This window comes from Dyadobacter luteus (genome assembly GCF_003383615.1).
GTDB classification, from domain to species: Bacteria; Bacteroidota; Bacteroidia; order Cytophagales; family Spirosomataceae; genus Dyadobacter; species Dyadobacter luteus.
In genome coordinates this window covers 57,672-109,183 of the sequence record NZ_QNUL01000021.1, presented here as the reverse complement: position 1 = coordinate 109,183, position 51,512 = coordinate 57,672, and the positions used below count along the sequence as shown (strand labels likewise).

Here is a 51,512-nt window from a genome sequence, read left to right as displayed (position 1 = left end):
GCTTTTTAAACACCAAATCCTCAAAGAAGTTTAAGTAAATGAAAGAGGGTGACTCAATTTGATTTGAGACACCCTCTTTAGCAAAAGTGTATCAACAACAGACTTAGATACCGTAGTCCGGGTTTTGGATCAATTTGCTATTTCTGTTCATTTCATCGCGATGAATAGGACGGAAATACATTTTATCTCTCCACACGCGGTTCTCATGTGCTGTTTCCTCAACCGGCGTATAAGTGTAATTGTAAACAGCAGGGTCATAGCGGTACGGTTCCTTCATGGATTGTCCGGTTTTGAATTTACCTACGACGCTGATATACGTCATCGGCTCACCCAAAGTAGTTGGTGCAATCATCCAGCGACGTGCATCGTGGTAACGTTGCTCTTCATATACCATCTCAATTCTTCTCTCCTGGCGATATGCTTCTTTCAAGGCAGCACCTGTCACCGTTAAAGCAGGCATTCCAGCACGGAAACGAATTCTGTTCAGCCAAAGAAGGGCATCCGCGTCATTACCGGTTTCGATGCTTGCTTCAATGTAATTGAAAACAACTTCTGTGACACGAAGAACAGGCCATGGAATATCCTGACGGTCTGTATTGTCGTACAAAGCCGGATTAGGATCTATAAATTTACGCATGTAATATCCTGAACGACTACCATTCCAGTCTTCTACAGTACTGTTACGGGTATCCAGTCCATGACGCGTAACTAACCCGTTTGCATCGTTCAACAGGTCATAAGCTCCGGTTTGAATCTGATTGGCCGGATCACGAACATCCGATGGACGTGGTTTCCAATCTGCACCGTCATACAAAACTGTTGCATAAAAACGCGGGTCACGGTTGGTGTACGGTGCAGCCTTATGAGCCGGATTATCCCAGGAGAATTTGGTTCCGTCTCTCATTTCATAGTCGTCTACCAGGTTACCAATAGGCGTGTTACCAGCCCAGTTATGATATCCATTCGGACCATTATGAAGTCCCGTCTGACGTGCAGGCTCGTTGAGTGCCGGTGTAAAGTAGCGGGCAAAAATAAGTTCTGTTGCAGCTGTTGCATCAATATTCTGGTCGGCACTTCCGCCCCCCATAGATATAGCAACGTAATTGGCCTTACCCTGATCAGCTGTTACAGGAGCGGTCAGATTTAGCTTGTAACCTCCATTGCTTGCATCCAATGCTGCTTTTGCTGCATTCAAAGCTGCAGTCCAGCGCGTAGCACGACTCCCCGAAAGGTATCCGAAAAACTCAGGGTTATCATAATCGGCAAGCACAGTCGACTTCGATTTTGCAGTTGGTACATCATGCAAATCACTCGCTGCATATACCAGCACCCGCGCTTTCAAAGCAAGTGCAGCAGTCCTGTTCGCTCTTCCTGTAACCGGCGCTTTTCCTTCCAAAAAGATCGCCGCACTGTCAAGGTCGTTCACGATAGAAGTCACACATTCCTCGTAAGTATTACGTGGGGCTGTATAATCTTCGTTCAGCTCGTAAACCTTTTTGATCAAAGGCACTGCTCCGTAATAGCGAAGCAATTGCTGGTAGTAGTAAGCTCTTAAAAAGTAAGCTTCCCCACGCAGACGATCCTTCAGCGTTGTATTGGTAAAAGTAGCAGTCGCCAGATTCTGTATCGCAATATTCGTAGCACGAATACGGGTGTACATAGGTCCCCAGCCATAGGTATCATCTACCCAACCGGTAACAGAAGGACTTAAACTTCCCTCATTAATCGTATTAATATTACGACCAGTATGAGTAAACACCGCTTCGTCGGATAGAGAAGCAAGCATTTGCTCACCCAAACCTCCCTGCTGCAGTCCTGCATATATACCAGTTACAAAACCTTCAGATAATCCCCCATCTTTCCATACATCTTCGGCAGGAATTTCTGATGGTGGAGTCACGTTAAGAAAATCAGTATCACAGGCTGTGAGCCCGGCGGAGGCCAGCAGTGCGACAAGAATTATATTTTTATATCTCAATTTCATAATCATCATTTATTAAAATGCTACACGTAGACCTGCACTTACTATGCGCGATTGCGGATAATACTGACCGCTCGTGTTAGTGGATTCCGGATCCCAAACTTTGATTTTATCAATCGTGAAAAGGTTCAATGCGTTGACATACAGACGGAATTTGGTAAGCCCTAGTTTAGAACCGAAGTCAGCCGGCAGGTTGTATCCTACTTCGATGTTTTTCAAACGCAGATAATTAGTACTTCTCAGGAAGTAACTGTTGATACCCGCCTGATCCACATTCGTATAATACCTGTTGTTACGGTTGGTTAATCTTGGATACTGATCAGTTGGATTATCAATCGTCCAACGGTGATCATAGTCGTATTTCAGATAATTACCGATGTCACCTGACTCTGTCAAACCTACGACCTGAAGTCCGCCCGTTGCTCCCTGAAACAGCATGGAAAGGTCAAATGACTTGTATCCCAGATTGATCGTTGCACCACCTGTAAACCATGGACGTTGCACTTTTTCGGTACGAACGCGGTCATCTGCATTGATCACACCGTCGCCATTTACATCCTTAAACCTCATGTCACCAGGTCTTAGATTGGTAGCAATTGCGCTGTAATCAAGCTGCTCTGAGTCAATTGCTGACTGATCTTTAAATACACCATCAAACTGATATACAAGGAATGACTGGTAAGGCATTCCAGTTGTTCTTTGGTATGATGGTACGTTTGGCACCTCATCCCAGTACTTGATTTCATTTTTGGCGTAACCTCCATTAACCCCGATAGAGTAGGTAAAGTCACCGGCATTTCCATCATAACTCACTTTAAACTCCCATCCTTTGTTCTGAAGACGCCCCAGGTTCTGGGGTGGAAGCCGGCCATCGATTCCGACTGAAGAAGGCGTAGATCCTGCTTTAGGAATCAACATACTTGAACGATTATTGATAAAGTAATCAAATTCAAATGCTACTTTGTCTCTAAACAAAGTTCCCTCAATCCCGATATTTGAATTGTTAGCAACCTCCCATGTGTAGTTTTCGTTTGCTATACGGGTTTCCAGCAAAGTTTTCGCCACCTGATCACCCAATACGAAATTACTGAAGCCCATTGTAGATAGATATTGGTATTCAGCCAATGTCTCGGTTCCCAAGAAATAAGGTTCTGCACCCATTTGCCCCCATGACCCGCGCAGTTTGACATTGTTTACAAAACGAACGTTGTTCTTCCAGAAATCTTCCTCAGATATACGCCATCCTGCTGAAACACCTGGAAAAAATCCCCAGCGACCATTTGTCGGGAACATAAATGAGCCATCATGACGCCACAGGAATTCAGCTATATACTTCTCTTTAAAGTTATAACCTGCACGACCAAAGTAACTCAAACGTGCACGACGGTACAAATCTTCAGGATTATTTCCAATATTCTGTTCAGCAGCAGCACCGGCCAGTAACTGATCTACAGCCGGAGAGATAAAGTAGCGGCGATAAGCGAAAAATCCGTCAGCATCTACTGTTTCTCTCTGAATACCAGCCATTACATTGAAATTATGCGAGCCGAATGATTTTTCATAAGACACTTGTCCCGTTAACTGAATCGAAAGTTCTTGGGATGCTCTTTCAGTCAAACGGGGATCTGCAAAGGTTGAACGCACAGAACCGTTAAGTACAGGAGTTACACGGTCTGCTTCATAAGACTGCTTATCCCAAAAATACAAAGTCCAAGGTGTCTCCCAGTTCTTCACCCGGCGATGCTGCTTATCAAGCGCCGCCATTACGTTGGCTTTCAAACCAGTAATACCTGGTATTTGAATCTCCAGACCTCCATTGGTTTGTATATAATCCCTTTTGTCGTTGTTGTAACCGGTAGTATTGGTTGTAATCACTGCAGGGTTCTGGCCATTTTCAATATCCGGGCCCGGTCTGCCATCCGGCCAGATCGCGATCTCGGTTGGTTTTCCGCGCATCAGCATACGGAAAATAGCGCCGGCTCCATTACCGCCACTCGGGAAATGACGGAATTCTTCTCTCAATGTTACACCGAGATTGGCCTTTACATACTTGTTAATCTGAGCATCCAGATTGATACGCAAATCATATTGCTTGTAACCTGTTGCAGAGTTGATATAATAACCCGACTGGTTGATATGTCCTAAAGAAGCAAGGTATTTGACGTTTTCACTACCACCCATAAGCTGTACATTATGGCGCTGCTGTGGTGCCCAATTACGAAGTACCGAACCGTACCAATCTGTATTTGGATGCAGCAGAGGATCACTTCCATCACGGAATTTCTGCATATCTTCTGGCTTAAAAACGGCACTTACGACACTTCCGTTGTCTGTTCTTGTATAATTGCCAGTGCTATTGAAACCTTCCAATGCGCCACTCCATTGCCCTACAGGCAGGTTGTCATAAATCTGCAACTCATTTCTGATGGTAGCATATTCTGCCGCGTCAGACATTTTAGGCGTACGCGTTGGCTGGCTCACGCCAAAATTCATGTCATAAGACAATTGTGGTTTTCCTGATTTGCCACGTTTGGTTGTGATCAGGATTACACCATTACCTGCACGTGATCCGTAAATCGCAGCAGCAGCATCTTTCAGTACAGAAATACTCTCGATATCTGCCGGATTGATACGATCCAAACCACCACTACGGTTGGGAACTCCATCCACAACGATAAGCGCATTGCTGTTTCCGAGAGAGTTTGTACCACGAATACGGATCGCCGAGCCATCATAGCCTGGTTCCCCACTTGACTGCACCGCTGAAATACCTGGCAAACGACCACCTAATGTATTCGAAAGGTTAGCAGCTGGCGCCTTTTCAAGTTCTGTTCCCTTTACTGCTGTTACAGAACCTGTCAAAGTAGCCTTTTTTGCTGTACCATATCCTACAACGACTACTTCTCCAAGTGACTTAACATCCGAAGCAAGAGTTACATCAACGGTTGTCTTGCTCCCAACAACAATTTCCTGTGTCAGATAGCCGATGTAAGAAAAAATCAAAGTACTGCTGTTACCAGGCACATTTACTGTGTATGCCCCTTCAATATCGGTAACAGTTCCGGCTGTTGTTCCTTTCACAACAACACTTACACCAGGCAGGCCTTGCCCCTGGTCGTCTTTAACTATCCCTTTGACAGCATTTTGGGCATACGCCCCGGCAACGGTCATAAGGATGATCAAGAGAGAGAAGACATATCGCGCTGAATCACGACACGTCCATCTGGTAGACATTCTCATAGATTAATTGATTGGTTAGAAAAAAGGTAAAATCACATATCCCTGAGACCTTCACAGGCGCAGGAAAAACTTAAATCATCAGGGTACTTTAACTGTAGAGAGGAAGAGAATAATGGAGTGCAAGCGCAAGCGTAGAGTTTCAAATCAAAAGTGTGTTTTAAGTTCATAGGTTAGATGTCAGGCAACTGCGGTATGTACTTTAGCATGTGTACAATTCAAATTAATTGGTCACATTTATTATTAGATACTTTTAGTTACTTATTCCCTAAGTGCAAAACTTATTTTTTTACTCATGTTTAAATACAAAAAATTGCCAATTTTTAAATAAATACGCCATTTAATTGATAAACTTATACTTATTATTAAAATATAACAATAAGTAACCGTATTGATATTAAATCTTGTAACTATCATATACAAATAATTACGAAGGCAGCGGCAAGAAGGCAGGATGGATAAAAGGAATTCAAAAAAATAAGGCTTTTCTTATAGCAGATTCCCGGATCTGACTAATAAGAAAAGCCTTTGAAGATATAATCATGAACAGGGGTCGACGAGCTCAGCCTGACAAGAGGAAATATTTTATATTAAAGTAGTTTCAGGATTTGACGTGATCCGCATTATAATGTAAACCGATATTCTCGCGACGCGCCATGGCCATTTTGATAATGAGATAGGAAACCGAAATCATATTCCGAAGCTCACAGATCGCTACCGATACTTTCGACTCGCGGTACAGTTCTTCATGTTCCTGATGCAGGAGTTCCAGACGGTCATAAGCACGTTTCATCCTCCGATTTGTCCTTACAATACCGACATAATTGGACATAATGCTGTTCAGCTCACGCGTCATTTCGGTAACAAGCACATTTTCTTCCGGATGTGTTGTACCGGTGTCATCCCATTCAGGAATATTGTCGGGTATTACGGCCTCATCAAAACTTGAAAGTGTACTGACAAATGCACGATGTCCGAAAACAACTGCTTCCAGAAGAGAATTGGATGCCAGTCTGTTAGACCCATGTAGACCCGTGCATGCGCACTCTCCTACCGCATACAGGAAATTGATATTGGTTTTTCCCCATTCGTTCACACGTACACCACCACACATATAATGCTGTGCTGGTACAACGGGGATCATATCTGTTCGCACGTCAATCCCGGCATCAAGGCAATATTGTGTGATATTGGGGAAGTGCTCTAAAAATTTCTCGTAATCGCAGTGGCGCACATCCAGATATACATGATCCACCCCATTCCTTTTCATCTCAGAATCTATCGCTCTGGCAACAATATCTCTTGGCGCTAATGAAAGCCGGCTATCGTATTGTTCCATAAAAGTACTTCCGTCTGCCCGTTTCAGAATTCCGCCAAACCCACGAACGGCCTCGGATATCAGAAAGGAAGGCTTTTTGCCGGGCTGATAAAAACTAGTTGGGTGGAACTGGATAAACTCCATGTTATCGCATATTCCTTTGGCGCGATAAGCCATAGCGATACCATCCCCTGTAGCAATTGTGGGATTGGTTGTACTCTGGTAAACATTGCCTATTCCGCCGGTAGCGAGCAAGGTTGTTTTTGCCAGAAACTTTTCAACTTCTCCGGTTTTACGGTTCAGTACATAAGCTCCAAAACACTTAATATCTTCCCGGTAGCGGTACACAGTTTCACCCAGATGATGCTGCGTAATAAGCTCAACAGCGTAATAATGCGTAAAAATCTGAATGCTCTTATGGCGGCTTACTTCTTCGAGCAGTGCTCTTTCAATTTCAGCTCCGGTAATGTCTTTAAAATGAAGAATCCGGTTATCGGAATGCCCACCTTCTTTGGCAAGGTCATATTCGCCACCAGTTTCTTTATCAAAACGGGTTCCGTAGTCAATCAGCTCCTGAATACGTTCCGGCGCTTCGGTAACCACTATTTCGACTATATTTCTTTTATTAACCTCATCACCCGCATCCATGGTATCCTGGATGTGTTTTTCGAATGAATCCGATTCAGCCCAAACCACCGCAATTCCGCCCTGTGCATACTTAGTATTGGTTTCATCCGCCTGCACCTTCGTGATCACAGCGATAGAAATATCTTTTTTTGCTGCTTCAAAATGTCGTGCAAGTTTGGCTGCATAGCTGAGTCCGGCTATCCCGGAACCAATAATCAGAAAGTCGAACTGAGGCATTTTTTACAATTGGTGGTTTTACTTTGTTTCTTTTATTCCCTGGAACTCTCCCTCGGGGCTATGCCCCGGGCTGAGCGATGGAAGCCTTTCAGGCTTTTGCTACGCTTTGCGCTCTAACTCTTATTAACTCTCCGCGGGGCGGTGCCCCGGGCTGAGCGATGGAAGCCTTTCAGGCTTTTGCTACGCTTTGCGCTCTAACTCCTATTAACTCTCCGCGGGGCGGTGCCTCGGGCTGAGCGATGGAAGCCTTTCAGGCTTTTGCTACGCTTTGCGCTCTAACTCTTATTAACTCTCCGCGGGACGATGCCCCGAGCTGAGCGATGGAAGCCTTTCAGGCTTTTGCTACGCTTTGCTATCTAACTTCTATAACTACTACTAACTTCTTAACTCCTCCCTCAAATTCCTTTACTCAATTCAAGCATGCGAGCCACTGACTCATATGCTTTTACCCTGATATCTTCGGGAACAAAAATCTCCGGTTGCTCATAAAGAAGTGCATTATACACTTTTTCTAACGTATTCATCTTCATGTACGGACACTCCGAACAGGCACAGGTGTTGTTATCTGAACCAGGGGCAGGAATCAGTTTTTTATCCGGCACCGACTGTTTCATTTTATGCAAAATCCCTGCTTCAGTAGCCACAATAAATTTATCATGCTCCGATTCTTTTACGAATTTCAACAGTCCTGTTGTAGAACTCACGAAATCGGCCTGTACCAGAATATCCTGCTTACATTCCGGGTGCGCAATGAGTAATGCATCCGGATGCTCCTCTCTCAACTGCTGCAGTTTTTCTTTTGAAATGTCGATATGCACAATACATGCACCATCCCAAAGTACCATATCGCGACCCGTCTTGTGTGCCACATACCGACCCAGATTGGCATCCGGAGCAAAAATAATCTTCTGATCTTTCGGCAGACTCTCTACAATTTGCAGGGCATTCGAAGAGGTACATACAATGTCCGTCAGAGCTTTGATCTCCGCCGAACAGTTGATATAGCTGATCACAATATGGTCAGGATACTGAGCTTTGAACGCAGCAAACTTATCCGCCGGAGCTGAGTCTGCCAGTGAACATCCTGCATTCAAGTCAGGAATTACTACTTTTTTATGCGGACTGAGCACTTTAGCGGTTTCACCCATAAAATGGACTCCGCAGAAAACAATCATATCTGCCTCTGTAGCTGCAGCCTGCTGAGACAACCCAAGGCTATCGCCTATATAATCAGCCAGATCCTGTATTTCCGCATCCACGTAGAAATGCGCAAGGATTACTGCATTCTTCTCTTTCTTCAACCGGTTGATTTCTGCAATCAGGTCAATATCATCTGCAATAGCTTCCGTTACATATCCGTAACGACCTACCTGCTCTTCAATTTTTGTCATTATGGTGAATAATTGGCTTTTCTTATGATTAAAAATCCACGCCTAAGTACGATAATAACTGTTGTAAAAGCAAAGGAAGTGAAGGAAGAGAAGGTAAGAAGTTATAGTAGTCATGGAGATAGAGAAGTTAAAACCAAACACGCTATCCCATTAAACGACAACTATATTCTGAAAATGAACATTAAAAATACCAACGAGTGCCGGCGTCAATATCTTACAACAAGAAAAAGGAGTTAAGGGACTGTAGCTAACGCCACTCATTCCTTAACTCCTTTACTTCTTTAATAATTTAGCTTTTCTTTCACCGTTCAGACCGCTAAAAAGCGTTCAGACCGGAATAAACTTTGGTTAGCAGAGCTAACTCCTCTGACTTCTTAACTCCTTTAACTTCTTCTTAAAATATCCAACGGAAGAATGCATATAACGTTCCGGAAAGCAACATCGTAACAGGAAGTGTAAGTACCCATGCAATTACAATATTACGAATCGTACCAGCCTGAAGGTTTTTAACTCCCTTACTTGCCACCATCGAACCGGCAATACCGGATGATAAAACGTGTGTTGTACTCACAGGCAAACCAAGGTAAGATGATACTCCGATTGTACTTGCAGCAACCAACTCCGCAGATGCTCCCTGCGCATAAGTAAGGTGTTGCTTACCAATTTTCTCTCCAATCGTCACGACAATACGTTTCCAGCCTACCATTGTTCCCAGACCCAATGAAAGTGAAATCATCAGAATAACCCAATCAGGAGCATAATCGGTGTAGCGTCTGATCCCTTTTTCACTACCTGACTGCATTTTAAGATAAGCTTTATCTTCTGTGTTTAATGTTGCATCACCATTATCCAGGATGGTTTTAGTGTTACGACTGATCAGCAACAAGGAACGACGAGCGCCCATGCGTGCTTCAAGTGGCAATTTCTTATCCAGAAGTGGTTGGCTTATCAATGTATTCAAAGCAGCGATTTCTTCATGAATAGAACGCAATTTACCACGATCCGTTTCCGACAATTTTGAAGAATCTATCCTACTTACTGTTTGTTCAATTTTAACAAGATCACCTCTCATTTCAGCTGGATTCACACTGTTATCCAAAGCAAAGTGCGCAGGTACAATCCCGATCAGAATCAGCATCACAAGTCCTACTCCCTTTTGTCCGTCGTTAGAACCATGGAAAAAACTTACCAATGTACAAGTCATTACCAATATCGCACGAATCCATAACGGAGGTGGCTGATTTTTCTTTGGCTCGCTGAAAACCACATCTCGAAGTGGCTTCGATAGTAGTCGGCGAAGCATAAACATAATGATGATCGCAAGTGCAAAACCGAAAATCGGCGAAGTAAGAAGCGACATGAAAAGTTCTTCAGCCTTGGTCCAGTTTACACCAGCACCTTTCGTATTTTCAGGCATAAATGTAAATGCAAGACCTACACCCAGGATCGAACCGATCAATGTGTGAGAACTTGAACTTGGTAATCCGAAGTACCAGGTTCCCAGGTTCCAGATAATCGCACTGAACAGAAGCGCAAAAACCATGGCAATACTATGGTAGACATTCTGATCAATCAGCATTTCTACCGGCAACAGGTTTACAATCCCCATTGCGACCGCAATACCACCGAAGAATACCCCAAGGAAGTTGCAGAAACCCGACCACATTACTGCGATATTGGGCTTAAGGGAATTGGTATAAATCACTGTAGCTACAGCATTGGCCGTATCGTGAAAACCGTTAACAAATTCGAAAGCACAAGCCGCTAAGATACTGAAAGCGAGGAGAATAAAAATGTCGGTTTCTAGACCAAACATAAAGAAAGTATAGTTATATGAAGTAAATAGCAGGTTTTGAAAGTGCTCGGCTGAATGTCCGCCCGTTTAAGTTCAATTGTCCTCGCCACTAATTTTGAGGCAAAACTACTGATTGTTTACCGATGCAATGTTACCAAATTGTTAATTAAAACACACGGCATTTTACGATAGATTTATCAAAAAACACATTGCCATACAACACTTTTCATGTTCCTTATACTGCTTTTTCCTTATTAGCTAATTGTCCGCATGCAGCATCTATATCCTTACCACGGCTACGGCGCACATGCACAGAAACGCCTCTGTCTTCAAGATAAGCAGCAAATTTATCCAGCTTATCGGCACCTGTATTTGTAAATTCAGCTTCAGCTATAGGATTGTACTCGATAATATTGACCCTGGCAGGTACACGTTTCGTAAATTCCCAGAGTTCTTTCGCATCCTGCAACGTATCGTTAAAATTATTAAAAACGATATACTCGAAAGTAATTCTGTTTCCTGTCTTATCGTAAAAGTAATTGAGCGCCTCTGCCAAATTATCCAGTGAGTTGGATTCATTGATCGGCATGATCTGATTTCTCTTCTCGTCGTTTGCAGCATGTAATGAAAGTGCAAGCCTGAACCGTACCTCATCGTCACCCAGCTTTTTAATCATTTTGGCAATCCCTGCAGTAGAGACGGTGATACGTCTCGGAGACATATTCAACCCTTCCGGAGATGTGATATGTTCGATAGATTTGAGCACATTTACATAATTAAGCAACGGCTCACCCATACCCATATATACAATATTGGTCAACGGAGCTTTAAAACTATACTCAGCCTGGCGTGCAATCGCTACCACCTGATCATAGATCTCCCCTGCTTCCAGATTGCGTTTTCTATCCATGTAACCTGTGGCGCAGAACTTACAGGTAAGCGAGCACCCCACCTGGCTACTGACGCAGGCAGTCATCCGGTCTGCAGCCGGAATCAGAACACCTTCAACCAGATTACCATCAAACAAACGGAAAGCAGATTTAATCGTACCGTCATTACTTTGCTGTTGCTTGGCCACATCCATGGCATGGATCACAAAGTGTTCATCAATAAGCTGACGGGTTGCCAATGAAAGGTTCGTCATTTCAGCAAAAGAATTCGCTGATTTTTTCCAGATCCATTCATAAATCTGCTTGGCACGGAATGCTTTTTCACCATGTTCAGTCATCCAGCCTTTCAGCTGATCCACCGACATCTTTCTTATATCCTGTTTTTCCTGTAATCCGGTCATTATTTCTTACTTATACCTGCAAAGGTACTGAAAATCAACTATTGATTCTTAACTCATCCCGAATATTGAAAGTTCATTTCCGGTTTAAACGCTGAGTTAAAATGAGTTTGGCACTGAGTCATTTATTACGTCTAACAAAATCACCTTCTTTACATCCCCAAAATTCATTCTGAGGTTTCCTCGGTATCTTGCTTTTCAGTGTCATCCATATATTCCTTTTTCCATTCGCGGATCAACTCTGTTCCTTTCGGCATCCATTGCAGCGCTTTGGTAATGACCGTTGGCGCCACAGGAACCACAAGGGGATACAGATAGGTTTCTTCGGTACGGTGGGAAGGAATATTTATGCCGATCAGATTGACCAGCCAAAAGAATACACTGATTCCGAATACCCATGTAAATATCCCCACCAAGGCTCCTGCAAATTGGTCGAATGTCCCTAGTATGGAATAACGCAATGATCTTCGAATGGTGTAACCAAACTGATTCAGCAAAAAAATGGTCGGGAAAAATACGGCCGAAAATCCTACATAAGGTAAAATTTTCTTAGCCATACTATCACTAAAATAGGGGGTCAGGATTTCCATTCCCAACCCCAGAAATTTAAAACCGAGGATCATGGCTACCACCATTCCTGCTATGCCGATAAATTCAATCAGCAATCCTTTACGGTAACCATGTAACGCTCCCCAAAGCAATGGCAAAAGGATGAGAACATCCAGTAACTTCATGCCAGCAAACTCTTAACCAGCGTAGATACAACACGACCATCTGCCTGGCCAGCCAATTCCTTCGTAGCCACGCCCATTACTTTACCCATGTCCGAAGGAGCAGACGCACCTACACGAGCGATAATTTCCTGCAATTTTGCTTTGATCTCGTCCTCAGTAAGTTGCTTCGGCAAAAATGCTTCTATGTAACTAAGCTCCGCCTCTTCCACTGCCAGCAAATCTTCCCTGCCCTGTGCACGGTATATATCAGCTGATTCGCGACGTTGCTTTGCTGCTTTGGTTAACAACTTCAGTTCATCGTCAGCTGAAAGCTCTCCACCCGTTCCGCCAGCCTTGGTTTCTTCAAGCAGAATCAGCGCTTTGATAGCACGGAGTGTACGCAATTTATCAGATTCCTTAGCCCTCATGGCGTCTTTAATACCTGATTCAACCTGACTTTTAAGTGACATATATTTTACAATTAAATGGTAGAATGAGTAATTTTCTATATGGTAATGTTAAATTTGCCCATAAGACCGCAAAGTTACAGGAATCACAGAAATTGTCATTCAATCATTCTCTCATTAATCAATCTCAGTTAACTTCATGACACGTCTCAGCGTCAACATCAACAAAATAGCTACACTCAGAAACTCACGTGGCGGGGATAATCCCAACGTTCTGAAAGTAGCGCTCGACTGCGAGCGATTTGGTGCACAGGGCATTACTGTACATCCGCGCCCCGACGAACGACACATCCGTTATCAGGACGTATACGATCTCCGCGAACTTGTAACTACAGAATTTAATATTGAAGGCAATCCGTCTGAAAGAAAATTTATCGATCTGGTACTGGCTACACAGCCGGATCAGGTAACGCTTGTGCCGGATGCACTCAACGCGATTACTTCCAATGCCGGATGGGATACAGTAAAACACCGCAGTGAACTTACCGAACTGGTTCAGGAATTCAAGAAGGCTGCGATTCGTGTATCTGTATTCGTGGATGCAGATGAAGAAATGGTTGAAGGTGCTGCCCTATGCGGAGCCGACCGCGTGGAGTTGTATACCGAGGCCTATGCAGAATACTATTTTGAAAACAGACAAAAAGCTGTTCTTCCCTTCGTCAAGGCTGCTGAGAAGGCAAGAGAGGTTGGCCTAGGATTAAATGCCGGACATGACCTGAGTCTGGATAACCTTCGCTTTCTGAAGCAGAGCATTCCATGGATGGACGAAGTTTCAATCGGGCACGCACTCATAGCAGATGCACTTTACCTCGGGCTTGAAAATACAATACAAATGTATTTGAGGGAACTCGCTTTATAACAGATCTTTCACGGATACATTTCGATTTCCCGCCATGTATCCGTGATGAAGTTTTTTTATTTCCCGCCAAAAGTTTGCGCGATGTTCATGGCCACTCCCATGTCTCCGTCTATTTTTAATTTACCGGTCATTAAAGCCATCATTGCGTTCAATTCACCGTCAATTAGTTTGAGAGCATTTTTTGTTGATACTTCAAGCACGCAGTCCGCATCCTTGTCATCGTTAGAGACAACATTCGGCACCACTGTACTGTCAATGAAAATACTTCCTTCTTCAGTTTTAAATTTCACGGTTGCATCCAAACCACTATCGGTCCCAAGAATTTCGGTAATGCGTTCGGTAAGAATTTGCAGGCTCATAAGATCTGACTTTTATCGTTTTATGTATTAATACTTATCAATAACGTTGTGCATTTGTATTCACTGCGACCAGGAAAATACAAATGCGCTTGGTGTTACGGCGTAAAACTACAAATTTTGCGCCCGATTTTTCAAAAACTCATATTTGCCATTATGCAACCAACTAGTGAACCGGTGATCCGCCCTTTATTCCTGACAGTACTATGCTTCATCACCTTCATGAACTCGGTTTCCGGTTTGTGGAGTCAGTCAGAAAGGTTCTGGAATCCTGGCGTGATGGCAGACAAAACACGTGAAACCTTCGAAATGGTACGGGAAAATGTGCTGCAGCAAGCCAACGGCGCAGACATCAAAACGATGGAAACTATGTTTGCGGCTGTTATTGACAACACCACCCCGCAAACAATAATGACCGGCGCAATATTCATGCTTATTTTCGAAGCTCTATCTCTTTACGGTGCTTACCTGATGTGGAATCTGCAGAAAAAAGGATATTATTTTTATCTCGGCGGCATGGGTATTGCCTTCCTCGGACCACTGTTCTTTATTGGTGGTTGGCTAGGTTTCATCACTGCGTTTGCGAGTATTTTCGCCAGCATTTTTATGGCGATATTTTATGCGCTCAATCTCAAATACATGCGGTAAAACAGACCCGCTAACGATCTTCTGTTAAAAATATTTTTTTTCACAGGGTTACATGCTAATCTAAATTTCCTGATTAGGTTTGTAAGCCCTTGCATTCCACGCGGAAAAGATTTTATTTTGCGCACAAATTTGAAAAGAGAAAATGGCTTTAATTAACAAAATCAGAGAGAAGTCCGGTATCGCGGTTACGGTAATTGCTATCAGCTTAATCCTCTTCATGGTAGGAGGTGATCTTTTAGGACCTAATTCCATGCTCGGTGGAAACAACAATCAGGTTGTAGGTGAAATAGCTGGTAAAGAGATCAACATCAAGGACTTTCAGAGTCGGGTTGATGGTTTTCGACAAAACTACGAGGCGCAATCAGGTCGTAGCCTTAGCGAAAATGAGTTAGTTGCCCTACGCGATCAGGCATGGAATCAGTTTATTGTTGATATCGCCTACAGAGATCAGTTCGACGAACTTGGACTTACAGTTACAGATGAAGAATTGGTAGACATGGTTCAGGGAAACCACATCAGTCCATCTATTCTTCAGGCATTTTCGGATCCTACAACAGGTCGTTTTGACAAAAATGCAGTCGTTAACTATCTGAAAAACCTTAAAACGCTTCCTATTGAGCAACAAAAATCATGGGAGAATTTTGAGAAAAGTCTACGTGAAGAACGTATCCGCAGCAAATATGAAAACCTGCTGAAACTTTCGGCTTACACTCCGAAAGCACAGGCTGAAAAAGAATATCTGGCTCAAAACACCAAGGCAACACTTCGTTACCTGTATGTTCCTTACTTCTCAATTGTTGATACTACGATTAAAGTAACGGATTCTGAGTTGGAACAATATCTGAGCGCACACCGCTCTGAGTACAAAGGAACAGATACACGTTCTATCGAATACGTAACTTTCCCTGTACAACCTGCAAAGGATGACAGTGCTGCTCTTTACACAGAGATTAAAGAATTGGCTCGTGGATTGGCTACGGCTCCTAACGATTCAGCTTTTGCAAGCATGAACTCGGACATCTCACTTCCTGTGAACATGTCTCTGGCTACTATGTCAGACCAATTGAAAGAAGCTATAAAAACTTTCGTTCCTGGTGGTGTATATGGTCCATACCGTGAAGGAAATACTTATTTCATTTACAAATACGGCGGTACTAAGATCGATACTGTTTCTTCAGCAAGAGCAAGCCACATTCTGATTCGTGCAGAAAACCAGTCTGACTCAGCAAAAGCAGCAGCTCGTGTAAAAGCAGAAGGACTTCTTGCCCAGATTCGTTCTGGTGCTAACTTCGAAGCATTGGCAGCTACATCAAGCGCTGATCCGGGATCTGCTCAACGTGGTGGAGATTTGGGTTACTTCCAAAACAACGGTGCGATGGTGAAACCATTTGAAGAAGCTGTATTCTCTGCGTCTGCTCCTGGTTTGATCGGAAAGGTAGTAGAAAGCCAGTTTGGTTTCCACATTATCAAAGTAACTGCACCGAAATCTAACGTGCTTTACCGCGTTGCGGCAATTGGTAAAACAATTGCTCCTAGCCAGTCAACTCGTGACGAAGCTTACCGCAAAGCAGATGAGTTTGCTAACTCTGTAAAAACAAAAGAGCAGTTTAACGAAGCTGTGAAAAAAGACAAAGGACTTGTAGTAGCTACTGCTAACCGCATTCCTGAAACTGCAACCAACGTAAATGCAATCCAAAATGGCCGTGAAATCGTTCGCTGGGCATTTAAGGATGACTCTAAAATCAACTCAGTATCTCAGGTATTCGAAACTGAAGAGCAATATATCGTAGCTGTTCTTACTGGCAAGTCTGATCAGGACAACGTGAAAGTAGATGACTTCCGTGACGAATTGACTACCAAAGTACGTAACCAGAAGAAATCTGAGCAGATTACAGCTAAGCTGAAAGGTGCAACGGGAGATCTTGAAGCCATTGCGAAGAAATATGGCGCAGGTGCTCTTGTTGAATCAGCGACTGACATCACACTTGCAACAGGCTTCCTGAGCAGTGCAGGTTTCGATCCTATCGCTCTTGGAAAAGCTTTCGGTCTTAAAGCCGGACAGAAATCAGATGTGTTTACTGGTGAAAATGGTGTGTTCATCATGGAGCAAATCAACAAAACTGATGCTCCAAAAGTGGCAGACTTCACTCAGTACAAAACACAGCTTACGCAGTCTCTTGAAAGCCGTATGTCTTACCTGGTGAACGAGGCAATCCGTGAAAATGCTAAAATCGAAGACAGAAGAGCTAAGTTTTTCTGATAGTCGACTCAATAAAAATTAAAGTAAAAAGAGGAGCAGAAATTATATCTGCTCCTCTTTTTACTTTTACTACAAAAATTCAAAAAAAAGTGATAGTATTGCAGTATAAAATGTCAATGGTACACTTATTAATAAATAGGAGTTAAAGTGGTTATAGGAAGTTAAGGAGTTAGAGAAGTTATAGTAGAGTATAGCACTAGCCTGAAAGGCTTCTATCTCCCTAGCCCGGGGCAACGCCCCGAGGAGAGAGGAATTAACAATGAGAATAATAGGGAATTAGTAGATGATTCCAACCGGTTTTCAATAAAACGCATTTTTCGGAACGATAAACAATAAACAATAACAATGAGCATAGTACTTGGAGATCAGGAATACTTTAAGGGCATAGGCAAGATTGCCTACGAAGGACCAGAGTCAGACAACCCGCTTGCATACCGTTGGTATGATGAAAACCGTGTGGTTGGTGGAAAAACAATGAAAGAGCACTTGCGTTTTGCAATCGCTTACTGGCATACATTCTGCGGAAACGGCGGAGATCCTTTTGGCGGTCAGACATTGTTTTACCCATGGGATAAAAAAGCAGATGCGGTTGACCGTGCAAAAGACAAAGCAGATGCTGCTTTTGAATTGTTCACCAAATTAGGAACTCCATACTACTGCTTCCACGATGTGGACGTAGTTGACTATGCTGACGATGTACGTACGAATGAAAAACGTCTGGTTACATTGACAGAATATCTTGCTGCAAAACAAAAAGAATCAGGTATAAAATTGCTTTGGGGAACTGCTAACCTGTTCAGCCACCACCGTTACATGAATGGTGCTTCTACCAACCCTGACTTCGACGTTGTTTCTCATGCAGGTGCTCAGATCAAAATGGCACTGGATGCAACAATCGCTTTGGGTGGAGAGAACTACGTATTCTGGGGAGGTCGTGAAGGATACATGACCCTGTTGAACACAGATATGAAGCGTGAGCAGGAGCACTTCGCACAGATCCTTAAAATGTCTGTTGCTTATGCACGTGCCAATGGTTTCAAAGGTAAATTCTTCATTGAGCCAAAACCATGCGAGCCAACCAAACACCAGTATGACTACGATTCAGCAACTGTAATTGGCTTCCTTCGTCAGCACGATCTTCTTGAAGATTTCGCATTGAACCTTGAAGTGAACCACGCTACACTTGCCGGTCACACTTTCGAGCACGAATTGCAGGTTGCTGCAGATGCAGGTATCCTTGGATCTATCGATGCAAACCGTGGTGATTACCAAAACGGATGGGATACTGACCAGTTCCCTAACGACATCGCAGAATGGACTAAGGCATTGCTTGTAATCCTTAAGGCTGATGGTCTGAAGGGTGGTGGTATCAACTTTGATGCGAAACGTCGCAGAAACTCAACTGATGATGCGGATGTATTCCACGCACACATCGGCGGTATTGACGTAGTTGCACGTGCATTGGTTATTGCTGACAAAATCATTCAGCACGGAGAATATGACAAAATCCGTACAGATCGTTACGCTAGCTTCGATTCAGGAAAAGGTTCTGACTTCGAAAAAGGTGGTTTGAAACTGGAAGATTTGTTTGACCTTGCTGCAACAAAAGGTGAGCCTGCAACAATTTCAGGAAGACAAGAATATCTTGAAAATCTGATCAACAGATTTATCTGATAGTATCTATATTTAATAAAAAACCGGATTTCAGAAATTTCTAAAATCCGGTTTTTTAGTTATCCACCCTTATCAAATTACCGGCAGATTAATTATCCAGCTCATTGTCAATTACGGCGATCAATACATCTATTTCTTTCTGCACAGTTTCCAGCTGCTGATCCGTCATCGGACTTTGTATTTCAAGAATATTAGCCTGAAGTTGATCTCTCTCCTTGATCAGCTTATCCTGCTTTTCAGCCAGTTTTTTCTTCGAATTACCATCCGCGGAACTCAGCTTTTCGGTGATGTTCTTTAGTCTTGCATCAATTTTGCTTTCACGCTGTTTCAAGGAAGTCAGGTATTTCTCCTGTTTTTCAGAAAGTTTCTCACTGGCCTTTACAAGCTCTTTTTTTGCACCTTCAATTTCTTCCTGGTCTGCCTCCTGAGGAACGATCTGCCCGGCCTCCGCAGCTTTATCCAAAGCTTCTTCTTCCGCCTTAGCAAGTTCTTTTCTATCCTTCTCAGTAGAATTACAACTTACCAGAAATACACCACCGGCGATCATGGTATTAACCAGAATTAATTTAAGAATCCTTTTCATAATGTGGTTTCAGGTTTGATTTCTGCCACATCCGCGAAAATATAGTACCATACTGAAAATCAGCTCATTTAACAGTAATCTTGTAGAAAAGCCTGCTCTACATGTAGATGTTCCGGAGCATAAAAAACAAGTCACGGGAGAAATTGCCGCGACTTGTTAAAATGACATAAGACGATACTTTCTTAATAACCAGGTGTCGGAACCAGATTGGTGTTGTTACGAAGTTCAGTGGTTGGAATCGGGAATAACAACTCCCTCTCCCCTACTACCGGTCCGTACGAGAATTTGTGACCTACGTAATTTTCGAACTTCTTTGTTGTTACGTTGAATGCCTTACGCAAACGCACCATATCAAACCAGGTAATGTTCTCGAAGCACAGCTCGTGCCAGCGTTCTGTCCACACGGCCTCTCTGAAAACATCCTTGGAGATGCCGGAAAGCGCTGTCAGTTGCGCCCGTGTTCTGATTGCGTTCACTGCTTCATACGCCTTGGCAGTTGGTCCGCTCACTTCATTGGAAGCCTCCGCGTAGATCAGGAGTACGTCAGCATAGCGCAGCACCGACCAGTTCAGGTCACTGTTTGCGGAGGTAGTCTGGGCAACGTTATCAAAATGCTTATAGATAAAATAACCTCCGAGCGCCACTTCCTGATTACGGTTGCTTTCATTGGTAAATTTGGTAAAGAAGAACTGCTTCTCTTTGGCACGCAGATCATTCGCATCATACGACTTTACAAATTCATCAGTAGAATATAATCCGCCTGTCTCATCTGCATAAGCCGAAATATTCTTGTTATAAGGAATAATAGATGTTTGCAACGGAGATGGTATAATGCCTGTCCTGAACTGCACCATGAAAATATTCTCTTCGATATTTTTCTTGGAAGGATTGTGCAGATCGTCGTAGGTCGTGAACAATTTGAACTGCTTTGAATCTATCACTTCCTCAGCCTTCTTCGCGGCCAAATCATAGTATTCACTTCCTTTTTGTAAAGGATAACCAGCCATTGTCAGATATACCTTTGCCAACAGTGATTTCACAGCGCCCTGACTCACCCTTCCGGTTGCATCCACCCAGCCCAATCCAGCCTGTTCAGCTGTCTTCAAATCGGCTACAATCTGGGTGTATATATCTGCAGGAGCTACTTGTTTTGGACGAAGTTGTTCTGATTCCAGATTCACCGGTTCGGTGATCAATGGAATGTTACCAAACATCTGCACCAGATTGAAGTAGTAAAATGCTCTTAAAAAGTGAGCTTCTCCCAACAGCTTTTTCTTCGCTGTTTCATCCATCGTGATGGCTGGAATTCTGGCGATGGAAAGATTGGCATTACCTATCCCTTTATAATAAAATTCCCAGTAAGTCTGTCCATATCCGTTATCAGAGGTATTTCTCAGATCTTTGATAAAATAGCTGTTCACAGCCTGGCCTAAATCTGTTTTCGCCAAACCTGTTGCAAATTCCGGCATCATCCACGCTCCGCCGTTGAACCCACTGGCCAGAGGTACTCGCATATTGGCATAAATGGCATTTACAGAACTTGTAGCATGCTCAGGTTTTGTAAAATAATTGTCTTCGGTGAAGTTACTCGGATCGGACTCAACCAGAAAGTCGGAGCAACCGGGTAGCCACAATGCACAGGTAACCAATGCGAGCAGCTTATATTTTTTTGATATGATATTCATCTGTTTCCTCTTTAAAAAGGTCTTCAATTAAGATTACAAACCAATGTTAAGTCCGACCATAAAAACACGCGGACGCGGATAGTCATACAGACCTAACCCCTGATCGAAAGGTGAGCTGGAGTTGGATACCTCAGGATCAAATCCTTTGTACTTGGTCAACACGAAGAAGTTCTGCACTGAGCCATACACACGCAGACGATCCAGTTTTAGCTTCGAAACAGTGGTCGCCGGGAAATTATAAGCCAGCAACAGGTTACGTCCACGAATAAATGATGCATCTGTTACTTTGTGTGAGTCATTGTTGGTTGTATAGTAGGCGTTGATCGGTCTGATCTGTGCAATAGGCGTATTCTGATTGGTTTCGGTCCATGCATTCAAAACCGTTTTGTAACTATTCGCGATACCTTGTCTGTCCTCTGCAGAGTGAATACTTCTGTCAAGTACGTCGTTGCCGTACATATATTGAAGATCGACTGTCAAAGAGAAAGCTTTGTATTGGAATGTGTTCAGGAAAGTACCAAATCCATCAGGTATACCACGACCAATGATCGTTCTGTCATTATCGTTGATTGTACCGTCGTTGTTCAGATCCAGGTATTTTACGTCGCCCGGAAGCATGTTATATCTCTTTGCTTCTTCTGCCTCATTCGTTCCCCAGGTTCCTAAATGCTTTCTTCCAAAGAATGAACCTACAGGTTCTCCTACCCTAATCACCCCGTTTCCGGATAGAATATCACTTCCCCCCGAAAGTGCCAGTACTTTGTTTTTATTTACAGAAATATTAAAAGTGGTACTCCAGGTAAAATCCTCAGTTCTGATATTGGTGGAATTAATTGCAAACTCAACCCCTTTGTTTTCCATACTACCGATGTTAGTAAAGATGCTTCTGTATCCGCTGGTGAATGGCAATGGCGCATCCAAGAGCATATCATTCACTCTTCTGTGGTACAGATCCAGTTCGAAATTCAGTCGGTTGTTAAACAAACCTACTTCCAAACCTAAATCCACCTGTTGTGTTTTCTCCCATTGCAAATCTGCGTTTGACATTCTCGCAATCCCTGTTCCGATCTGGCGGCTTCCGTTGAAAATCACGCTATAGTCAACCTGTCCTGAGATATTGTTGGACATACCGGCCAATGCGCGGTATGCAGGAATTTCCGAGTTACCGGTTGCTCCGTAGCTTGCACGAATTTTAAGATTGGATATAGCCGGAACACTCTTCATAAATTCCTCTTCGTTGACGCGCCATGCTACAGCTGCAGAAGGGAAGAATGCATATCTATTGGACTCCCCGAATTTGGAAGAACCATCCATACGGCCTGTGAAAGTGATAAGATATTTACTCATCAGACTGTAGTTCAAACGGGCAAAATAGGAGTTCAGACCGTAAGCCGTAGCAAAAGAAGAAGAGGCTTGCGGCGTTGCACCTGCACCCAGGTTATTGAACTCAAAATAGGTATCATCGAAACCTTCAGCATTGGCAATACTTTCAAACTGATCCACGTGCTGCCACGACAAACCCGCCATCGCATTGATAGAGTGGATATTGCCAAAGTCTTTGAAATAAGTCAGGTAATTTTCAAACTGCCACGAGTTGTAACGGTTGTTACGTACTGAAGCATTCCCATTGGTAGAAATATACTGCATTCCCTTTGCAGCGAAATAATCGTTTCTTTGGTTGATGACGTTCGTTCCTAGTGTAGACCTCAGCTCTAATCCTTTGGCAAGATTTATTGTCGCGTACATACTACCCAGCATTGTTTGTGTACGAAGGAAGTAAAGTCTGTCTGTAGCTACACGAAGTGGGTTATCTCCACCTTCCATTCCCGGATAGTCCCGGTTACTGGCCCAGGTTCCGTCAGGATATCTTACCGGAATGATCGGCAGCGCTTCTATTACCTGGCGCATCGCAGTAATTCCACCACCACCCAGCTGGTCAATCTGTTTTTCGTTCTGATCGGTATAACCAAGTGTTCCACCTACTTTCAACCAGCTTTTAATCTGCGTATCAAATACAAAACGGCCTGCGAACCTTTTCTGCCAAGACTCCTTCATGACCCCGTTTTCATTACGGTAGTTTAGGAAAGCCCCATAGGTACCCTTTTCGTTGCCACCTGTAAATCCTAACTGGTGGTTCTGCGTTAATGCTTTCTGAAAAGATTCTTTTTGCCAATCTGTATCGTACAGAGGATTTCCCTGCGCATCGAATAATTTAGGATTGGTTCTCTTTGTCCTCGGATCAGTATACTTGGTACTCACGCCTGCATCATTAAATGCATTTGGGTCGTATTTTTTAGCATTGGCATAGGCCAGCTCTTCCACCGCCAGAAACTCTCTGGAATTGAGTACCTCCAACTTTCTCGGAGCCACACCAATACTAAAATCTGTATCGTAAGTGACACGACCAGCGCCGGAAGTACCGCGTTTGGTAGTTACGAGAATAACCCCGTTTGCACCACGTGCTCCATATATTGCTGTAGACGATGCGTCTTTCAGTACTTCAATAGATGCAATATCATTCGGATTGAGGTAATCGATTGGCGTACTTCCGTTTTGTAAATCCACCGCGTTCAGAATTACCCCGTCAATTACATACAAAGGATTATTGGAAACACTGATAGAACTCGCTCCACGAATCCGAATGTTGGCTCTTCCTCCGGGACGCCCTGAGTTAGAAGAAACATTTACCCCCGTAATACGGCCTGATAGTCCCTGGTTCAAAGAAGAAGCCGGTCTTTCCTGTAATACCTCCGCTTTAACGGTTCCTACAGCACCCGTTAAATCTGATTTTTTTACCGTTCCATAACCTACTACCACGACCTCCGCCAGCGCATTATCATCCGGAGCGAGGCTCACTGTGAGGTTTGTCTGATTACCCACCGCCACCTCTTTGGATTGGTAACCAACAAAACTAAAAACCAGCGTAGCCTGGCTGGCCTGATCATCGGGGACTTCCAGTTTGAAATCCCCTTCAACTCCTGTAGATGTACCTCGTTGCGTTCCTTTGAGCAGTACACTTACTCCCGGCAAAGCAGCACCAGTTTCATCGGACACTTTTCCGCTGATCACCCTATCTGCAACTACCTGTGCAACTGTAGATTCCATTGCCGACGCAGGATTTTCTAACGCAGCAGCATCTTTGGGTTTTTCACCATCTGGCTTTTTATTCTCAGTGATGACGTAGGTATTCTTCCTCGTTTTACGGTATTTCAACCCACTCTGATTCAGTATAACATCCAGATTTTTTTCAATAGGATCAGAAAGATTGAGCCTGTTGGACGCTACATTCACAGAAACCACCAGACGATCTTCAAACACAATTTCTACATCATAATGTTTTTGAAGATCAAGCAGAACGTTCTTCAGCTTCATTTCTTGCCTGTCGGCCATAGGCTGCCTGGTGCGCATGGCAGCAAAAGCAATTGGCTGAGCCTGAATAGCTGGCGTGACCTGTGTCATTACCACCAGTCCCATCGACAGCCACTGTTTTGCGGATAAATTTAGTCGCATCGTATAAAGGTTTAAGAATAATTAATGGGTGTTCAAAAGGATAGAATCTCCCGAAGACTGAACCTTAAGATCCAATACTTCAGATATTGTTTTCAGAAGTTCATCTGCATTTTTAGTCTGAAAATTGCCGGTAATCGTCCGTTTCCCTGTTTCGGGGTTGCTTGCAGACACTTTTTTTCCGAAGTTCTCCTCAATCATAGAAGCTATTTCATCTACCGACGTACCATCAAATACGTAGCGCTGCTCTTTCCAGGACACAAGCGCTTTGGTGTCACGGTTCTTTTCAATCTGCACTTTTCCTTTCTGATCCAATACAGCCAGGTCTCCGGGTACCATCATCACTTCTGACCTGTGATGGTCTCTGTCGTAATCAATTCTGACGCTGCCACTCGTAAGGGCTACCTTAGTGCCTCTTGGACGTGCAAAGACAGAAAACTGAGTCCCCAGTACTTCAACCTGAAACTTTTCGGAAGTTTTCACTACGAACCGTTTGTGATCGACTGTATGGCTTACTATAAACTCTCCTTCTCCTTTCAGATATACTTCCCGCACCTCATCACTGAAACCAAAACGAGGCACCTTAAGGCTCGAATTGGCATTCAGAGCAACCTTACTCCCGTCTTCCAGGAAGATATCGGTAGTCTGCCCGTAGGCTGTTTGGTAAGTCTTATACATGATAGGATCCCGAAAAAACCAGCCCGCACTTACCACAAATAGTACCGAAGCAGCAATAAACAAGACCCGACGTAACAACGGTGTACGTTCGTCAGCGTAGTAAATCCCCGCGGATTCAACATAATCGTCCTGTTTAACGCCGGACTCTATACCTGAATCGTCCATACGTTTCAGGAGCCGTTGCATGGCACTGTCCTGGTCGGCAGTAAACTGTGCATTATTAGTTTCATACTCGAGTAGCCATTCATAGAAAATCTCCGTGTTGTTAGCATCGGACAGCCATTCCATGACCAACTGTTTTTCCAGCGGGTTAGATCTGCCGGATAAATACTCAAAGAGCGTATGTTTTGAAATAGACGTTTTCATAGTCTGTATGGTGTGGTGCCCTCAGGCAGTCGGCGATCAGGAAATAATATGGAGTGAGCTCAAAACGAGTAAAAAGGATGTCATCCACTCGCCTTGTAAAGCAGATCTGAGTTGTTTCAGTGCTTTGGAAATGTGGACTTCAACCGTTTTTGGAGATATCTGTAACTCCTGAGCAATTTCATTGTACTTTTTATTCTCAAATCTGCTCATCAGGAAAACACGCTGACATTGAGATGGTAGCTTCCCAATGATGTCGTTGACTTTAAGATAGAGATTATTGTAGTGGATTTCTGCGTCGGGCTGTGGTTGCGTAGCAGAGAATACCGTTTCGCCGGAGGTTTCCAGGGAATCGGTGCGACCAAACTCGCGGCGTACATAAGTATAGCATTCGTTTCTTACCGCCCTGAAAAGATAACTCGTATAGGAAGAGGTGATATTCTCATAAGCACGGGTCCGATAGAATTGAAAGAAGACTTCACTCACCAGATCCTCGGCGATTTGCCTGGAATATACAAATCTGACTGCATGGCTGCATAGCGGTTTGTAGAATCTCCGGAACAGCAATTCCAGCCCTTTTGACGGACTTTCGTCAAAAGCCGCTTTGATAAATATAGCTACATCCACCTCTCGTGTGGAAGATGACTGCTGACCGGTATTGATCTGAAACGGGCTTACCGGACTACGTTCTTCATTTGACAAAGTATCCTGCATTGAGTCTCTTTTTAATGTAACAATGAAAAGACTTTCTTGCACTAAAACACCCTTAGTCTAAGTAAGAAAAAATAAAAACTATTTTAAATACAAAAAAAACCATGAAGCCAGGCTCCATGGTTTTCATTTTGTTAATATCAGTTACCGACTTACAAATTCATAGCCTTCATTTCCTTCACCGCGTGATCTACCGCGCGCGCAGAAAGTGCCATATAAGTCAAAGAAGGATTTTGTGTCGCTGTCGAGGTCATACATGCTCCATCAGTAACAAAAACATTTTTGGCTGCATGAAGCTGGTTCCATTTATTCAGCAATGACGTTTTCGGGTCTTTTCCCATGCGCACTCCACCCATTTCGTGAATGTCGTTCCCGGGGTTACGACCGTTGTCATGTGTACGAATGTTTTTGAAGCCTGCTTTTTCAAACATTTCGCTCACCTGCGTCATATAGTCTTTGATCATCTTCTCGTCGTTATCATCATACGCCACAGAAATTTTCAACTGAGGTATACCGAAAGGATCTTTCAAATCTTTTTCCAGCGCTACGTAATTACTTTCTTTTGGTATGGTTTCACCCATCATGTGAGATCCTACACTCCAGTTTCCGTATTTAGATTGAGCAAGATTCTCCTTAAGTGATTCTCCGAAACCACTTCTGTCATTATAAGTTCTTCTGTCTGCTCCAAATCCTGCCGCATAGCCTCGCAAGAAATCTGTTTCCTGCTGATGTACATTCCGGAAACGAGGTATATAGCCACTATTCGGTCTTTTTCCATCGGTAGTAGAATCAAGGAAACCTTCATACTCTCCTGAAACTGTCGCACGATAGTTATGGAAAGCGATATATTTACCCAATATCCCATTATCATTCCCAAGTCCATTCGGGAAACGTGATGATATAGAGTTCATCAATATCAGGTTGGTGTTAAGCGCAGCAGCATTTACAAAAATGATGTTGGCATAAAACTCCATCATTTCCTTCGTATTGGCATCCACTACTCGTACACCTGTAACTTTCTGCTTTTTGTCATCATATATCACCGAATGAACAACGGAATGCGGACGAAGCGTCATGTTACCAGTCTTCATGGCCCATGGCATCGTAGAAGCATTGCTGCTGAAATACCCGCCAAACGGACAACCACGCTCGCACATCACTCTGTGCTGACACTTTGCACGCCCCTGGTCCAGATGTATTTGTTTCGGCTCCGTAATATGAGCAGCTCGGCCAATAATGATATGGCGATCTTTATACTGCTTTGCAACCTGCTCTTTGAAGTACTTTTCAACACAGTTCAGATCATGCGGAGGTAAAAACTCACCATCCGGCAAGGCATCAATGCCGTCCTTGTTACCGGTGATACCCGCAAATTTCTCCACGTAGCTATACCAGGGTGCTATATCGTCATAGCCAATAGGCCACTCTACTGCAAATTTATCACGAGCTGGGCCTTCAAAATCGTATTTACTCCAACGCTGGGTTTGTCGTGCCCAAAGCAACGATTTACCACCTACCTGATATCCACGGATCCAGTCAAACGGGCGACCGGCATCCTGTACATAAGGATGCTCATTATCCTTCACAAAGAAATGCTGGGACGACTCTTTGAAGTTATAGCAACGACTTACAATCGGGTTTGCTTCGGTAATTTCCCGTGGCAAACGCTCCCTGTGCTCAAACTCCCAGGGCATCATGTTGGTTGTAGGGTAATCCGTAATGTGCTGTACATCACGTCCTCTTTCCAGCACCAATGTCTTTAATCCTTTTTCAGTCAGCTCTTTAGCCGACCATCCTCCGCTGATACCCGAGCCAATTACGATGGCATCATAGGTACGCGCTTTTTTACTATCTATATTGAAATTCGCCATTTTTTAAGGGAAAGGGGTTCGGGGCATAGGGCATGGGGTTATATTTCTTATACCCTCTTCCCCTTACCCCAAACCCTATGCATTATTTTTTCACAGGCACACAGCCATGATATCTTGCAGGTATCATTTCGTAATGCGTAATGTTCGTCATCACGTATTCCGAAGATGTATAACCCTGAATAGTCAGGTTTTTCACCAATCCTAAGAAACCTTTCAGATCAGCATCGCTGCCTTTATCGATACCTTCCAGAAGACTTAGTTGCTGCTGTTTGGTAAGATCGGCATAACTTTTATTAAAATTCTTTTTGCTGATTGCCTCCACCGCGTCAAGACCGGCAGACAAACCGGCCTGTGCTTTGGCATCGTAGCAATCCTTTACCATTTTCTCCACAAAGCCACCCACACCCAGTTCACGGGCTCCGGGCGTATCTGTTTTCGGTATAATAGTTTCTACTACCAATGCCAATGTCTCCGCTTTTCCGGCATCAAGCAATCCTACTGCCGAAACAGCCTTTGTATTCCAACCTGATGCCCAGGCCGGCATTACAACCATCGCGCCCATGGCTGCAGCCATATTTTTCAACGCCACACGTCTTTCCATTTCCAGTTCTGATTACAACTCCGAGACATAAATCCCGGATATTAAGGGTTAAAAAATGCTTTTCTTTCTATTTCAAATCTTTTTATTCTTCCAAAAAGTCAAGGTCACGACCATGCGTTTCCGGTATGGTTTGGATACAATACAAACCAATCACAAAGCAGATTACACCTACCAAAGCACCTGCATTGATCACCGAGAATGAATCCTTGAACAAAGAAAACAGGGTTGTCATACCTATTACAGTACCCCTTACCATGTTTGGCACTGTGGTGGCTGCAGTAGCCCGTAGGTTTGTCCCGAACTGCTCCGCACCTATAGTAACAAACATTGCCCAGTAACCAATTCCAAATCCAAGTAAAACAAGCACAATATACAATGTATCAGCTTTATTGATGCCTGCATAAAAATACGCAATACTGCACACTAACGTAAACAGCATCAGATAAAAAACGGCGCGTTTACGGGATTCAAGCCAATGACTCAGGAAACCACTGCAAAAGTCACCCACCGATAAACCCACATAACACCACATAATGGCCAGACCCGGCTTTATAGCTTCATCTGTTCCCAACGCTTTTCCGAACTCATTACTGAACGTTGCCAGAATACCGATTACAAACCAGGTAGGCAAACCAATCCCGATACATTTCAGATAACGAATAAGTCGCTCACGTTTGGTAAAAAGTGAAAAGAAATTTCCTTTCTCAATATGTTTCTGGTCTTTCAAATCTTTAAAAATACCTGATTCAAAAACACCTATGCGTAGCAGAAGCAAAGAAATACCTAATCCGCCTCCTATGAAATAAGCATAACGCCAGTCGAAAAACTCGACAGTGAAATAGGCCACTACAGCTCCCAACAAACCTACGCCAGCTACCAGAGAAGTACCGATGGCGCGTAGATGTTTTGGCAATATTTCGGAAACGAGCGTAATACCCGCGCCTAATTCACCCGCCAGACCGATTCCGGCAATGAAACGTAAAAGTTTATAGGTAGTAGGATCCTGAACAAAACCGCAGGCAATATTGGCCAATGAGTAGGTGATAATAGAGCCGAACAGAACTGAAAGTCTTCCTTTTTTATCTCCTAAAACTCCCCATAAAATTCCGCCAAGGAGTAGCCCTGCCATTTGCCAGTTGAGGATGCTGGCACCTGTTTGGGAAATTTCGGTGTCGGAAAGACCAAGCGAAGCTAAACTTGGCAACCGCACTATACCAAATAAAAGCAAATCGTAGATATCCACAAAGTAGCCCAATGCGGCCACAATTACCGGAGCACTGAAAAGATGTGAAAAATTAGAACGAGGTTCAGGAGTAATGGTCATGTGTAAAAGTTAAAAATATTTTCAGGGAGTAATTGAAACCGGCTTTCCCGCTTTTTGGTAAAGCCTCGACTTAAAAAATTATAAAAATTCTATTTTTTATTTTCTTAATACAGACAACAAAAAGCTACACTACCCCTCAGTCGCAAAAGAGAAATTATTATCGAGATCAGAAATAACATCAATTTTGGAAGGCAAAAGTAAAGAATACCTATTTAATCGTATTCAATTGTGATCAGGAAACCAATTAAAATTTTGTTAATACTCTGGCTAAAAAAAATTGGATAGTCTCATTTGTTGCGACTATCCAATTTTTCACATTATATATCCCAATTTACAAACTTGATCAATTCCTTCATTTACAACGTATTACTCAACAACGAGTTTCTGCTTATCTTTAAGTAGCTGTGCTTCCAGGGCTTTGTAATCGACCTCTTGTACCGACTGCTTATTATCAATTGCCAGGATCGCAGCAGAAGCAGCACTTTGCCCGAGGATCATAAAAACAGGCTCCATACGAATGGATCCGAAAGCAATATGTGAGCTGGATACACACACAGGAACCAGCAAATTTTCACAATCCTCCTTTTTAGGAATAATCGCACCATAGGCAATACCATATGGTTTTTTAGGATGCACGCCAATGTCGCCTTCATTCTGGACAAAACCATCTTCTTTTACATAACGTTGGGCATTGTGTGAGTCCAAAGAATAAGACCCCATACCAACAGACTGATTCACAGCCTTTTTACCTAGCGTCTCATTCTCTGTTACCACTTCCTGCCCTATCATCCGGCGGGCTTCACGGATATACAGCTGGTGAGGCCAGCCACCGTTATCTTTAAATTCATCTTTGGGCAATCCCCATTTATTCATTTCAGCCCGTACGTCAGCGGGAACAGCCTCGTCATTGCTCCAGTAGTACATCAGTCCTTTCTGATACAACTCATGCTCTTTGATAATCTCCTTGCGCCGTTCGTAGCTTGCTTCAGGATAGTCGTAATTCTGACCTATGAAATCTGTACTAAATGGCCCATGGTTATTGGTATCCGTTTTCCTGTTGGGAATAGGATCATATTTCTGGAAAGTTTCTGTCCATCCCGCTTTGTATACACGTGCCAGCAATTCATATTTCGAACGGTCATAACCTTCGGGTTTGGCAAAAGGAATGCGGTTGTCAGGATTCGACGACAAGCACATACGGAAGCAATAAGCCTGTATTTTATCATCACCCTCACCATTTTTTCCTATCTTCTCATCCGTCACATATGGTAACAATCCACTTTTAGGATCACCTTCAATTTTATATGGACTTATGTTTTTCTCAAAATAGTGTTTATGCTGAAATACACCCGCCTGAATACCATTCCATTCCTCATTGTACACGCTATTAGCTTCCCGTCCCACATGATATTTCACGCCTGCAGACGCCATCAGGTCACCTTCGTAGGTCGCATCAATAAACATTTTCCCCTTGAAAGTCTTTCCGCTTAATGTCTTGATAGAAATGATACGTCCATTCTTCTTTTCAACGCCTTTTTCACGATCCAGCCATTCGTCACGGTATATTTTCAGCTTATTCTCCTTCACAAAATCCTCAAAAACCTTCTCCGCAACTTTAGGCTCAAAAATCCACATTGTACGTTCGGCTCCATCCATTGCTGGTGTCCCCTGTCCTTTGTTGCCATACTCATCCTTCTTTTGCCATTCCCACGACTCCGGCTTATCGTAATGCATATATACACGATGGTAGAACTCACGCGCAAGCCCGCCGATCACCGATTTATTTCCAGTATCGGTAAAACCAAGCCCACCCGAAGAAAGTCCACCGAGGTGTTTATCAGGAGAAACCACCAATACTGTTTTGCCCTGCTTCACCACCTGCACGGCAGCAGTAACGGCAGCCGATGTCCCGCCGTACACAATTACATCGGCTTCGAAGGCGTCTTTGGATTGTTCATTAGCACCACAAGAAACCAGGCTCAAAAAGGCTCCCAGTATCAGACAAATCAAATTATACTTCATTTCGATTAAAAGGTTTAGTAAAAACTATTTAAAATCAGGAACCATCATGATGGCATCGGCAATACCGAAAAGACAATTTAATCAGCAATATCCCTGTGTAGTGTTGTATTAATAGTCAGAATTTTCTCAGATCAACTTTTCCTTTCGCTGACATTAGCATACTGCATTACCGGCATAAATAATGGTCGGTAATGCAATTGTAATGTCCAAAATGTCCCTTCTATCAGTATCCTGGATTTTGGGTCAGGTTTGAATTAACGTCACGCTCTGTCTGCGGGATTGGCAAAAGCAGATGATTTTGTGTCACCTGAATTGTCGCGTTTTGTGCTTTTATTGCTTCCACCAGCTTACCAGTGCGCACAAGATCGTACCAGCGATGTCCTTCGAAAGCAAGTTCCAGCCTTCTTTCCAACAAGATGGCGTCACGGAACGCTGTTTGACTTAGTGAGGTCGGTAGCGACGCTAACCCGGCTCGTGTACGGATTCTGTTTACAGCAGCAAATGCGTCTGCATTTCCCGCTCCTTGTTCATTCAATGCCTCTGCATACATTAGAAGTACATCCGCATAGCGTATCACAGGGAAGTTATTGCTCCCCTCACCATTTGCTGTTGCACTCGGATCAAGGTATTTGTAAACGTATCCCGGAAAATCTACGCTGGCAGGAGCCGCCGGAGTGGTTGTAGAGGAATAAACCCGTATGGTCACATCCCTTCGTTTGTCAGCAGCGGTGTAAGTTTCATACAAGTTTTTGGTAACAGGATCGTCACCAAAGCCAGTGACATTGTTTACACGATCAAAATTAGGACGCATGTACCCCTGCATCCAGCTTCCTTCCCCAAAACCTCCTCCGAGTGCCTGTACTTCAAATATCGCTTCCTTTCCATTTTTATTGGCGATTGTAAATACTTCGGGGAAGGTAGCCCAAAGATCATACAGACCTGAATCAATCACCTGCTTGGCTTTTGCAGAAGCATTAGGCCAATCCTTACGGGTGAGATGTACCTTAGCAAGAAATGCTGTGGCGGCTCCTTTGGTAGCACGCCCACGATCACCACCTGAATACGTCACTGGAAGTATAGCTTCTGCTTCGGTGAAATCTTTGATTATCTGAGCATAAACTTCTCCGATGGGTGCTCTTGCTATTTGCAGGTCCGTAAGCGAGGTAGTTTCTTTTAATGTCAAAGGAACGTCACCGAAAAACCGGACTAATGTAAAATAATAGAATCCACGCATGAATTTAGCCTCGGCAATCAGTCGGGCTTGCAGAGCAGGATCCATCGTAATCCCGGGAATACGCTCTATGGCCGCATTGGCGCGGTTGATACCTCTATACAGCGTGCTCCATGTAGACTGAAATGTACTGGTAGCAGGAGTAAAAGTATATTTATCCAAATCATTTTTGGCTTGATTGGAAGTAGACCGACCTCCTCCCCACTCAGAATCATCGGTGGCCTGATCCTGAATAATCCAGATCACCTGATTATAGAGTTCAGCGGTGTTCATTTGGTCATATACCGAACTTACAGCGGCAATGGCGTCATCTGAATTTTTATAAAAATTGGACGGAGTAAAGTTCGATTCGGGTATCTGGTCAAGGACGTTACACGCTGACACAACGCACAAGGTTGTCAAAAGTAAGAATATTTTCTTCATCTGGACTCTGCTTTAAAATGCTTATAAATTCTTAAAAACCAACATTTAAACCAAAAATCAAGGTTTTGGCAGCCGGGTAACTCGCATAGTCAAATCCCTGGCTCCGGCTGTCCTGACCAAAACGATTCACTTCCGGATCGTAACCTGAATACTTCGTCCATGTCATATAGTTCTGTGCCGAAACGTAGAAACGTAAGCCCTGTAAATGCAATGCTTTCGTTACAGCCGACGGCAGCGTGTAGGCCAGCTGGATATTCTTCAGACGCAGGTAAGATCCATCTTCAATCTGTCGCGTTGAGATACGGTTTGCAGGGCGCGTTGTTGAAGCTCTTGGAATATCGGTATTCGTATTGGTGGGCGTCCAGCGGTTAAGCATATCTCTGCTCTGGTTGCTCGTCCCGTTCAGGTATTCCAACTCAAAACGGTTTGCATTCAGGATTTGATTTCCATAAACACCTTGAAAAAAGACTGTCAGTTCAAGACCTTTATACGAAAATGTGTTATTTATTCCACCAATAAATTTAGGTTGCGCACGACCAATAATAACACGATCGTTATCATCAATCCTACCGTCACCATTCAGATCCTTGTATTTACGGTCACCAGGTTTACGGGCATTCGCATCAACAAGCGCTTTTAACTCTTCGTCACTCTGATATAGACCATCGGTGATGTAACCATAAAAGGAACCAAGCGGCTCGCCAACACGGATTATCCCTGAGTTAACATTCTGCGCAATATTTGCGGCTCCACCTGCAAAGATCTGTGACGTGCCACCGATGTCAAGTACTTTGTTACGGTTCAACGCATAATTGAAATCTGTCTTCCATTTAAAAGCTCCGTCGAGGTTGATAGATGTTACACTCAACTCAATTCCCCTGTTCTCAACTTTACCAAGATTCTGAATTCCGCTGGAGAAACCGGAAGTACTTGGGATCGTTACACTTAAAAGCAGATCTTGGGTGCGTTTGATATATGCATCAGCCGTGAAAGTAAGACGGTTTCTAAAAAGGCTCAGGTCAATACCGATATCTGATTGTGTAGTAGTTTCCCAGGAAAGATCGGGGTTTGCAATCTGGTTTGGACTTATACCTGTGGACACATTATTTCCAAACACATAGTTTTGGGTTGATAGCAGCGAAAAAGCCGGATAGTTGCCTATTCCATCCTGATTCCCAGTCGAACCAATCGTAGCTCTCAACTTTAACTCACTGATAGCCTGAATGTTTTTTATAAACGATTCCTCAGAAGTTCGCCATGCCAATGCGAGCGACGGAAAAAAACCATAACGTTTATTGCCGCCAAAACGAGACGAGCCATCTGCCCGGAACGATGCCGTTAGCAAATATTTCTCATTGAATTCATAGTTGACACGTCCCAGATAGGACTCCAACCCCCAGGTTCCAATACCCGACGAAGGTACCAGAGCCACTGATCCTGAGCCAATATTACCTGTACCTAAATTATCATTTACAAAATTTCGTGAGGCCGCATAACTATTTTCTGTTCGGTTTGCCTGCTGAGTATAACCAAGCAGTACAGTCAGGTTATGTAGTTTGTTGAAATTTTTGGTATAAGTCAAAAGATTTTCATTTAGCCAGGTAACCGACTGACCATTACGAATGCTACCGAAACCTCCCTGAGACAATCCGCTCGCTACACTTCTCGGAACATAACTATCCTGCTTTTGCATTACACCATCGATACCCAGCACCACTCTCAGGTTCAATCCATTGATGATTTGATAATCACCGAAAATATTACCAAATACACGGTATGCCGTATTTTTGTTTTTACTATCCTTCGCCAGTGCAACAGGGTTATCAGCAGTAAAGTTGAACGCGGGGTGATTCATCAGGTAGGTTCCGTCCGGATTGTATACCGGCAGGATTGAAGGGAACTGTAACGCAGCCATCGTCACCAGCCCGGAACTGCCCACATTTCCATCAGTACGCGACTGGTTTGTGACAGTGCGATTCACCGTCAGACTGTTACCCACCTTTATCTTATCGGTAAGCTTTCTGTCAAGATTAACCCGAAATGAATAACGATCAAAATTCGAGTTGACAACGATACCATCCTGTTTGTAGTAACCTCCGGAAATTGCATATTGCGTTTTGTCGTCCCCCCCACTCATCGAAAGCTGATAGTTGTAAGTCGGCGCGCTACGGAAGATTTCATCCTGCCAGTCGGTTCCTTCACCAAAAGCTTCTATTTGTTCTGATGTATAAACGGGGTTTCGATTTTCATTGGTGTTGGCATCATTTACGAATTGTGCATATTCACGGGCATTGAACACGGGGTATTTACGGCGAACCGACTGTATCCCATAGAAAGCATCCAGACTGATAGTGGATCTGCCTGCTTTTCCTCTTTTGGTCGTAATAATTACAACTCCGTTAGCTCCTCTGGAGCCGTAAATCGCAGTGGAGGAAGCGTCTTTCAAAATAGTCATCGATTCAATATCACTTGGGTTCAGCGTACTTAACACATTGAAGTTGGAGCCGCTGTCAGTAGCGTCATTTTTGAATGGGATACCATCAATAACATACAGAGGCTCATTGTCTCCTTGTATAGAATTTCCTCCACGAATACGGATTGTAGTTGCTCCGCCCGGCGCTCCTGAGTTTTGAGTAATCTGCACCCCCGCTGCCCGTCCCTGAAGTGCCTGATCCATAGAAGTGACGGCTACTTTTTTGATTTCATCTATCGGAATCGTCGAAACTGATCCTGTCAGATCACTTTTCTTCACCTGACCATAGCCAACTACCACCACTTCCTGTAGTGACTGATCCTCCGGCTGCATTTTTACCTCAATTGTACTTTGAGTTCCTACAGGTACTTCTTTGGTTATATATCCTACGAAACTAAGCACAAGGGTTGCATTAGCCTGGTCTACCCCCAATTGAAAGACTCCCTCCGCGTTGGTAGTAGTACCAATTTGGGTTCCTTTTATTACGATGCTTACACCCGGAAGAGGCTGGCTATTTTCATCCAATACTTTTCCAGAAACATTTTTTTTAGGACTGAGTTTATGATCAGGACTAACTTCCGGTAAGTTTTCAAGCCTCCTCAAAATAATAATCTTCCCTGAAACTTCGTACTGAAGATCCAGCGGTGTGAGTATCTGATCCAGTACTTCGTACAGAGGTTTATCATGAGCCGATACATTTACTTTTCTTGCCGATTTAATCAGCTTCGAACTGAATACGAATCTTACATCAACCTGTTTTTCGAGCTGATGTAAAACTTTTTTCACTTCGCTTCCATTGGCAGAAATGGATATCTTTTGGCTAAGCAAAGACTGCGCATGGCCCTCCCGCGCATAACCTGTTCCCAGAAACAGAAAGGCCAACATGAGTTGTGTAGCTGTTATTCGCATCGTCCAGAGTAGCACCTGTCGGTACTTTAAAGGTTTTTTCATAGATTTGAATGTTTTGTGATTATCGAAAAATTGGCAAAACAATCCCCGCCTCCCTTTGGGGAGTATATGATAGCAGTCATGTAGGGATTTTCTTTTGAGTCGGTAATGCGGGAACATTGCCGACTCTCTTTTTTTGGGTTAGTTAAGGTTCCTGTTTCGTATAATTTTTAAGGGTTTAGGATTAATGGTCAATTATTAATTGTTAATGATTAATTCTGACTCTTCCATTGAGCAGGCTAATTTTAACTCCCAGCGAGCAAGGCAATGCCTACCCGCAGATATGAAGCCTTTCAGGCTAATTCATAATTCTTAACTCTTCATTCCTAATTCTTCATTCCTAATTCTTCATTCTTCATTCTTCATTCCTGCATCCCCGGCTATGAATAATGATCTGTCCATCCAGGATCTCGTACTCAGCTTCTACCGCTTTACAGATAATGGTGAGTTTTTCGTGTAAAGTCTGGTTGTCCAAAGCAGCGGTGAGAGGGCAGCCACTCAGCAATTCCTCATCATACAGAATATCAATACCATAAGCTTTCCCGATTGACGCAAAAGCTTCGCTGGCCGGCGTATCCTCAAACTCAAAATGAGGTGTTTTTGATTTTGGCAATACAATTTCAGGTTTCTCGACAAGCGTCTTCACCATTCGGACAGCTAGTCTCTCGAAAATAATTTTCTGGTTAGGGTTCAGTATCACTCCTTCCAGTTCACGATGCGCCATTTTCCTTTTCATCTCCGGATCAGACTTGGCGAATACAGATACACGTCCGGTTTTCACTTCTACTGTTACCTGTTTGGCAGATGGATATGCACTGATTCGAAAACTTGTCCCGAGTACTTTGGTTACCAGCTCATTCGCGTATACGATGAATGGGCGGTCAGGATCTTTAGATATATCAAAAAATGCCTCTCCCTCCAGAAAAACTTCTCTCTTATCATCATTGAACACTTCCGAATACCGGATCGTACTCGCTTTCATTAATGTAATCCGGCTGTTATCGGCAAGGGTTATCTCCATCGCTTTGTCCGACTGATTTCTCTTTTCAACCATTCGGGATTTTTCAGCAGGAATATTGATTTCCTTACCAGGCTTTAGAGCTAAATCACGGGATGGCGCTTTATATAGTTTCAGAGCGAAACCGAATCCAAATAAAAACACAGCAGCAGCGGCTGCCTGAAACCACCATTTTTGATAAAAATGCTTTTCATCATCCCATTCCACAAACTCTTCCATCGGTTCACTAACCCTTGAAACCGTTTTATCTACGATGGCTCTTATTTCGTCATCAGAAATTGCCTCTTCTTTCACAGCCAATCCTTTTACAATCTGGGTTGCTGTTGCAACAACAGACGCCTTATCAGGATTTTCGGTAATCCACTTTTTCCATTGACTATCATTTTCACGGTTCGGTGCATGTATCCATTGCCTGAAATAGTCATCCCAGACAAAATCTTCTACTCCGTAATTTTTGTATCGTTCCATACCTGATTGTGCGTCTATAGTACGATAGACCAAAACCGGATCGGGATACCAATAAATTTTAAATTATTTCTAAAAAAATTATAAAAATGAAGCTATCCTATTGAAATATAGGACTCTTTTATAGGAAGAAATGAATAAGAAAAAAGGTAAGAAACTCTGATCGCCAATGTTTCTGAAGCTGTTTGATCGCGATTTGCAGTAAGTTGGAAACCGTTTGCGGAGACACTTCCATGATCTCCGATATCTGGTTCCTTTCCAGTTCCTGATAGTATTTGAGATATACTACTTCCTTTTGACGCCGGGGAAGGTCATCCAGTATTTTTTTCAATTTCAGGGTAAGCTGCAATGTAGATTCCTGCTCTATATAATCATGCTCTACCGAAAATTCAATATCAAACATCCCTTCCTGCGTATCAAACTCATCCGTTGTCAAACGGGATCTCGTTTGTTGACTCCGGTGCATCAGCCTTCTCAGTGACGCCATCATATAGGGCTTTACCGCAATATCTAAGCTGAGATTTTCCCGTTTTTCCCACAATGCAAGAAAAAGATCCTGAATGCAATCCTTTACGAATTCTTTATCTCTGGAAAACTTGCTGCCGTACTGGAAAAGTGAACGAAAATGAGAGGACATCAGATAATCAAACGCTTCTACCTCACCCGCCAGAAAACGCTGCCACATAACTTTATCATCAGAAGCGTCGGAGCGATGTACAGATAAATTCATGAAGCGATCAGTTGGATGCTCAAAATAAATACAAACAACCTGTAAATCACAATACTTTTTATAAAATTGTTTCAATTAGTGTAAAATAAACTCCATTGAAGCCAGCTGCAATTGTTGTATTATAGTAGAGAATTTATCCTTAATCCAATGCTCACATAAAACCTGCTATGATATAAAATTTGTTTACTGTATACTTCTCACAATCAACTCACTGACATTCAATTCTTACTTCACGCAGGCACAGAATGTCTCACCCGGCTACGACTCTACCCTGGCCAAACGCCTGAATGCGGATGATTACGGCATGAAAAAATATGTGCTGGTATTATTGAAAACCGGGAGCGTAACAAACCTTGGTAAAACTGCTACAGACAGCCTTTTCGCCGGACACATGACCAACATCAACCGGCTTGCCGAAAATGGAAAACTTGTGGTCGCAGGGCCATTCTTCAAAAACGATAAATACCGTGGAATTTTTATCCTGAATGCGACAACGATTGAAGAAGGAAAACAATTGGTAGAAACGGACCCCGCCATTAAAGCGAATCTTCTGGAAGCTGAAATGCTCCTTTGGTATGGATCAGCTGCTTTATCCGAAACTTTGGAAATTCATAAGCGAATTGAGAAGAAGTCGCATTGACGTAATAGGTGCGTTAAAATAATCCAATTATGAGCCATTATGTCATTTTAATGAATGCAAATTAACCAAACCACGACAAAATTTCCGCTTTTAGGATGTGGTACACAGTTTTTGCTGAAGCATGAAAGAATCATTAATCAACAAAAAACGCCATGAACTTTAACCAATATACCATTAAAGCGCAGGAAATAATCCAGCACGCGGCGCAGATGGCTCAGGGTAACCAGCAGCAGGCCATTGAAACAGGTCATGTACTGAAATCCATTCTGGAAGAAGACCCGAACACATCACTATTCTTGCTGAATCAGCTCAATATCAGCGCCGATATATTAAATGCACGTTTATCAACAATCATAGAGGGATATCCCCGTGTAAGCGGCGGACAACCTTATTTGGGCAACGACATGGCAGCAGCCAGCGCCAAGGCTCAGAATTACCTGAAAGAGTTCGGCGACGAATTTGTAAGTATAGAACTGCTGCTCCTGGGAATACTCGCAGGAAAAGATACCACAGCTACCATGCTGAAAGAGCTTGGTATGAAAGAGAAAGATTTAATCAACGCCATTAAAGAATTAAGAGGAAAAAATAATCCCGTGAAAGATCAAAATGCTGAAGCGAAGTACCGTTCACTGGAACGATACAGCAAAAACCTCAACGAACTGGCCAAAGCCGGAAAAATAGATCCGGTAATTGGCCGTGATGAAGAAATACGAAGGGTTCTGCAAATATTAAGCAGAAGAACAAAAAATAATCCGATTCTGCTGGGAGAACCTGGGGTTGGTAAAACGGCCATTGTAGAAGGATTGGCGCAACGTATCGTGCAGGGCGATGTGCCTGAAAACCTGAAGTCAAAAACTGTAGTATCGCTGGATATGGGTTTACTCATTGCGGGTGCTAAATACAAAGGTGAATTTGAAGAAAGGCTTAAAGCCGTCATCAAAGAGGTAACAGATTCGGAAGGAGAAATCGTCCTTTTCATTGACGAGATCCATACGCTGATCGGTGCCGGCGGAGGTGGCGAAAGTGCAATGGATGCCGCGAACCTGCTGAAACCTGCACTTGCCCGCGGAGAGTTGCATGCGATTGGCGCTACTACTCTGAAAGAGTATCAGAAGTATGTAGAAAAAGACAAAGCATTGGAACGCAGGTTCCAGTCTGTGATGGTCGACGAGCCTAATATTCCCGATGCCATCAGTATTCTTCGTGGTATCAAAGAAAAATACGAATTGCACCATGGTGTCAGGATTCAGGACGATGCAGTAATTGCTGCTGTCGAGCTATCAAACCGGTATATCAGTGATCGTTTTCTTCCCGATAAGGCCATTGACCTGATGGACGAAGCGGCATCTAAACTGCGATTGGAAATGGACAGTGTTCCGGAAGAGCTTGATGAGTTGAATCGCCGGATTATGCAACTTGAAATTGAAAGAGAAGCCATTCGTCGTGAAAATAATAAGGATAAAGAAACTGTTCTGAATAAGGAAATTGCCGATCTGAGTGAAAGTCGCAATACCCTGAAAGCGCAGTGGGAAAATGAAAAAGGCAAGGTAAATGAGGTACGTTCGCTCAAAGAACAGTTGGAACAACTGCGTTTGGAAGCAGAGCAAGCCGAACGCTCGGGCGACTTTGGTAAAGTAGCGGAGATCAGATATGGACGCATCCCTGAAGTGAATGCCAAACTGACTGAACTTCAGAATGCGGAAAATACCGAAAGCCTGATGCAGGAAGAAATTACACCGGAAGATATTGCGGAAGTAGTTGCCAAATGGACAGGTGTACCTGTGAGCAAAATGTTGCAGAGCGACAGAGAGAAGCTGCTGCATCTTGAAGAACATTTGCATCAGCGTGTCGCTGGTCAACAGGAAGCTATAGGCGTTGTGTCTGACGCAGTTCGCAGAAGTCGTGCCGGTTTGCAAGATGCCAAACGCCCGATCGGAAGCTTCCTTTTCCTTGGACCAACCGGGGTGGGTAAAACAGAGCTTGCCAAAACGTTGGCTGAATACCTGTTCAACGACGAAAATGCCATGGTGAGGATTGATATGAGTGAATACCAGGAACGCCATGCGGTAAGCCGTCTGGTGGGAGCGCCTCCGGGATATGTTGGATACGAAGAGGGCGGACAGCTCACTGAAGCCGTGCGAAGAAAACCTTACAGTGTGATTCTGCTGGATGAGATTGAAAAAGCACATCCGGATGTATGGAATATCCTTCTGCAGGTATTGGACGAAGGACGTTTGACTGACAATAAAGGCCGTGTCGCTAACTTTAAGAACACGATCATTATCATGACTTCGAACATCGGCAGCCATATTATTCAGGAAAAATTTGCTGAGGATGAAGGATGGAACCGTAGTCTGATCGTGGAAGAAGCAAAACAAGCAGTCCTTGATCTGCTGAAAGCATCCGTAAGGCCTGAATTTTTGAATCGTATTGATGAGATCGTTCTGTTTGAACCACTTTCATTGAAAAACATCCGTAAAATTGTGGATATACAGTTTAAAGGAATTCAGAAAATGCTTACAGAACAAGGTATCACATTGGATGCTACTGACGAAGCTTTGACTAAACTCGGAGAGGACGGTTTCGATCCTGCTTTCGGTGCCCGACCGCTGAAAAGAGTTTTACAAAGAAAGATTCTGAACGAGCTCTCCAAAGGAATTCTGAGTGGACAGGTAGCTAAGGATGCTGTGATCATGATGGAACTAAATTCTCAGGGAGATGTAGTTTTTGAAAATGTAGGAAGTGTAGAAATATAATCTGCGCAACATAGTTTTCTGAAACGGAGCAGCTTAACGGTTGCTCCGTTTTTGTTATTATTGAGTTTTGATTTACTGGTGGTACAGTACCCGATTTACCGGAACATTCAGCTGGGTTGACGGAGTTATAACAAACGCTTATGAGCAATAAAAAATACTTCAACCTACAATAATTACAATGAACAGAATCCCCCGCAGAATTGTCACTGATATAAAAGACGGTAAATCCATAATCAAAGAAGATGCACTTGCAAGCAATGTAGTAGAACATGTGAAGGATCTTTACATTTCTGATATCTGGAGCACACAGACAACTCCGGCATCACTGGACGATGAAATTTCAATTCCCAATACAGCATTCCCAATTACCCCTAAAAACGGAACATTGTTCAGATATGTATCCATACCTCCCGATAAGGATCTCGGAGTGGAAATCATTCCTGGACAGCCCCACCCAATGATGCACCAAACCGATACGCTGGACTATATTATCATTCTGGCCGGAGAGTTATATCTGATTATGGAAGATGGTGAGACATTATTAAAACCAGGGGATATTGTAATCCAGAGGGGAACCAATCACGCCTGGAGTAATCGTTCTGATCAGCCGGTGATACAACTTGCCGTATTGATTGATGCTTCCGGGACTCATTAAGCCAACCTATCAGTGGTCTGAATTTTAAGACATAGCGGAATAATCATAGTTCTCGTTGATCTGGGCTACAGGAAAACCATCAACCGATCAAAATCCGGACGTATGCTGTGATAAGGAAAGTCAGGACAGATTGTAGAAAGGTCAGAATGACGCTTTTACCATAGTGGGGCACACTGTCAACAATGGTTACTTGAAAAATTCAGCAGAGCAGCATATTAACTCCTGGCATGATTTTGTATGATTATTTTTAGAAATGATTATATCCACAGTTTTCTCCCCCACTAACTTATGGAACATACATCGCATTCTTTTAAAGTTGCCATACTGGTCGCAGATGGGTTTGAACAGGTGGAAATGGCTTGCCCCAGAAAAGTACTAAAACAGAATGGTGCCTGCGTTCACATAATTTCACAAAATAAAGATTTGGTAAGAGGCTGGAATCAGGTGGATTGGGGAAGCGACTACCGAGTAGATGTCCCTCTAAATATGGCTCGTGCTGAGTATTACGATGCATTGTTACTTCCGGGAGGAGTGATGAGCGTAGATGCCTTGCGAAAAGAGCGGCTTGCCGTCAACTTCGTAAAGTCGTTTTTTAATGCTGGCAAACAGGTTGCAGCAATTTGTCACGGCCCCCAGTTATTGATTGATGCTGATGTGATAATAGGGCGTAAACTCACCTCTTATTCCACAATCCGTACTGATCTGGAAAATGCTGGTGCATTATGGCAGGACAAGCCGGTGGTAGTACATCACGGACTCATCACCAGCCGAAAGGCAGATGATCTCCCGCTGTTCAGCAGTCAACTTTTAAAAGAATTTAATCTTTTGGTTGCTCAGGGAGAGCTTGGCTAAAACCTGAAGCGATATTTTTCAAAATAGCTATCCGGGAAGAACTCCTGTGCTAAAAAGCCGGAATACTATACTCACTCCATTATAAAACCGGCTTTTGTAAGAGCATCTCAGAAATGAGGTGCTTTTTTCTTTTCTCAACCGATCAAACTTTCAATCTTTGCATTATTAATAAAGGGCATCAGATCCTGATATAATTTCTCTTACCATTTCTGCATGAATCACGCCATTTCGCTTCAACAAGTTGCCGTTCGTAAATATGAATCCGTAGTTTTGTCTGATATCACCTGGAATATCAAGCCAGGGGAAAACTGGGCGGTAATTGGCCCCAACGGATCAGGAAAAACGATACTACTGGATATTATTGCAGGTAAATGGCCGCTTTGGAAAGGAAAGATTTATTATGGTTGGGACGAACCATTGCGGGAGACAGTGGAGCTCGTCTCCAACGACTACTCTTTTAACAGAATTGTGAATGCAGGCGCCGAATACTATCAGCAGCGTTTCCATGCCTACGAGGCAGAACGTGCTCCTACCCTGCGGGCGGTGCTTACCAATCAGCTTAAACCGGTGGGAACGGTTGACGATAAATCTGTAACATTGGCACCTTCCAAAGTGACAGAAGAAAATCTTAACCGAATTGCCAGCCTTCTTTCACTCACGCATCTGCTCGATCATCCGTTCGTTACTTTGTCGAACGGAGAAACAAGAAGAATGCTGCTGGCCAAATCGCTCCTCAAAAATCCAAAGGTTCTGTTGCTCGATAACGCCTTCAGTGGATTGGATGTTCATTCGCGGGAAGTGTTACGTAACGCGCTCACAGAGCTTGCAGCATCAGGTGTGATTATCATCATTGCCACCACCGCCACAGAAATTCCTCCCTGCATAACACACGTTCTGGAATTGAAAGAAGGGAAAATAGATCATGCTGCGCCCATAGAACAATTCAGTGGTCAATCAGAAACTAAAAACTCTCATACTCAACCGGACCCTGTCAAATTAAAGAACTTAGAGCAACCTGCGTTCACAGATTTCGAATATGCGCTTGATATGCGTAATATTCGTGTTAAATATGGAGAAGAGGTAATTTTAAATGGAGTAAACTGGAAAATTGCAAAAGGTGAAAAGTGGGCGCTCTCGGGGCCGAACGGTTCCGGAAAATCTACGCTACTGAGTATTCTGACAGCTGACAATCCACAGCGCTTTGCCAATGATTACGATCTTTTTGATCAGAAAAGAGGCGGAATCGGTGCTTCTATCTGGGATATCAAGCAAAAAATAGGTCATGTTTCTCCTGAACTACATTTATACTTCCCCAGAAATACAAGTGTTTTCAAAACCATTGCATCCGGTTTCTTTGATGCAACAGGCGTATTTTTTAGAAAACTTACTGATAAGCAGATAGAGCGCGTACACGAGGTGGCTGAACTGCTTCACGTACATGATCTTCTTGAAAAAGACTTTTCCCAGTTGTCCAAGGGTCAGCAGCGTATGGTGTTACTCGCAAGGGCTTTGGTCAAAAATCCGCCTTTGCTTATTCTCGATGAACCTTGCCAGGGACTTGATACAGAGGCTATAGACTATTTCAAATCGGTTATAAATGCCGTTTGTGATTCCGATCAGCGCACGCTCATTTATGTATCACATTACCCGAACGAAATACCATCGTGTGTTACGAAATATCTGAAGTTGGAAAAGGGAAATGTAGTTGCCGGATAGTGAAAGGATATGAGAATATACAGCGCTATTAGTACCTGTTGTTACGTACCTACGGCACTTTCATAGACATACAAACACCAAAAGTTCTACCGAAATTACATCCCTAAAGGGATTGGCAGAACCAATTGTCAGCAGATTGATAAACAGTTTTTACGGTCAGTAAATGTACATTAATCCGGTAGAGATGAAATATTGGTAGCCAAACAAGGATAAACAATACAAGTAGTACTGTAACGTTAATGAAATTTGTCAATCTGCGCTTCGGCATTTCTACCGAAATTTTATTTATGACTGGATCGTATCCATAAACCAGATTGAAAAATACCGGCTCCGCAATCCCGTAGAGATGAAATATTGGTAGATAACAATTGAGATACGGAATACAAGAAGTGCCGTAGGTACGTAACCTTAAAGTATTTTTTGACCACTCTTAACTTTGGGATGCTAAAACGATTCGACGGGATTAAATACCCATCACACTAAAACGCCATTCTCGCTTCCGGACTCACCGTCTGCGCACAGAAATCACCCTCCAAATATTTATAATGTGCTGCCATTGCGATCATCGCCGCGTTGTCTGTGCAATATTCAAACCTGGGAACGTATACATTACATCCAAGGCTTTCGCCCAATTCAGCAAGCGAAGTACGTAACCCCAAATTCGCAGACACTCCCCCGGCAATGGCAATCTCTTTAATCCCTGTTTCTCTGGCAGCTCTTTTCAACTTTTTCAAAAGGATATTGATCAGCGTAAACTGGATACTGGCGCAGATATCATTCAGATTTTCAGAGACAAAGTTGGCATTCTCCCGTGCCTGTTTTTGCAGAAAATACATAAATGATGTCTTAATACCACTGAATGAGAAATCCAGTCCTGGCATTTCCGGCAAAGGAAATGCATAAGCCATCGGATTGCCCTGCGCGGCATACTTATCAATCAGAGGACCTCCGGGATACGGCAAATTCAGCAATTTGGCCGTTTTATCAAACGCTTCACCTACCGCATCATCTTTTGTCTCACCGATAATCTCCATTTCAAGTGGGCCGGATACCTTTACAATTTGTGTATGTCCTCCACTAACAGTCAGGCACAAAAACGGAAATTTTGGCTTAGGATCTTCTATAAAATGAGCCAAAACATGTGCCTGCATATGATTTATTTCAATCAACGGTATATCTAAACCCATCGCCATTGATTTCGCAAAAGAAGTTCCTACCAGCAAAGCGCCCAACAGGCCTGGCCCTTTTGTAAAGGCGATAGCATCAAGGTCTTTTTTTGTTACTTTTGCATCGTTCAAAGCCTTATCAACCACAGGTAATATGTGTTGCTGATGAGCGCGGGAAGCAAGCTCGGGAACCACACCTCCATATTGGGTGTGGATAAGCTGGGTTGCAACAACATTGGAAAGAATTTTTCCGTTACTAATTACGGCTGATGAGGTCTCGTCACAAGACGATTCGATTGCAAGAATATTCATACTGTTCTGAAAATATTTGCAAAAATAGTCAATTGCGGTCGATAAATTCCAGTGATCCAGCCGTTCGGACTGTAGTCTGAGGGTATCCGTTTGTGTTTTGAGCATCAGTTAACCTGAGAATTCAAACCGGCAATGTCCGGTAATGATATATGTTAAAATTCCTGAAAGTAGTTGTCAATGTCTTTGTTGTGATCCTGATTTTTGCGTTTCTCGCACTTGGGATTGCTACTATTGCTTTGCAGTTACCGTCGGTACAAACATTTGCTGTACAACGGGTTACCGACCGAATCTCCGGTGCTCTGGGTTACCCTATTTCCATTGAGCGTGTCAATATCAAATGGTTCGATGTTGTATCGCTGGAAGGTATTTCGGTGAAAGACACCAGTCAGTTGAACATGATTGATGTAGGCAGGATTGATGTCAATCTTAACGTAAGCAATATTATTGAAAATGCTTCCAGAGAAATTCATCTTGATGAGGTAAATGTGTACCAGCCTGATGTACACCTGCGTGTGATTCCCGAATCGGGCTACCTCAATATTGACGGATTTATTGAACGGATCAACGAGCTCACTGCCCCCAAAGTGAGGCGTCCGCCAGACGCACCGGAAGACAACACTCCTTTCACTATTGGCAGATCGCGGATCACCGACGGAACTTTCCGCTATGATGACCCGAGACAAGCCAGACGAAAGGGTGCGCGTATCTTTGACTATTCTCATTTTGAACTGAATCACCTTCACGGAGATTTAAAGGACTTTCTTGTTCAGGGAGACACCATTTCCTTTCTGGGGAGAAATTTAAAAATGGTCGATAAACAGACAGGTCTTACGGTGAAAGACCTGGATACCCGTTTTCTTTTTTGCCAAAAGAAAATGGAGCTGAATGAGTTAGACGCCCACATCGGCGACTCTCATTTAAAGGATCAGATTTCTTTCCATTACAACCGTTCAGGTGAACTGGGAGATTTCAATCATAAGGTGTACATGAAAGGACATCTGGTGGGTAGCACTGTCAGCTCGAAAGACCTGGGTCTGTTTTCTGAATATGTCGACAATCTGAATGAAACCTGGCGCATATCAGGAAATTTCAACGGTAAAGTCGACGACTTCATGCTGTCGGACACCGATCTTCATTTTGGAAAAAGCAGCAGACTACTGGGGGAAATTGGTTTTAAAGGACTGCCTACAATAGAAGGTATTATCATGGATATCCGCCTTTCTATTTCCAAAGTAATGCCGGAAGATATTGTGCAATATTATCCTGAGTGGGATAAACATGAGGATCTTGAAAAATTCGGATTGACTTTGCTGGATGGTACTTTCAAAGGAACGCTGGAAGATTTTGCCGTCAATGCAGACGTCTCGTCAGCATTAGGAAAACTATCCGGTGACCTGGTCTTTCACATTGCAGATTCCAAAACAACTACCTATTCAGGAGATGTAACAGCAAGTGACTTCAAGTTAGGGACGTTAATCAACGACGAAGACAATTGGCAGAAACTTGATTTTGACGGAAAAATTTTCGGTAAAGGTCTGAAGCTTCAATTTGCATCGGGTAGTATGGATGCGGTAGTGAGCCGGGTAGGTTTCAGAAACTATGATTATCGCAACATCAAACTGAAAGGGAATATTCAGAATCAGTATTTCAACGGACATGTCAGTACACGGGATTCCAACCTGGTGGTAAACCTCGACGGTGAATTTGATTTGTCAAGACCTAAAAACTTCTTTGACGTTCAGGGTATAATTGAAAAAGCCGACTTACAGGCACTTGGATTTATACGCGACTCCATTACGCTGCGTACCGAATTGGATGTGAAACTGGCCGGTAATACAATTGACGAATTACTGGGAGACGCCAAACTGCTCAACACCTATTTGGTAACCACCAGAAATGACCGTAACCTCGTTATGGATACCCTGGTTCTTTCCTCCTCTCAAAAAGGTGAAGAACGTACACTACTGCTGGAAAGTGAGTTTCTGATGGCACGTCTGCAAGGTGATTTTTTGCCTACCACTGCATGGAAAGACCTGAGTAAGGTGCTTGAAGAATACAAACTGTACTTCTTTGATAATGAAGCCAACAGACAACTTTATTATACCCGCAAACCTGTTCAGCAGATCAGAAACAGGTACCAGATTGATTATGACATAGAAACAAGAAACCTGTCACGCTTCCTGGCATTTCTCAATCCGGACATTTATGTATCACGGGGAGCAAGGGCTGAGGGTTTTTTCAAAATGGATAACACGTCATTTCTGACACTGACAGCCACTGCAGATACGCTCAAATATGGAAGTAACCAGTTTGTAACTTCCATGGTCGACGTAACCACTTCCAAATTCGTGAACAGCCCGGAGGTGCTTGCTTCGGCGCTTGTAACTTCGGCTAATCAGAAAATAAGTGCCCTGGTACCAACTGAAAAGCTGGAAATTGAAGGAAGCTGGGATGAAGACCATATTGATTTTAACGGAGACATCCGCCAAATCTCCAGTACTAACAGGGCTAATCTGGGTGGAGAAATCAGGTTTGTACCCGCAGGTTTGGATATCAGCTTCAAAAAATCCAGACTCAATCTGCTGGATGAAGAGTGGAATGTCCCTTCAGAAAGTCTCATTTCGATTATCGGATCAGAAGTCCAATTCTCCAACGTAGGGCTTGTCAGTGGTAAACAGCGTCTTTTTGCCAGTGGAACCGTGTCATCAGACCCTTCTAAAAGTCTGACGCTCGACATCAAGAACTTTCGTTTGGGAACACTCAATACTGTTTTAAATACAAAGATTGCAGGTATCATGGACGGCTCTGCCCGTATCAAAGATGCTTACAATAACATTGCGCTTGATGCCAGTTTCAACATTGAAAGTCTTGGCTATGCAAATTATGAATTCGGAAACTTTGCAGGAACCGGCGACTGGGACACAGAAAAAAGCCAACTGGAAGTAGATGCAGAACTGACTAAAAATACCAGAAAGGTGTTTTCATTAATCGGCTCCTACCGGCCAAAAAGGTCTGCCAACACGCTCGATCTTAAAGCCGTTTGCAACAATGTGGATTTCAAAGCAATTGAACCGTTTGCTGAAGGATTGATCTCTGATGTAAGTGGTAAAGCACAGGGTACATTGAATATCAGAGGGACTGTCGCAGCCCCGATCCTGGAAGGTTCATTGGCTGTTGACAAAGGCAGGATGAAGTTTGATTACCTGCAGTCCGTATTCACTTTTAACGATAAGATCAACTTTAGCGAAAATGAAATCAGTGGCAATAATATCGTACTGACCGATCAGGACGGCAATACAGCAACGCTGCGCGGCGGGGTATTCCACGAGGGTTTCAAATATTTTACACTCGGATTCAATGCTGACTTACGTAATTTCAAAATCCTGAATACGGCTGCAAAAGACAACGATACTTTTTATGGAACTGCGTATGTTACTGGACCTGTAGCCGTGTATGGAAGTATCGACAATATGAATATCGAAGCGAATGTAACCAGTAATAAGGGTACTAAAATCTTCATCCCTCTTGATGGTGCCACAGAAGTAGCTACTCAGGATTATATTCAGTTTGTAAGTCAGCAGCCGAAGAAGGACAGTACATCTGCATCTGTGGAACTGGCCCGAAAAGAAGTATCAGGGGGTATTAAAATGGACTTCAATTTTAACCTCACACCGGATGCTTCCTGCGAAATTATCTTCGACAGACAAACGGGAGATATCATTAGAGCAAATGGGAATGGAAGGCTCAACCTGAATATCGATACGCAGGGAGACTTTACCATGACGGGCACCTATGAGATAGACAAGGGTGATTATAATTTCACTTTGCAGAATGTCATTAACAAGAAATTCAATATAAAACCTGGCAGCCGTATTGTATGGTCCGGTGACCCCTACGGCGCTATGCTGGATGTGAAAGCTGCCTATACCCA

Annotated in this window: 33 protein-coding genes (1 of these 33 only partly in view); 10 read left to right on the top strand and 23 right to left on the bottom strand. The window is 43.4% G+C overall.

The annotated features are described in order from the left end of the window. Positions 1-103: 103 nt before the first annotated feature. The 8 genes from DSL64_RS21330 to DSL64_RS21290 form a co-directional block, all read right to left on the bottom strand. Entirely contained in the window at positions 104-1,984 is a 1,881-nt protein-coding gene (locus tag DSL64_RS21330; RefSeq protein ID WP_115832970.1) for a RagB/SusD family nutrient uptake outer membrane protein, read from the bottom strand. A 12-nt stretch (positions 1,985-1,996) separates the two neighbouring features. Further along, a complete protein-coding gene (locus DSL64_RS21325; protein ID WP_115832961.1) occupies positions 1,997-5,221 on the bottom strand; it encodes a SusC/RagA family TonB-linked outer membrane protein in 3,225 nt (1,074 codons plus the stop codon). 598 nt (positions 5,222-5,819) lie between these two features. Next, positions 5,820-7,400 carry an L-aspartate oxidase gene (gene nadB / locus DSL64_RS21320; RefSeq protein ID WP_115832960.1) on the bottom strand — a complete coding sequence of 527 codons (1,581 nt, stop codon included), beginning with the start codon at positions 7,398-7,400 and terminating at the stop codon, positions 5,820-5,822. A 395-nt stretch (positions 7,401-7,795) separates the two neighbouring features. Beyond that, the gene (gene nadA / locus DSL64_RS21315) at positions 7,796-8,791 is read right to left on the bottom strand and encodes a quinolinate synthase NadA (protein ID WP_115832959.1); all 996 of its coding nucleotides are present in this window, start codon (positions 8,789-8,791) and stop codon (positions 7,796-7,798) included. A gap of 394 nt (positions 8,792-9,185) precedes the next feature. Next, positions 9,186-10,607, bottom strand: coding sequence for an inorganic phosphate transporter (locus tag DSL64_RS21305; RefSeq protein WP_115832957.1), 1,422 nt, complete (start codon positions 10,605-10,607; stop codon positions 9,186-9,188). Between the two features lie 214 nt (positions 10,608-10,821). After that, positions 10,822-11,877, bottom strand: coding sequence for a dual-specificity RNA methyltransferase RlmN (gene rlmN / locus DSL64_RS21300; protein ID WP_115832956.1), 1,056 nt, complete (start codon positions 11,875-11,877; stop codon positions 10,822-10,824). A gap of 164 nt (positions 11,878-12,041) precedes the next feature. After that, the gene (locus DSL64_RS21295) at positions 12,042-12,608 is read right to left on the bottom strand and encodes a CvpA family protein (protein ID WP_115832955.1); all 567 of its coding nucleotides are present in this window, start codon (positions 12,606-12,608) and stop codon (positions 12,042-12,044) included. Further along, positions 12,605-13,057, bottom strand: a complete 453-nt coding sequence (locus DSL64_RS21290; RefSeq protein WP_115832954.1) for a GatB/YqeY domain-containing protein — start codon at positions 13,055-13,057, stop codon at positions 12,605-12,607. Before DSL64_RS21290 ends, DSL64_RS21295 begins: the two co-directional genes overlap by 4 nt. A 136-nt stretch (positions 13,058-13,193) precedes the next feature. Here DSL64_RS21290 and DSL64_RS21285 point away from each other — a divergent pair, with 136 nt between their 5' ends. Continuing rightward, positions 13,194-13,913 (top strand): pyridoxine 5'-phosphate synthase, encoded by a 720-nt coding sequence (locus DSL64_RS21285; protein ID WP_115832953.1) that lies wholly within the window; start codon positions 13,194-13,196, stop codon positions 13,911-13,913. 56 nt (positions 13,914-13,969) lie between these two features. On the opposite strand, the gene DSL64_RS21280 is transcribed toward DSL64_RS21285, so the two are convergent. Further along, positions 13,970-14,272 (bottom strand): SCP2 sterol-binding domain-containing protein, encoded by a 303-nt coding sequence (locus tag DSL64_RS21280; RefSeq protein ID WP_115832952.1) that lies wholly within the window; start codon positions 14,270-14,272, stop codon positions 13,970-13,972. Positions 14,273-14,389: 117 nt separating this feature from the next. On the opposite strand from DSL64_RS21280, the gene DSL64_RS21275 reads away from it, so the two are divergent. The 3 genes from DSL64_RS21275 (at position 14,390) to xylA (ending at position 18,851) form a co-directional block, all read left to right on the top strand. Continuing rightward, complete coding sequence (locus tag DSL64_RS21275; RefSeq protein ID WP_229217175.1) at positions 14,390-14,917, top strand: hypothetical protein; 528 nt, start codon at positions 14,390-14,392, stop codon at positions 14,915-14,917. Positions 14,918-15,059: 142 nt separating this feature from the next. Further along, positions 15,060-17,177: a peptidylprolyl isomerase gene (locus tag DSL64_RS21270; protein WP_115832950.1), complete on the top strand. Its 2,118-nt coding sequence runs from the start codon at positions 15,060-15,062 to the stop codon at positions 17,175-17,177. A 345-nt stretch (positions 17,178-17,522) separates the two neighbouring features. Further along, positions 17,523-18,851 carry a xylose isomerase gene (gene xylA / locus DSL64_RS21265; RefSeq protein ID WP_115832949.1) on the top strand — a complete coding sequence of 443 codons (1,329 nt, stop codon included), beginning with the start codon at positions 17,523-17,525 and terminating at the stop codon, positions 18,849-18,851. A gap of 88 nt (positions 18,852-18,939) precedes the next feature. Here the strand turns inward: xylA and DSL64_RS21260 are convergent, their stop codons facing one another. From DSL64_RS21260 to DSL64_RS21200, 13 genes are all read right to left on the bottom strand, one after another. Beyond that, a complete protein-coding gene (locus tag DSL64_RS21260; protein WP_115832948.1) occupies positions 18,940-19,434 on the bottom strand; it encodes a hypothetical protein in 495 nt (164 codons plus the stop codon). A gap of 182 nt (positions 19,435-19,616) precedes the next feature. Further along, positions 19,617-21,119 (bottom strand): RagB/SusD family nutrient uptake outer membrane protein, encoded by a 1,503-nt coding sequence (locus tag DSL64_RS21255; RefSeq protein WP_115832947.1) that lies wholly within the window; start codon positions 21,117-21,119, stop codon positions 19,617-19,619. A gap of 33 nt (positions 21,120-21,152) precedes the next feature. Beyond that, positions 21,153-24,629 (bottom strand): SusC/RagA family TonB-linked outer membrane protein, encoded by a 3,477-nt coding sequence (locus DSL64_RS21250; protein WP_115832946.1) that lies wholly within the window; start codon positions 24,627-24,629, stop codon positions 21,153-21,155. Between the two features lie 21 nt (positions 24,630-24,650). Beyond that, positions 24,651-25,670 carry a FecR family protein gene (locus DSL64_RS21245; protein WP_115832945.1) on the bottom strand — a complete coding sequence of 340 codons (1,020 nt, stop codon included), beginning with the start codon at positions 25,668-25,670 and terminating at the stop codon, positions 24,651-24,653. Positions 25,671-25,706: 36 nt separating this feature from the next. Continuing rightward, positions 25,707-26,381 (bottom strand): RNA polymerase sigma-70 factor, encoded by a 675-nt coding sequence (locus tag DSL64_RS21240; protein WP_115832944.1) that lies wholly within the window; start codon positions 26,379-26,381, stop codon positions 25,707-25,709. A 149-nt stretch (positions 26,382-26,530) separates the two neighbouring features. After that, complete coding sequence (locus DSL64_RS21235) at positions 26,531-28,249, bottom strand: GMC oxidoreductase (RefSeq protein WP_115832943.1); 1,719 nt, start codon at positions 28,247-28,249, stop codon at positions 26,531-26,533. Positions 28,250-28,331: 82 nt separating this feature from the next. Then, on the bottom strand, positions 28,332-28,850 hold the full coding sequence (locus DSL64_RS21230; RefSeq protein WP_229217174.1) for a gluconate 2-dehydrogenase subunit 3 family protein: 519 nt from the start codon (positions 28,848-28,850) through the stop codon (positions 28,332-28,334). 82 nt (positions 28,851-28,932) lie between these two features. Then, entirely contained in the window at positions 28,933-30,174 is a 1,242-nt protein-coding gene (locus DSL64_RS21225) for an MFS transporter (protein ID WP_115832942.1), read from the bottom strand. A 366-nt stretch (positions 30,175-30,540) separates the two neighbouring features. Continuing rightward, positions 30,541-32,196: an FAD-dependent oxidoreductase gene (locus DSL64_RS21220; RefSeq protein ID WP_115832941.1), complete on the bottom strand. Its 1,656-nt coding sequence runs from the start codon at positions 32,194-32,196 to the stop codon at positions 30,541-30,543. A 223-nt stretch (positions 32,197-32,419) separates the two neighbouring features. Next, a complete protein-coding gene (locus DSL64_RS21215; RefSeq protein ID WP_115832940.1) occupies positions 32,420-33,850 on the bottom strand; it encodes a RagB/SusD family nutrient uptake outer membrane protein in 1,431 nt (476 codons plus the stop codon). A 31-nt stretch (positions 33,851-33,881) separates the two neighbouring features. Then, positions 33,882-37,274 carry a TonB-dependent receptor gene (locus tag DSL64_RS21210; protein WP_229217173.1) on the bottom strand — a complete coding sequence of 1,131 codons (3,393 nt, stop codon included), beginning with the start codon at positions 37,272-37,274 and terminating at the stop codon, positions 33,882-33,884. Between the two features lie 352 nt (positions 37,275-37,626). Continuing rightward, a complete protein-coding gene (locus DSL64_RS21205; RefSeq protein WP_115832939.1) occupies positions 37,627-38,757 on the bottom strand; it encodes a FecR family protein in 1,131 nt (376 codons plus the stop codon). Between the two features lie 118 nt (positions 38,758-38,875). After that, positions 38,876-39,484: an RNA polymerase sigma factor gene (locus tag DSL64_RS21200; RefSeq protein WP_115832938.1), complete on the bottom strand. Its 609-nt coding sequence runs from the start codon at positions 39,482-39,484 to the stop codon at positions 38,876-38,878. Positions 39,485-39,788: 304 nt separating this feature from the next. Here DSL64_RS21200 and DSL64_RS21195 point away from each other — a divergent pair, with 304 nt between their 5' ends. The 5 genes from DSL64_RS21195 to DSL64_RS21175 all read left to right on the top strand — a co-directional run bounded on the left by DSL64_RS21195 (position 39,789) and on the right by DSL64_RS21175 (position 46,103). After that, positions 39,789-40,124 carry a YciI family protein gene (locus DSL64_RS21195; RefSeq protein ID WP_115832937.1) on the top strand — a complete coding sequence of 112 codons (336 nt, stop codon included), beginning with the start codon at positions 39,789-39,791 and terminating at the stop codon, positions 40,122-40,124. Between the two features lie 152 nt (positions 40,125-40,276). Then, positions 40,277-42,880, top strand: a complete 2,604-nt coding sequence (gene clpB / locus DSL64_RS21190) for an ATP-dependent chaperone ClpB (protein ID WP_115832936.1) — start codon at positions 40,277-40,279, stop codon at positions 42,878-42,880. Positions 42,881-43,058: 178 nt separating this feature from the next. Continuing rightward, positions 43,059-43,535: a cupin domain-containing protein gene (locus DSL64_RS21185; protein WP_199539463.1), complete on the top strand. Its 477-nt coding sequence runs from the start codon at positions 43,059-43,061 to the stop codon at positions 43,533-43,535. A 288-nt stretch (positions 43,536-43,823) separates the two neighbouring features. Continuing rightward, a complete protein-coding gene (locus DSL64_RS21180) occupies positions 43,824-44,387 on the top strand; it encodes a type 1 glutamine amidotransferase domain-containing protein (protein WP_115832934.1) in 564 nt (187 codons plus the stop codon). A 213-nt stretch (positions 44,388-44,600) separates the two neighbouring features. Beyond that, positions 44,601-46,103, top strand: coding sequence for an ATP-binding cassette domain-containing protein (locus DSL64_RS21175; RefSeq protein ID WP_115832933.1), 1,503 nt, complete (start codon positions 44,601-44,603; stop codon positions 46,101-46,103). Positions 46,104-46,582: 479 nt separating this feature from the next. Here the strand turns inward: DSL64_RS21175 and tsaD are convergent, their stop codons facing one another. Further along, positions 46,583-47,581 (bottom strand): tRNA (adenosine(37)-N6)-threonylcarbamoyltransferase complex transferase subunit TsaD, encoded by a 999-nt coding sequence (tsaD, locus tag DSL64_RS21170; protein ID WP_115832967.1) that lies wholly within the window; start codon positions 47,579-47,581, stop codon positions 46,583-46,585. Between the two features lie 149 nt (positions 47,582-47,730). Here tsaD and DSL64_RS21165 point away from each other — a divergent pair, with 149 nt between their 5' ends. Further along, positions 47,731-51,512: the 5' portion of a translocation/assembly module TamB domain-containing protein gene (locus DSL64_RS21165; RefSeq protein ID WP_115832932.1), read on the top strand. It continues 799 nt past the right edge of the window; the window shows 3,782 of its 4,581 coding nt (coding positions 1-3,782); its start codon is at positions 47,731-47,733; its stop codon lies off the right edge, out of view.

Bases quoted from the DNA above. Each gene is read 5' to 3' on its own strand.
- nadB (WP_115832960.1), bottom strand. From the start codon at position 7,400: ATGCCTCAGTTCGACTTTCTGATTATTGGTTCCGGGATAGCCGGACTC.
- DSL64_RS21280 (WP_115832952.1), bottom strand. From the start codon at position 14,272: ATGAGCCTGCAAATTCTTACCGAACGCATTACCGAAATTCTTGGGACC.
- nadA (WP_115832959.1), bottom strand. From the start codon at position 8,791: ATGACAAAAATTGAAGAGCAGGTAGGTCGTTACGGATATGTAACGGAA.
- tsaD (WP_115832967.1), bottom strand. From the start codon at position 47,581: ATGAATATTCTTGCAATCGAATCGTCTTGTGACGAGACCTCATCAGCC.
- DSL64_RS21225 (WP_115832942.1), bottom strand. From the start codon at position 30,174: ATGACCATTACTCCTGAACCTCGTTCTAATTTTTCACATCTTTTCAGT.
- DSL64_RS21245 (WP_115832945.1), bottom strand. From the start codon at position 25,670: ATGAAAACGTCTATTTCAAAACATACGCTCTTTGAGTATTTATCCGGC.
- DSL64_RS21230 (WP_229217174.1), bottom strand. From the start codon at position 28,850: ATGGAAAGACGTGTGGCGTTGAAAAATATGGCTGCAGCCATGGGCGCG.
- DSL64_RS21185 (WP_199539463.1), top strand. From the start codon at position 43,059: ATGAACAGAATCCCCCGCAGAATTGTCACTGATATAAAAGACGGTAAA.
- rlmN (WP_115832956.1), bottom strand. From the start codon at position 11,877: ATGACCGGATTACAGGAAAAACAGGATATAAGAAAGATGTCGGTGGAT.
- DSL64_RS21330 (WP_115832970.1), bottom strand. From the start codon at position 1,984: ATGAAATTGAGATATAAAAATATAATTCTTGTCGCACTGCTGGCCTCC.
- DSL64_RS21305 (WP_115832957.1), bottom strand. From the start codon at position 10,607: ATGTTTGGTCTAGAAACCGACATTTTTATTCTCCTCGCTTTCAGTATC.
- DSL64_RS21205 (WP_115832939.1), bottom strand. From the start codon at position 38,757: ATGGAACGATACAAAAATTACGGAGTAGAAGATTTTGTCTGGGATGAC.
- DSL64_RS21220 (WP_115832941.1), bottom strand. From the start codon at position 32,196: ATGAAGTATAATTTGATTTGTCTGATACTGGGAGCCTTTTTGAGCCTG.
- DSL64_RS21270 (WP_115832950.1), top strand. From the start codon at position 15,060: ATGGCTTTAATTAACAAAATCAGAGAGAAGTCCGGTATCGCGGTTACG.
- DSL64_RS21255 (WP_115832947.1), bottom strand. From the start codon at position 21,119: ATGAATATCATATCAAAAAAATATAAGCTGCTCGCATTGGTTACCTGT.
- DSL64_RS21195 (WP_115832937.1), top strand. From the start codon at position 39,789: ATGAAAAAATATGTGCTGGTATTATTGAAAACCGGGAGCGTAACAAAC.
- DSL64_RS21290 (WP_115832954.1), bottom strand. From the start codon at position 13,057: ATGTCACTTAAAAGTCAGGTTGAATCAGGTATTAAAGACGCCATGAGG.
- DSL64_RS21215 (WP_115832940.1), bottom strand. From the start codon at position 33,850: ATGAAGAAAATATTCTTACTTTTGACAACCTTGTGCGTTGTGTCAGCG.
- DSL64_RS21285 (WP_115832953.1), top strand. From the start codon at position 13,194: ATGACACGTCTCAGCGTCAACATCAACAAAATAGCTACACTCAGAAAC.
- DSL64_RS21235 (WP_115832943.1), bottom strand. From the start codon at position 28,249: ATGGCGAATTTCAATATAGATAGTAAAAAAGCGCGTACCTATGATGCC.
- DSL64_RS21210 (WP_229217173.1), bottom strand. From the start codon at position 37,274: ATGAAAAAACCTTTAAAGTACCGACAGGTGCTACTCTGGACGATGCGA.
- DSL64_RS21325 (WP_115832961.1), bottom strand. From the start codon at position 5,221: ATGAGAATGTCTACCAGATGGACGTGTCGTGATTCAGCGCGATATGTC.
- DSL64_RS21250 (WP_115832946.1), bottom strand. From the start codon at position 24,629: ATGCGACTAAATTTATCCGCAAAACAGTGGCTGTCGATGGGACTGGTG.
- clpB (WP_115832936.1), top strand. From the start codon at position 40,277: ATGAACTTTAACCAATATACCATTAAAGCGCAGGAAATAATCCAGCAC.
- DSL64_RS21175 (WP_115832933.1), top strand. From the start codon at position 44,601: ATGAATCACGCCATTTCGCTTCAACAAGTTGCCGTTCGTAAATATGAA.
- DSL64_RS21180 (WP_115832934.1), top strand. From the start codon at position 43,824: ATGGAACATACATCGCATTCTTTTAAAGTTGCCATACTGGTCGCAGAT.
- DSL64_RS21200 (WP_115832938.1), bottom strand. From the start codon at position 39,484: ATGAATTTATCTGTACATCGCTCCGACGCTTCTGATGATAAAGTTATG.
- DSL64_RS21295 (WP_115832955.1), bottom strand. From the start codon at position 12,608: ATGAAGTTACTGGATGTTCTCATCCTTTTGCCATTGCTTTGGGGAGCG.
- DSL64_RS21260 (WP_115832948.1), bottom strand. From the start codon at position 19,434: ATGAAAAGGATTCTTAAATTAATTCTGGTTAATACCATGATCGCCGGT.
- xylA (WP_115832949.1), top strand. From the start codon at position 17,523: ATGAGCATAGTACTTGGAGATCAGGAATACTTTAAGGGCATAGGCAAG.
- DSL64_RS21240 (WP_115832944.1), bottom strand. From the start codon at position 26,381: ATGCAGGATACTTTGTCAAATGAAGAACGTAGTCCGGTAAGCCCGTTT.